The following is a 48,649-nucleotide window of genomic DNA, read 5'->3' on the forward strand; positions in this document are numbered from 1 at the left end:
ATAATTCTCGGTTATCGTTACAGCGGCAAAACAGCTTGGCCGCTTACAGGGCGTCGTGCGATCGCCTATGCGCGTGACGGAGCGCGAGCGATCATAGTCGAGGATGGGCTGATCCGTGCGCTCTGGACGCGGGCCGCCAGCATCGCTCACCTGCCCGGAATTCTTGCAAACCCGTTCCCTATCGCCAAGGACATCGATCAGTCCTGGATGGCGGAATCCTGCGACTCCGTGCCGGGCATGTCGGACTGGGACTGCTCGGGGGATCGCGTGGAGTATTGTGTAGACCTTTTCCTGGACATGCTCGAATACGTGGTTGTGCACAACCGTGTTGCATAAACCATTCGTTGAACGCAGCTCCCCCTTTCCCCGCCGGTTCAGATGACACGCTCGTAGGCCGCGCGACCGAGGTCGGTCATGCGGTTGAGGGCTTTGACGGCGATTAGAGTCTCGGTCGTCTGGCTCTCCATATTTCGACCTCGTAGCGCGGGTCCGATCACCTGCTTGTAGCGACCGATCTGGGCTTCGACACGGGAGCGCTGACCGTAGCCGGTCGCCTTTTGCCATGCGATGCGACCGTGGTCGGCGTTCATCTGGATATGGACATTGCGGGTCGCGCAATCGCCCGCGACGGCGTTGCCCGGTGGCGGAATGATCACCTCCACATCCGGCCAGAAGACATCTCCGCTTGTGAGGCAACTCGGAACGGCACGCTTCACCTAGCTCACGCCGCCTCAGGCTGTCTGATCTGCAGAGCCGCTTTCGTCAGGGCAACCGCATCGGCGCGCCAGTGAGGCTTCTGGACCGGGCCGAAACCGCGCGCCGCACCGGGTCGATGGCCTTCCACGGCAGCCTCTTCGATCCGCGCGCCGGCACCGCGCAGCCGTTGGCCTATTGCCGCGGCCTTGCACAGGCGGCGCGGCGGGCAGGAGCCCGCATTTTCGAGCACGCCCCGATCACCCGGATCGGCCATGACGGCATCGACTGGATCGTCGTTGTTCGAGGCGACGCAGTCTACGCGACCCATCTGCTGCTCGCGACGAACGCCTATGCTGAGGCACTGGAAGGCGCGCCGGACCCGGCCTTCGTTCCGGTGTATTTCAGCCAGTTTGCCACGGCTCCGCTGACGGGGGCGCAACGGGCCACGATCCTGCCCGGCGGCGAAGGCTGCTGGGATACGGGCAGGGTCATGAGCTCGCTGCGGCTTGACCGGGACGGACGGTTGATCATCGGCGGGGTCGGCAATGTCGCCGGGCCGCAAGGCGCTGTGCATCGGGCCTGGGCTGCGCGCAAGCTGGCGCAGATCTACCCGGAGCTGGCCGGAACGCCATTCGAGCACGAATGGTCCGGAGCGATTGCCATGACTGCCGATCACCTGCCAAAAGTTGTATCGATTGGGCCACGTGCGCTGTCCGTTTATGGCTATTCGGACCGGGGGATCGCTCCGGGGACGGTGTTCGGCCGAGCGGCTGCCCGGGCGCTGTTGCATGGGGACCCAACCGCGTTACCGCTCGCCATCGCGCAGAACCATACCGAGCGCTTCAAGACCCTGCGCACCCTCTCATATGAAGTAGGCGCGACAGCGATGCACGCCACACGCCCTGCACCGTTTCTGACTCACAGACATCCACGATAGTATCGACAAGAAAGGAACGTGATCCGGCAGTTCCGGATCCTGATAGAGACCGCCCACGGTACCTTCACATATTATGAGATTTAACTCGATATGTGCAAGATATGGCATTTATGCACACAACTAGAGAGCCATTGATCACCGACTCCATCGGGCTCCTTCCCAGACCAATCTCTTCCGCCTTATCCCCCGCCCTGATCGCGCTCCGCCTAGAAAAACAAGGCCCCTGCCCCTCTGCTCAAAGCCAGAGCCACCCCTTGCACTCATTTGCAATCGACCGTTTACTAACGATACCTGTGATTGCAGGACCTGCTTAACTGCGCTCCGACAAGCATGATGATTGTTCTCCATGGCCTGATGAACTCACCGTCGTCAGATCAATTTGGCGCGGAACATATCCTTCGTGTTGACGACCGGGATGAACGGCCCGTGATGAGGACATCGGTGGCTTTGGGGCCACCAATTTCAGTTTACGTCAAAGTCCCGCTTCGCCACGCTCAAACGCGACCCGTCCGGATCCGGGCGAGCACGTGGGAGTGGTGGTCCTGGCCACCGTAGAAGACGGCGAGAACCCGGAGTTCCTCTAGCGCTTCGGTGAGGGTGAAGTAAAAGATCGCCCGATCTTTCGTCACGTGTCTCATCCCGCTTAGGATATCGTCGTGACGCTCGCCCTGAAACGCAGCCGTGCCCAGCGCCTCCATTGTGGTTTCAACCTTGCGCAGACGATCTGCCGCTCTGTCGAAAGCCTCGGATGGGCTGTCGCCAAAATCCTGATAGGTTAGAAAGAGATGATCGAAGATCGCCTCAAGATCGTCATCACAGGCGGTGCTGCGGACAACCCTAAAGGCCATGTTGGAGGCGCTTGCGGGCGAGCATCGTCTCGGTCCGGCAGCGGCCGTCCTCGGCCGGGACAAAATCGCCATCCGCCCGCGCCTGGAAAAAGGCCCGAAGCGCGTTCAGCTCGGCCTCTTCCCGCTCGGCTTCGGCCCGCAAAAGTTCCAGACCGCGCTGCACCACCGCACTGACGCTGGCATATTTGCCATCCGCGACGAGGGCGCGGGCGAAGCTGTCCTGTTGCTCGGATAAGGAAACGGAGGCTTTGACAGACATGGGTGAGCTCCTTTTATGCTACTCAGTAGTAATTCTATTTCCCTCTTCATTCAAGGGATCTGGCCAACCGGCGCCGTTTGCGATTTGTATCAGGCGGAGCAAACAGGGAGTCCTCATGAGCGGTCGCATTGATCTCTCCGCCCTCCTCAACTTCATTGCACAGGAGCAACTGTGGCACGACCGTTTACAGGAGGTGGTCGGCGAGCATCCGCATCCCACGATGGAGGAGTTCGACCTCGGGTCAGAGGATCTCGAGGAACTGCTGGGCGAGTCCGCGACGATGCTGCTCTGGGGCTGCGGGTTTGAGGACTTTCTCGCCCGGCGCTACCCGGACGGAAATATCATCGATCTCTATCTCAAGCGCCGGGGTTGGGCCGAGACCGAAGCAAACCGCGCCTATTTTGCGGCGCTCCGGGACACGCCTGTCAGCCTTTACGAGGTCAGTGACGTGCGTCCCGGACACTCCATGGTGCTGCGCGACCTGCTGACCGGCGCGGATCCGGTAGCCGTGCAGGAGAAGAGCGCGACCCAGAGCCTGCATCAATGGGACCGAATTGCGGTGCGCGTGGTCCCTTGGGAAGATCACTTTGTCATGTCCGGGGCCGCCCTACCCTACACCGCCGACGCCACCGCGATGCTCCTTGACGCACTCCGCGACGAGGATGGCAGCCCCGTTCAGATCACGCGCGAGATCCTGTTCGGCCTCGCGTCGCTCTTCACCGGGATCTGGCTCGGAACCGAACTGGAGCGGATGCTGGATCAGGAGGAGCCGGAAATCCTTAATCGCGACGGCGATCCGCTGATGTTCCACGAGCTGCGCTTTCCCTTTGCCAAGGGCGTCACCCAAAAGCAGATCGCGCCTGTGCTGAACAAACGCCGTGACATGATGTCGGAGGGATCGAAATCATGGGTCTGGATTGAGACAGGCAAGATCCGGCACAGCACCGCCAGCGAAGGCTATCCGGTCTTCGGCTCGGTGGAGCTGAAGGGCCGCGCGCTAATCGTGAATGTCGATTCCGCGGCCCGCGCCGCCAAGGCCGAAGCCGTGATCACCGACCTTCTGGGCGAGGTCCTGCGCCCGCCTTTGACAAGCATCGAAACCGTTGGACAAGTCAGCGCAGCGAACGACGCCACTGCCTGTGACGACGGCGCGATCCCACCTGAACTGGTGCAGCAGATCCTTCAGGAGCAGATGGACCTGCATTATCGCAGCACCCTCGACAGCCCGCTGCCGATGCTCGACGGCCTTTCCCCCCGAGAGGCCGCCCGCGATCCGTCAACGCGGGATAAGGTGGTCGGCTGGCTCAAGCACCTCGAAAACGGTAGCGCCCGGAGCAACGCTGCCATCGCGGGCTATGACTTCACCTGGATGTGGCACGAGCTCGGAGTGATGGACGGCCGTCGATAAGCTACCGCCGGACCGCTCAGCGGGAAAGGGGTGCAAAAATTGCGCTCCGGATGTCTGAGGGCCCGCAGGAACAAATCCCAGAATCACCCCGCCACGCGACCTTCTGCAACCGTGACAGACGAAGCGGGCCAAAGATTGATGAAAAAGGAAGAGAAATTTCGCAGCGTGATCTTGTGCCTCGCGATGGTTCTTTTTCCTCTCACAATCAGCGCATTAGGAACACATAGTGTCACAGTCAGCTTTGACGCTGTGGATAACTTTCCGCCATCTTTATATTTTTCTTGCCGGACTCAGATGTTCGTGGCATTTCAGTTCTGACAGTAAAAAGCGTCAGACAGGGCTTTTACCGTCAAAACGATAATGAGCCTTAAAAAAGGCCATGACAGGCGGCAGAGCATGGACGATGCGAACAAAAGCTATGCGCAAGGCATAGGGTCTTCGGATATAGGGAAATTTGCCGACAGTCTTGCGGAATCGCTAGACCGGCAGATGAAGGTTGCATTCGAACCAGAGGAACGGAAATCCTTGCGCCGCTTCAGTTCCACAGAGGTTGCCGAATTATTACGCGTCAGCACATCAAACCTACGCAATCGCCACAAAGATGGCAGCTTCCCGGAAGTTCACACAGACGGGCGCGGCCACAGATTTTACACGGCCGAAGAAATTGACGAACTTCGCAACATTTTGACGCGGACAGGGAAGAACGCTGACGCGTACCGACCCGGGCGCCGCAGCAACGACAGCCTTCAGATCATATCAGTCGTTAATTTCAAAGGCGGAAGCTCGAAGACGACAGCGACGATCCATTTGGCACACAGGTATGCGCTCCGCGGTTACCGGGTTCTGGTGCTGGATCTTGATCCGCAAGCCAGCTTAACAACCTTTTTCGGCTTCCGTCCGGAACTAGAGTTTGTGGAAGGTGGTACGATTTATGATGCTTTGAAGTATGAAGATCAGGTCCCCCTCTCAGAGGTAATTCAGAAAACATACTTTCATAACCTCAACATGGTCCCGGCTGGCTTGATGCTGTCTGAATACGAAACCGAGACAGCAAACGCACTGGCAAACCGCGTTCAACCAATATTTGCCGAGCGTTTGGCGTTAGCGTTGGAAGAAGTTGAATCTGGCTACGATATTGTGCTGATCGATTGCCCTCCGCAGTTGGGCTTTCTGACATTGACCGCTTTGGCGGCGTCTACGGGTCTGCTAGTGACCGTGGTTCCTGGCATGCTAGACATCGCCTCAATGAGCCAGTTTCTCAAGCTTGCTTCGGAAACCGTCAAAGCCGTCGAAGAGGCGATTGGGCGACATGTCACTTGGGACTTCGTAAAGTTCCTGATCACACGGTACGAGCCCTCGGACGGGCCGCAAACGCAAATGGCTGGGTACCTACGTTCAATCCTTGCTGGCCAAGTCATGACTGAACCGATGCTGAAGTCGACAGCAATTTCTGACGCAGGCATGACTCAGCAAACGATATACGAGGTAGACCCGAGCCAGCTCATTCGGAAGACCATTGATCGGGCTTTGACCAGCGTAAATAGCGTTGCCGATGAGCTGGAGCAGACAATCCAAATGGCATGGGGACGTCGCTGATGGCCCGAAATATCTTCAACCAACCCCGGAAGGACGAGGAAGAGTCGGCAGGCCCCTCCCCTGCCCCGATCAAGTCCTCGAAGCTACCTGGCTCGGTTGGTGGATTGCGGGAATCTCTCCGAGAGATCACTGCCAATTCGATCCGAGATATCGATCCCGATCGGATCGATATGGATGGTCTTCGAGATCGCCTGATCCTGGAAGACAGTAGCATAGAAGATCTCGCAGAGAGCATTCGTAAGCATGGTCAGCAAGTGCCGATCATGGTTCGCCCCTCTGACCAACCGGATCGATATCGCATCATCTACGGACGTCGTAGACTTGCAGCCATTCGAAAATTTGGTGGAACCGTCAAAGCGATCGTTCGAACACTCGATGACGATGCTTCTCTGATCGCCCAAGGTCAGGAAAACAACCTGCGTCTGGATCCGTCCTTCATTGAAAAATCTCTTTTTATCAGAGAGATGCAAGAAGCCGGTTACAAGCCCAGTGTCATTCAGGACGCTCTGGGCCTCACCCGACAAGGTGTGTCGAACCATCGTGTAGTCTTAGAGCAACTGCCTGACGAGCTTATCCGACTTATCGGTCCGGCTCATGGCATCGGTCGACGCCAATGGGGTGATCTCGCGGCCCTTTCAGAGAAGGTTCCGCTTGTTGACATTGCACGTGAGATACTTGCCGGTCTCCCTGACACCACTCCAAGCTCAGACAAGTTTCAAACTATCTACGTCGCTTGCACCAGCGAGGCGCGTGGAACGACCAACCAAAGCGCCCGCAGCCAAACGACCGTGGTAAAGGACAAAAGTGATCGTCCTGTCGGCACACTTTCGGTCGATGGCAAATCTATCGCTATCAAAATCACCCGCAAGGACAATCCAGGATTCTGCCAATGGCTCGAAGAGCGCGCGGCAACCACGCTGCAAGAGCTTTTCGAACAATGGCAGAATGAGAGAGGCTCGGGGAACTAATCCCCGGTCGCAACCAAAACACGAGCAGAGGAGAAAGGCGAAGACCAAAAAGAAAGAGCCCCCCAAGGTTTCCCCCGGAGAGCCCTCATCATCTGATTAGCATCTTTGATGTAGCAATCTCCGACATAGCGGTCAAGGGTCACCGATTCGGTGGACACTGTTTTATTGCCTCTTCTTGCCACGACCGGCGTGAAGTGTCGGGGAAGTTATGGGTCGCAATGGTCGTCGTTCAACAAACATGGCATTTACAAAGCTCTCAGTTCAGACCTCCGACGAAGACAAGGGCATCCCTGTCGCGTCAACACCTGAAACCGACATCTGGGCAGTCTTCCGCGCACTCAGAGACGCGCGCAGCCTGTTCGGTCTCCGTCCAGGTCATGTTCAAACACTCCAAGCGATGCTGAGCTTTCTCAGGCCTGGACACGGGGATACAGTTTTCGCTTCCAACGACCAAATATGCCGCCGAATTGGTGGGATTGATGAACGTACCCTCCGTAGGCATATTGATCGCTTTGTCGAACTTGGTTTAATGGCGCGCCACGACAGTCCTAATCGCAAGAGATATCGAGTGAAATCCTCCGGTGGTCAGTCCATTAGCTATGGCCTGTCGCTAACTCCGTTTCTGGCGCGTGCCGACGAACTACTTGCAGCAGCCCAAGAAATGGAAAACTCACGTCGTGATCGCGTCTTCTTGCGGAAGCAAATACTAACCAGACTTGCACAACTCGATGAATTTGATCCCGAGAACGAACTCTCTGTTCACGTGCGCAGAGTTCTCCGCCGGAAACTCTCGGTCGCAGAATATCGTGCTTTCCTCGATGAGGTCAAAGCTCAATGTGAACAGATGTCCACCGCGGTGGACCTGCCAAAAGCAACGAAACTGCCCGCCAACGACGGACAAACTGTCCGCCACCAATCTAAGTCTAAAAAAGAACAAAAAGATTCAGAAAGACCGAGCGACAAGACAATACCGCCCGTCGAGCAACTCACATCAGTTTGCGAACAAGCCGCGTCTTTTGCTCCAACTCCACTCAGAAACTGGCATGACGTCGAAAGACACGCCAGAACACTCGCTCCAATGATGGGAATCCACGAAAGCACCTTTGATAAGGCTACAGCAAAGGTAGGATCCAAAAACGCATCATGCGCAATATTCATAATTCTACAAATGAGTAATGGCATCCGACATTTAGCAGCGTACTTTCACAGCATCACCCTCGGTCGCAGAGAATCTGACTTCCATCCAACCCTGCTGCTCGAGCGGCTGTCTCGCTCAGATCAAGCTAATGCATAGTGTCCACCGCGGTGGACATTTCGAGAGACAAAAAGCTGTAAAAAAAGGAGGGGTAATATCCCAAGAGCAGCTTCCGTCAACCGTCGTGGGGAAAACCTGATCACAAAATCGCTGAGAAAATCACTAGGTCGCCGTTCCGGAGAACCCCATCGACAAACTCACTCTCAGCCACTCCAACGCCAGCGCATCAAGGCCTACATTCCGGTCCAGGAACTCGCCGAAGACATCGTGTGCCACAGGTTAATACAGATCGTGATCGTCTACCCCGTTTTGCCTGATGGTGGGTCTGAGACCGGTGAGTTAGAAATCTGTGCTCCCGGTCGCCCCGTTCGTCGCGGCAAAGGTCACTAAAGAAGCTCACAACATTGAGGTCCCGCCCCTGCCCTCCTCGAGATCGATGACAAGGACAAAATAACGTGGGATTTACTCTTCACTTGGCACTGTCACAGACGTTGGCAGTCCTTTGCTTCCAGCGGGCTGTATCGCAATGCGTGCGACCCCGTCGAAATCGCTGAAAACTGATATCCGGTGGGTTCGGCCGTCATCACCAACCTAATGCCGGTCTCAGCTTGTATGACATCTCCGGTAAAACCACCTTCGCAGACGTCACTCTCGTCCGGCTCGGCCACGACGCCTGGGCGTTTCAATGTCGAATGCCTGTCCTGCAGAATGGCCCCGTCAGGACGGGCGACGCAACAGGCGCATGATGCGCCCGGGTTTCACCGCCCCTCCGATACGTCCAGAAAGAGGTTCACCAGAGCGACGTTGACAAAGTAGTTGTGCTTTCCCGACCGGTGTTTTTCGACGAAACCAGTTTCAGCCAGGGCATCGAGATATTTGGCGGCGGTCTGGCGGCTGACTGACAGATCCCGCTGAAGGTACTCGATCCGGGTATAGGGATGGCGGAACAGGTTGTTCAGAAGGTCCTGGCTGTAGATTTTCGGCATCTCGCGCCGAAGCCGGTGTTTCACCTCCGTCATCTGCTGGCGGATCTCCGCGACAATCTCGGAGGTCGTGGCGGAGGTCTCGGTCACAGCGTCCAACATATAGACGACCCAGCTCTCCCAGTCTCCGGTGTCCCGAACGGCTTGCAGGTGATGATAGTAGTCCCCCTTGTTCCGAGTGATGAAGCGCGACAGGTACAGCACGGGAATGTCCAGTAACCCTGTTCGGGTCAGGTAAAGGACATTGACGATGCGCCCAATGCGTCCATTGCCATCGGCAAACGGATGGATGCTTTCAAACTGATGATGAATGAGCGCCATTTTGATCAGGGGATCCAGGTCGCAGAGATCATCGACGTTGATGAACTTTTCGAGCGCCGTCATGTGTTCGATGATCTCGCGGGCGTCCTGGGGTGGAACAAAGACGATCTGGCCGGTTTGCTCGTTCTTGAGTGCCGTCCCCGGTTTCACGCGAAATCCGTCACTGCGTCCCTTCAGCAGACGGAACATGTCGATCAGCACTGAGTTCGGGATCAAGCCACCCGTATCAAGCAAATGGGCGTAACCCAGTCGCAGCGCATCGCGGTAAAGAGCGACTTCTTTGGCCGCCGGGGATTGCGGATCGTCCGGAAAGAGATCCGCCTGGAACAGCTCGTCCTGTGTGGTCACGATGTTTTCGACCTCGGAGGAGGCTTTGGCCTCCTGAAGGGCCAGCGTATCAATCAGGATGCCCTGGTTCGGGATTGTTTTTGCCTGTCCCTTGAGATCGGCGAGAGCACGGCTTGCGCGAGCGAGGGCTTTCAACACCGGAACGGTCTCGATATCGACCGCGGGAGGCAGAGGGGGGAGGGTGTAGGTCGGCTTTAACATGATCTTCGCCTCACGTTAAGAAATTGGACTTTCGTTAACACGATCTGTGGGCCGTGTCACAAAAATGCGGATCTCTTAACCGGATGAGCCGGTCTGTCCGAGGGGTAGGGAAACAGCCCCTGTCTGCACGGTAGCCGTGTTGTGTCGGCCTTGATATCCTCTGTTATGGAGGTGCTGCGTGCGATGTCTGACGATCCAAACCAGCTGGAGGTCTTCCCCACGGCGCTTGATCTCAAGCGGGTGGAGCTGACCCTGAATATGCGGCGGTTCTACCGGATGAGCGTGCAGCCTGATCTCTTTGGGGGCGCGAGCCTCGTGCGGGAATGGGGGCGGATCGGGTGTCGGGGCCGGGTGCTGATTGAGCACCACGCCGATGAGGGGCAGGCGGTGACGGCTTTGATGAAGCTGGCGGCGGTGAAAACGCGGCGCGGATACAGATCAGCGGACGGGTAGGGCAGGGGCCTCCGGTGTCTGATCCGGACCATCCCGCCTTGACCTCTCATCCCTCTCACGGTGGTATCGCTCAGAACCGAGAGGACCCCTGCCATGGCCGCGAAGGCGTTGAACAAGAAGAACCTTGTGGGTCTCGGGGCCGAGACGCTGGCCGATCTGCTGCTGGAGGCGGTCAAGGGTGATGCGGCGCGGCAGCGGCGGGTGCGGATGGTGCTGAACGCGGAGCAGAGCCCGGCCGAGGCGGCGGCGGAGGTGCGTAAACGCTTCTCCCAGATCCGCCGCGCGAAGAGCTGGCTTGACGGTTCCGCCCAGCGTAAGCTTGCCCGCGAGCTCAAAGAGCTTATCGACCTGATCGGACAGCGGATCGGGCCGGAGGAGGCAAAGACCGGGTTCGAGCTCCTCTGGGCGCTGCTCGGCCTCTCGCCGCAGATCCAGGAGCGCACCGATGACAGTTACGGCGTCATCGGCGATGTGATGGACGCGGCCATGGAGGCAATCGCGGACCTCGCGCCGCGCCTGACCCTCGATCCCGAGGAACTGGCAGGCACCGTCTTCGACGCGCTGATGGACAATGGCTACGGCGAATATGACGGTGCGATCCCGGCGCTGGGCGAGGCGCTGGGACCCAAGGGTCTCGCCCGGCTGAAAACGCTGGCCGAGGCGGCGCGCGCGGCGCCGGTCGAGCCGGTGGATGTGGAGGGCTGCGGCACTCTCGGTGACCCGGCCCGGATCTTCGAGATCCTGCGGGACAGACGGGGTCGCACGTTGGAGACCATCCTGCAGGACGTGGCGGATCTGGAGGGCGATGTGGACGCCTGGCTCGCCCGCTACACGCCCGAACAGCTGACCTATCACACCATCGCCCCCGCCGCCGCGCAGCGCTTGCTGGCCGCCGGTCGGGCGGAGGAGGCGCTGGCGGTCGTGCAAACCTGTCTCGCCCGGCAGGAGGCGCGGGAGCGCGCGTTCGACATTCCCGATGTGGACGAGGCGCATTTCGCCTGTCTCAAAGAGCTGGGCCGGGAGGAGGAGCTGCAGGCCGCCCTCTGGACCCGGTTCGAGACCCGCCTCTGCGTGCCGACCCTGCGCGACTATCTCAAGCGCCTGCCCGATTTCGAGGATGACGAAGCCCTGATCCGGGCGCAGGAGCACGTGTTGGCCCATCCGTCGCTCTGGGACGCGCTGGCCTTCTGCCTCGAGTGGCCCGATCCGGCCCTCGGCGCGCGGCTGGTGCTCAGCCGGGCAGGGGAGCTCGATGGCAACGCCTACGAGATCCTCACCCCCGCCGCCGACGCCCTCGCTCCCGAGCACCCGCTGGCCGCGGTGCTGATCTGGCGGTCGATGATCCTCTTCGCGCTGGAGAAAGCCCGCTCCAGCCGCTACGGCCACGCCGCCCGCCACCTCGCTTCCTGCGCCGCCGCTGAAGCCGCCATCGACGACTATGGTCCCCACCCGGATCACCAGAGCTTCGTCCGCTCCCTGCGCAAGGATCACGGCCGGAAGCACGGCTTCTGGGGCTGGGTCGACTGAGCCGGGCAGGGGGCTCAACCCCTCCCATACCCCGTGCCGTAGCGTCATATGCTGCAATGCAGCATAGCGCTATTGCAGCGCAGCATTCCGCCCCTATCTTCTGTCCCACAAGGACGCAAACACACAGATCCAACCGATAGGAGGCCCCCATGGCTGCCACTGCTAAAAAAGTCGAAACCAAAGTCGAAAACGCCGCCGAGAAGGTGGAGAACAAGGTCGAGAAGCTCGCCGACCGCGCCAGCGCCAACCTGAACGCGGCGACCTCTGAGGCCCGCACCTTCGCCTCGCTCTACACGACCGCGCTGCGCAGCTTTGCCGAGGGAGTGATTGAGGTCGACAAGCTGATCCTGTCGAAGCTCAGCAACGCCGCTTCCGAGACCGTGCAGCAGGGCCAGCAGATCCTGAAGGCCCGCGACGTGAAGACCGCCATCGCCATGACCACCGTCTCCACCCAGTCCACCCTCGACCGCAATGTGTCGGACACCAAAGAAGTCCTCGACCTCGCCAATGCCCGCCTCCAGGAGAGCCTCGAGCCCTTCAAGACCTACGCCTGATCTAATTCCTCCCTGACGGATCAAGCACACACTCCGCCCGCGCAAAACCTGCGCGGGCGGTCGGCGTTTGGGGGGTAAGGTCGGTGTCTGACAGTCAAGGCGCTCGGGCTCGGACCCTTGACGGGTGATCGCTGCCAATGCCCCACATATTACCTATTTATGCGAATTTTGATGGCTAGATATTCGACAGAATGGGGCGGGAAGCTGCCATTCGCTGCTATCACCAACCAACCAGAGCGTCGAACTGGAAGCCGACATTCGTGCGACATTGAGACCGAATGGTTCCCTGCAACGCCGCAAAGCGGCTCAGAGCCCAAACTGACCGATTCTGCGGGATTGTATATGTTGGCAGTAGGGGACAACCTTTTTAGTGGCATGGTTAATGTTGGCGGATTTGAAAGCGCCTGCCTATCGGGCACAGCAGTGGCATCTATTGTTATGCCTGCGTGCTGCCGGACCGTTTCTGCCGCAGTCCGAGCACAACGGTCACAACGGATCCAGCCAGAAAAAAGATGGCGATCCAGCTGGAAAACAGGAAATAAGGATCTCCGCCCGTGGCCGAGAAGGCCTGACGCGCGCTGTTCTCAAGGCTTCCCCCCAAAACGAAAGCAATCACAAATGGCAAAGGCGACATGTCGACCTTGCGCATCAAATACCCCAAAATTCCAAAACCCAAGGTGAACCAAAGCGACTCCATGCTTGGTTCCTGGGCATAGACAGCCGTAAAGGTCAGCAGCAAAACAACCGGCAGCAAGGTTCGTTTGGGCACCCTCACCATGACAGTCGCAGCCCGCATGAACGCCCCGCCAAACGTCCAGTTGACGAAATTGGCAAACAGCATCGCAGTGAACAATCCAAATACAAGGACGAGCTCGGTGTTCACTACGCTTTCACTGAAGCGAAAGACCGAAGGTCCCGGGGTGAACCCCCCAATGGAATCCGTGGCGAGAATGATAAAGACCGCCGCCGCATTGCCTGGGATGCCCAAGCCAAGCACCGGAATCAGGTTCGATCCGGATACGGAACTGTTGGCGGCTTCAGTCGCGGCCACGCCCTCGATGGCCCCTTCCCCAAAAGCTGGCGCGCCTTCCGGGCGGCGACGCGCATAGCGCGCCCGTCCCAACTGGTAACCAAGCGCCGCTGCCAGCGTCGTTCCAATGCCGGGAAGGGCACCAATGATCGTGCCCACGAGGGATGACTGGCCGACATAGGGCGCAATGCGGAGGATTTCCGCGCGGGTTAAGCGCTGGTCTCCGTGGTCGATAATCCGTTCACGCGCTCCAAACAGATTGCTTTTGTGCCAGAGGTCTTCGTATTCCTTCAGGACCGCGCCGACGATCAATACCCCCAGAATTGCCGTCATAATGGAAAACCCGCCCGCCAAAGCGTCGGTTCCCAAAGACAGTCGTGGGTAGAAGTCCTCGCCACCCCCAATGAAAACAGCAATCAATCCCATCGCGACCGAAATCAGCCCTTTGGCAGGAGAGCCGCCGATAACTGCTGCAATAAAACTGAGCGAGAGGATCAGAAGCGCGGTCTTCTCGGGAAAATCCAGATGCCGCTCGACCATCAAGGCAACAAATGGCGCGCACACGAAAAGCGCAATGTCGGAAAACGTGTCACCAGAGACTGAGGACAGATGTGCGACCTTCAATGCCTTGCGGGACTGGCCCTTCTGCGTCAGAGGGTAGCCATCCAATGTGGTCATATAGGCATCCGGTGTCCCGGGGGTGTTGAACAGAATGGCTGGAACCGCCCCTCCGAGGGTCGCCCCTTTCATGATGCCGATCAGAAACCCCAAAACCGGCAGCAAGGCTTCGACGTTGTATCCAAAGAACGAAATCAGGATCGGAAGGGAGATCGCCATCGCCATCGGCCCGGCCAGACCGGGCGTTGCGCCAACCAAGATGCCAGTGACCACGCCAGCAAAGACCATCACCAGCGTCAGTGGGATTGGAACGCCGAGCAGCTCGAAAGCGGCCGGGCCAAAAATGACCGCCTGCATCCCGGCGACGACGTAGTCCAGAGGCTGCATCAATAGTCACCGTTGGGTGGCAGCAACAGATCGTCAAATGGCACGTCGACGAGCATAATCAAAATGAGTGTCGCCGCGACAGCAATAATGACGGTCCGCGCCCGCAGGCATCCGGCGGATAAAGACGCCATCCCAACAATCATTGTGACACCGCCAAAGAAATAGCCGATGTATTTCCACGGGAAGGTTTCTCGTACCAGACGGTACTCGGTTTCTGCGGCGCCGAAACCTTCAGCTACAAGCAAAGCGCCCGGGCCTGCGTACCGCATCGTAAAAAGACTTAGGATAATGACTGAAACGATTGCGCCAGTATGCAAAAATGGCGCCAACGTCACTTCGTTGTCAAAACGCTTGCGCGGCTCGATCAGCAGAAGCGCGCCGCCGATTGCCAGCAGGGTAAACGCGATGGTCGGCGCAAGTGCGTCGCCGATACTGACTTGCCGGCGGACGCGAACGATCAGGCCGGTGCCCGTGTCCTGAGGGACCCAAAGGAACAACCCGACCAGCGCCAAAAGCACCGCGCCACTCCCGATATAGATGTTTAATCGGTACATCCGGCATTCCTCACAACGATGTTGGCCGCGCCGGCCTCAGCTGGCACGGTCCAGAGGCAACACTACTCGGACGCCGCCTGCATCAGTTCCTTGGCGGATACGAAGCTGTCGTCGATAAAGGTTTGGAGCGCCTCACCCGAAATGGCCTCACCGCCTCCAAAATTTGCCTGGAGCAGCGCGCCCGCTTTCGTGGTCTCGTCCAGCACAATCTCCGAGATTGATTGGGCCAACTGGGCCTGCGCCGCGCTGTCCATGTCCTTTGGTCCAAAGTACATGAAATAGATATCGAGGTTGTAGGGCACGCCGAGATCAGCCAACAACGGGGCATCCGGCGTCAGGTTCAGCGGGCGTGACATGCCCGAAACGAGCTCTACCAATTCGCCCGCTTTGACACCTTTTGAATGCGCCCCCGCAACAAATCCTGCATCAAGATCGCCCGCATAGAGCGCGTTTATCATTCCGCTTCCGCCCTGTACCATCGTAATATTCATGTCGATGCCCGCTGCTTTCCCCAGCAGATAGGTCACGTCAGCGATTTTTGGGGTGATGGCGCCAACTCTCAAAGTCTCGCCGGACTTGGCAGCCTCGACGAAATCATCGAAGGTTTCCCAACCTTTGGAGGCGGGCACGACGAACGCAACCTCAGCCAGCGTCGTAGTGACAATCGGGGTCACATCATCCGGTGTCATGCCTGCGGTTCCGTCTGCCATGCCGTAGTCAAGTGCTTCGGAAATACCTATGCCAAAGACGGTGCCATCTGTCGGTGCATCCTGCATTTCTTTTGCCATGATAAGCCCCGCTTTCCCGGGCGTATTTTGCGGCGTGATCGTCCAGCCGAAGCGGTTCTCCAGTTCTTCTGCAATCAGCCGCGCCTGACTGTCTGAGCCTCCTCCGGGCGGAAACGCGATGTGCATCGTTATTGGCCCTGGAGGAGTCCAGTCTTCTGCGAGACTCGCCGTCGCTGCTATGGAATAGCCAAGCGCAATTGCTCCAATAGCGAGAAGCTTTTTCATGGTAGTTCCTCCCAAAATCTCCATGTTGGAGCGGTACCAGTATAAAACCGGACATGTCAACCTTTTGCTGGACATGTCCGGTATATGCACGTATTGAACTATCACACGAAGGATCACCTATGGAGCAAAAACATCCAAAACCGTTCGACACGACTGAGCCCCTTCAGGAATCTGTGACGTTCAAAATATCCCGTCTCAGTCAGAGACATGCATCTCAGGCTTCGAGGGTTTTAAGGGAATTATCGGGCCCGCCGCTTTCGGAATGGCGGGTCCTGATGCTGCTGGCCACCTACGGGCCCGGTACGGCCGCAGAAATCGCGAGATATCTGCAAAGCGATGACTCTTTGATCAGCCGAACCGTCAAAACGATGCAGGGCAAGGGTCTATTGCACAGCACGCCCGACCCGAAGGATCGCAGAGCCAGCAGGCTCTCCCTCAGCCAGGAGGGAAGCGATCTCTATGAGCGGATGCGACCAAGCATGCACCGTCGCCGGGTCGCCGTTCATGATGCTCTCAGCGAAGATGAGCGGAATACGTTAAACGCGCTGTTGGCCAAACTGGACAGGCGCATGGATGAAATTGATGAGGACTTACAGAGGTTCAATGAATGACGAGCACGCGCCCCCACGTTTCGCAGTTGCCACTTGAAGGCATAAGAGTTCTTGATCTGACCCATGTCATCGCTGGCCCGATGGCAACTCATCAATTGTGCATGATGGGGGCCGAAGTGATCAAAGTCGAACGTCCGGGGGAAGGCGACGGAATGCGGGCGCTGCGCACACAACCAGACCAAAATGGGGTGCCACCAGCGTTCCGTGCCCTGAACGCTGGAAAAAAGTCGGTCACGCTGGACCTAAAAGTTGCAAAGGACCGCGATCATCTGCTCGCATTGGCCAGCTCGTGCCAAGTATTCGTCGAAAACTTCAGACCCGGTGTCGCTAAGCGCCTCGGCTTATCTGCAGGTGATATCCGGCGCGTTCGCCCCGATGTGATCTACTGCTCCATTTCGGGCTGGGGGCAAACCGGAGAACTGTCTGCCTTACCGGCCTACGATCATGTCATCCAGGCCGCCACGGGAATGATGGCGATGCAGGGCTCAGAGGGCCCACCGGTCAAAGTCGGTTTCCCGGTTGTCGATACGGCAACGGGCATGTCGGCAGCCACTGCTATTCTGGCGGCTTTGTTGCGCCGCGCAAAAGGCGACACATCGGACGTCGAAATCGATGTTTCCATGGTCGACAGCGCGATGCTGCTGATGGCAACCGTCTATGCGCAGACAATCGCGACAGATGCCGCGCCCCCCCGCGTGGGCAATCGAGGATTTGTCGGCAGTCCGGGCGCGAGCACCTTCGAAGCCGCTGATGGCTATGTGTCGATTGCCGCCAATACAATGGGTCAGTTTCGAACATTGTGCAGCATCGTGGGCCGAGCGGACTTGGCACTGCCGCCCTACCTGCCAGACGGATTGTCCGACACCGATTTCTTGTTCAACCTTGCCAGCCCCGAACTTGGCTCTGAATTGTCAGCCGAAATTCGAAAACTGGAAGCAGCCGAGTTCGAAAGAGCGCTCATCGCGGGGGGCGTTGCAGCCGCGCGTGTTCGTGATCTTCACGAGTTTTTGACAGAGTTGTACCACAAGACACCAAGCTTGAATGTTCCTGAAGAACCAACGGCTCTTATGCCTGGTTTTCGCAGCGAAGGCGCTCTTAAAAAGGAAAGTTGTTACGCGCCACTGCTGGGTGAACATACAAAAGTAACGCCTGAAACTGCTTGACGTCTCCAAGAGGGATTGCCAACTTGCAGACGCGCCCGAGGGTGTTTAGCCGGTCGCCATGAATGTACCAGCTGAGATGCCGCGCCTGAAGGGCTATCGTTTTCCCCGTGAAGTCGTCGCCTATGCCGTTTGGGCCTATCATCGGTTCGCGCTGAGCACGGCGGATATAGAGGATCTGCTCGCCGAGCGAGGCGTCATCGTCAGCCGGGAAGCCGTTCGGAAATGGGTGAACCGGTTTGGTCGGCATTTCGCGCATTGCATCAAGCGCGACCGGCCCGCAGCGTCAGATAAGTGGCACCTCGATGAGGTCGCCGTCCCGATCAACGGCATCAAGATGTGGTTATGGCGGGCCGTGGACGGGAACGGCGATGTGCTCGACATTCTGGTGCAGCCGAGGCGGAACGCCAAGGCAGCCAGGCGGTTTCTGAAACAGTTGATCGCCCGGTTTGGCCAGCCTCGCGTTATCGTCACGGACAAATTGCGCAGCTATATCAAACCGATCCGCCAGCTGGCTCCAGACGCAGATCACCGGGCTCATAAGGGCCTGAATAATCGTATTGAGGGCTCGCACCGACCAACGCGGAAACGAGAAAAGCTCATGGGCCGGTTCAAGTCGGTCGGGCAAGCGCAGCGCTTCCTCTCCGCCCATGACCAGATCAATGTGATATTCAGACCCCGCCGCTACCGACTTTCAGCCATCTCTTACCGCCACGCCAGATCAGATGCCTTCGATCTGTGGCGCAGCTACGCCCTCGAAATGACCGCGTGATCGGATCCGCGTAGGACTTTTACAATCGGTGCAGTACAAGTTGGCAATCCCCCCGCGCCGCCTCTATCCGAGGCGTCATTTCTACCATCGACAATTTGTTAGTTTTGACGAGCTTGCAACGGGGCTTTATCGTAAAGACCAATATCCGCAATGACCCAACTTACCTCACCCTCTTCACAGTTGCCGAACTGACTTTAAATATCGCCGCAATGTCTTTGACCGCGCGGCCTTCAGCTTTCATGCGCAGAACTTCTCCTCGCTGATCAGGTGTCAGCGCTGGGGGTCTTCCCCCAACACGACCTTTCGCGCGGGCAGATTTCAGACCCTCCAGGGTGCGCTCGCGGATGCGTTCCCGCTCAAACTGTGCGATGGACGCAAAGACATGGAAGACCAGGCGGCCGGCTGGGGTCGTGGTGTCGATGTCTTCGGCCAGGGACCGAAATCCAGCGTCCTTGGCTTCGATGTTTGCGACGATGTCGAGCAGCTTGGGGAGAGATCGTGCTAAACGATCATACTTAGCCACGAGGACAACATCGCCGACCCGAAGTTGATCCAGCAAGCGGTTGAGCTCGGGCCGCGCTTTAGCGGTGCCGCTGATTTTCTCAGAAAAGATCCGCTCCGCGCCCGCCGCCTTCAGCGCGTCCAGTTGAGCATCAAGGTTCTGCTCCTCTGTTGAAACTCTGGCGTATCCGACGATCATGTTTTGACGGTATCAGAAACGTCTCAAAATACAAAAGGTTTTGCACCGGGGTTATGATCCAAAGAATGCCCTTGTGTCGTTGGAGGGCGTGAGAGGGATCAAAACCGACCGTTTTTTCACCCGCTTCGATTATTTTTTGTATTTGGATCAAAATTATGCTAATTTAGTGCTTTAAGAATTTGATTCCTTGAAAACTGGATCGATTGAATCTGGATTTTTCCGCTAGATCTCCCTGGCTGGGAGAGGAGCGGAATAGCATGAAAGCATCGAGGTTCAGCGATGCCCGCGAAAATCTGGAGGATTGGTGTAGACACTACAACGAGGTCAGACCCCATAGGGCGATCAGATACAACGTCCCGATTGCCCTGCACTATCCCAATGGCGTCACCAGCCCGTCATCGTGCAGGAGGCGGAGAAATATAGTTCCAGGCGACCCAGAGTTGGGGAGTATTGAAAGTAATATTATTACTTCTGCGAGCAGTAGACTTTTTGGAGAGCAATATGAAACTTACAGCGTATTTAGTTGCAACAGATGCAGGAGATATTGAAAGTCAGTGGGTTTCTCTGTGGGTTGCAAGTGGAAATTTTACACCTGCAGTAACTGATAAAGAGCTTTTTGACGCTTCATCCCGTTTGGGACATTCACGATCGGACAAGTTTGGCGTGGTTGAGTTTAGAGTTCCAAGCAATTGGTCGCAGAATGTTGTCGCCCTTTTTGTTACAATCCATAAACGACAAGGTGATCCGATCAAAATCGCATGGGAAAACGCAACTAATCCAAACGAAATCACAATATTAATAGACAAGCTTCCGAACACTATCCCTAAAAAACGGGATTTTTGCGATTTTTACTTGGAAGACTGCGAGCTCGTGAATGAACAAAGATTTGTGCAGTTTGTTCGACTAGGTGTTCTGGACAAAGATACTGGTGAAGTACGACCACCCCATGTATCAAAATTCAATATCGTTGAAACAAAGCCTCTTACTGAAGCCGAAATTGCAGAGCTGAAGGAAGCGCAAACAAAAGCAGTTGATGACTGGTCCCCTTCATCGAAAGATGCTGTTGCCACTCCAGCAGTTGGTCACGCACAAGATGCGCAAGTCGAAGAGTTAAGCTCCCGAGTGGCACGCTCAGCGGGGAAAACCTCAGCTCAATCCGAGATGCAAGAGACCGTGCGAATGGTTGGGGAACCGGCTCTCACCTTAGAGGAGTTTAGCCGCGTTCCAATTCCAACACCTGCGACAATGCAGTTAACGGGAACAATGGTGCAGGCTAATTATATGCGTCATACCTTGTCAGCACTCGCAACAGCGTATGGTGCGATCAGAGATACCGTTCCAGTGCGGTATGAAATGGATTGTGACAACCCCATCGACTGGGATTTAACGCCAACGATCCGCCAAGCATGCGAGCCGTACTTTTTACATGCGATACATTTTTCTCAACGGGTTAAATATAAAGGCCCTTGCGCTGGAAAGGTTACATACACCTCGACGCTCTTGCCATGCCAAGAAAAGCAGATTGCTACTGTTAGCTGGAAACGAAACGAAGGAACTTCCCGTTCAGAAGAAAGAACGGCTATCGAGCGTTTAAGCAGTACGATGTCGCGCTCCCGAGACATTGAGGACATACAAAAGGCAACTGTTCGAGAAGCGATGAAAGGGAATTCCACTTCAAGTACGGCAAGTATTTCTGCAAGCGTAAGCGCGCCACTAGGAAGCCTTCCAGTTAATGTAGGTGTATCGGGTGGTTTTTCAAAAACTAAATCCTCTGCGTCTCAGAATTCAAGTAGAGACATGACCGCCCAAGCCAGCCAAAAATTGCGTGATAATTCGTTTCAGGCGGCTGAATCTCTTCGCTCACAAACCGTTACTGTTACCCACGAAGTTTCGCAAGAAGAAGCAGTTTCTGCCGTGACAGAGAATATAAAGAACTACAATCGAATGCACGCCATGCATCTCGTTGTGAAGGAAGTGAACAGTCGATACGAAATTGAACACCTTCCTGTCGGCGTTGTTCCGACGGTTGCAATTCCGTTTGTCGCTTCAATGTTTGACGAGTTAAAAGTTCTTCGCTGGAGAAAATACCTTGAGCCAGCGGTGCATTACTCACTCATTCCTGCATTTGATGCGATTGAGCGCATAATGAACCAATATGCCAGTTCATCGTTGCCTCAAGGAAGGTTCGCAGACGCAACATTAAACGATATTTATGGAACAGTTGAAGCTGAATTTCGGATCGCGTCTCCTGATTTAGGTCAATTTGGAGCACCACAAGCAAACCAAACCATTTCTGATTTGATAAAAGACAGATGGGGATGGTTCGGTATTATTCACGCTGAAAAACTACTAGATCGTTGGGAGAAAATCCAAGAAGGACGAGCAGAGTATTATCAAAAACATATTGCTCCACTTCTCGCGGCAAAACTTGCTAAACATGTCTATGTTCGTGCGCGAAACAAAAATCATACCCCAATTAATTTACCCATTGATTCAACGGCACTTACGAAACTGAACAATGACGGTTTCATCAAGGTTGCGTTTAATTTGAACGGCTCAATAAATCATATTAAACGCTCCGATATAGCCTATTTGGAATTTTATCTTGCGGATGAGACGGGAAATGAGGTGTCTCTTGGCGACGTGTTGCCAGAAGGTTCACAAGTGATTTTCCATTCTGGGGAATTTGAATACTCCACAGATTTTAGGAATGATCTTCTGTTTTCCTCTAATCGGATAAGAGATGATTTGGATTTAGGAGACACTGTCCTGGTGAGAACTCCGTTAAGTCCGAGTGAGCTCGAGGACCCAGTTGAAACAGATATCATCCTTAGAGACCGGTTGCTTCAAGTGCTCAATACAAATCTGGTTAGCGCGACAGAGGCCATTTTACAGCAGCTCGCTCAAAATGAACCATCCCATCTAAATATGTTATTGGATGCGATTAAAGTTCCCAACGACCCAAGCAGAACTGTCAGAGATATTATAGGAAACTTCGTCGGGGTCAGTGATTGTGCCCTTCTCTTCGAATTAGCGCCTGGATTTGATGAATTAACGGATGGAATGATTGATCTCGAAGATGGTGAAACGCTACTCGACCACTACACTTCAGACACGCCGATTCAACCAACAACTGTTTCAGTTCCTACTGGCGCAGTGCACATGGAAGCCTATTTGGGCAAGTGTATTCTTCGTGAGAAAATTGACCACTCCCGCGCCGTGGACTGGGATGCGCCGTGTGAAAGCAATATTACCCCCATTAATCCCGTTTCCACTGACACTCGCCGCGCTGACCCCGCCGACACAACACCAACAGATTTCTCTCAACCGATAATTAATATGCAGGCCGTGCCAGCCGCACCTGATTATCAGGGGACATCTGCGTTGATATCGGCGATTACTCAGCCCGATATTTTTAGAGATATTACTGGCCTTGACGGAACGCAAAAGAACACGATTGAAGCATTCAAGGAGGCTCTAAAATACGCTGATGGTGCAAGGTCAGAGGTCGCGCTTGCAGCTTCACGTATGGCTGAGCGCGAACAAGGTGTGAAGAATGTTGATCGTCTTGGCTCGCGTCTAAAAGATGCTGTGGAGGCGGGCCTAATAGACAAAGAGGAGGCTAAAAAAGTATATGGTGAGCAATTAAAAAGGGCATTGGGTGGTGTGCCTGAAAGAAGTGTACCAGTGTCTAACAATATGCCAAAACATAGCCAATTAGTTGACACACTAATTGACGCATTTGGCCTTTCAAATGTTGACAGCGAATCTTCTGAGAATGCTTCCGAAGATGCGCTTATCTTCAGCTCAGGCCAGCATCATAGTTTGTGAGGTTTTATGATAATTCGTCAAAATATTAAAGACTCGAACGTTGCAAAGATGTTTCAAACCAACTTCATCAACAATCTTGTTGTAAAAAAGCCAAATGCGAGGCAGCAAGCGTTCATAGACAATTTTTTTGATAGTCCCATCGACCCGACGACTAGTATTTCAACAGAAGTGCCTTCGCTTTCAAATGTAATAGGATCTGGCCAGCAGCAAGTAGGAAGCTTTTTGGGAGAAAAATATACTAAGGTGACGTGTATTCACTATTTTGTATTACTACACAAAGTTGCCAAAAGACATCATAACTCTGAAAACTTTCTACCCTGGCATAGAGCTTTTTTAGCCGAATTTGAAGAAGATTTAGGGATGCCGTTACCCTATTGGGCTTGGTTTGACGAAAGTGGGGTAAATGATGTTCCAATCGAGCTGACCCTTTCAGAGCTTCAGAAAACAGCTGCGGATTTAGGTGAAACCAACTATTTTGCAAACTTGAAAAGATTTAACCCTGATGGAAAGCTCGGCTCTCTATCGAAGGAAATTCAGCGCTTTTTCAAAGGTTTTTTGCAAGATGCAATTGCAAACAATACTGGTGTTATTTGGTTTAGTGACGATTCATCAAAGCCTGCATTTTCAGACTCCATTGAGCAAGGTACAGGTTCTATTTCGCCAGGTGGAATGCATAATGCAATTCATGGAATGGTTGGGCGTTCTTCAAGTCCGAACACGTTGGGGCATTTATCACGAATTGCAGAATCTCCTTTTGACCCAATCTTCTGGTTGCATCACGCATATATTGACAAAATTTGGGCTAATCTTGATCAATTGTTTGCATTTTGGGATCAATTCTTCCCTCTGGAGAGTGGAACCAGAATGGCTAGCTTATATAAAGGTTATCCCAACTTTAACTATCCAAGCATTAACCCATTACCGTCGGGGGATTTGCCTCCGACTATCAAATCATCGAGTAACCTACGTTCAATTGCGACTTTAGACTATAATTATGATCATTCTTGGTTGGATCTTTGGATTAAACAAGCCCCAGGTTTTAAACCCCTTGTAGACCATATTGAGCCCTAATCTCAGTAGTAAAAAAGTTGGAAGTGTAGCTTAATCCGTGCAATGCGCTTTGGTTCAGCTCAAAGTATGCAAAAAATCCCCCTTGCCCACGCCCGCCAATAAGCTAGCGTTAATAGTGGTTTGAAGCCCTTTTGAACCTCCGCTCGTAAGATCGAATAGGAGGTTCTATGATTTTATGTTTTGGGGTTGAGGAGTATCTTGAGGGGTTGCTAGCAGACGGTATTTCGGCTCGCCCCGATTTCCAAACCGACTCATAAGATCGGGAATTCCAATTGGAGTTCTCGGATCATTTCCCACCCCTAGATCTAATTCACCATAACGAACATTCTGCGTCGTCACTGGCGATGCGCATCGTAGTAGGATCGCAAGACGGCGTTCATGCGGGCCTGGTAGCCTCTGCCTTGCTGTTTGAACCACTCGACGACGTCGCTGTCGAACTTCGCGGTGACTTGGGTCAGGTTGCGCGCCACAGGCATCACCACTTTAGCGGTCGACCAGAAATCTTCAGTCAATTCGGGCTGGTCTGAAAAATCGATATCCTCGTCCTCCAGCGCGGCCAGCTCTTTCGGGGACAGGGGTCTGTCATATTTTGGCATAGTAAAGCGCCCTTTCTTTCCGCGAGGCCCGCCGTGCTGAGATCAGGCGCGTTCGCCCATCTCTGGCGGTGTGGACAACGGTCAGCACGACGACGTTCTCGACGATGCCCAGAGAGATGGTGCGTGTTTCCCCGTAGTCTCTGCGGTCGTCGACACGATCCAAACGGGGGTGATCGAAAATCTGGATGGCCAGCTCGAAACTGACTCCGTGTTTCTCGATGTTCCGTTGGTTCTTCTCGTCATCCCACTCAAACTGCATTTGCAATGCCTAACGTAATTACTTTTATAATTATAGCAAGCGTTCCTTTCCGAACCCAGCACCCGGCCCTGTGTGTCGCGGAGCCGTCACCGGGGTTAACCTTCAGACCCCGTACAGGTCACCCACATTCTGTCGCAGCGGTTCGTCCAAATGACGATCTACCTGATCTCGTAGATTTGGACGTTCGCTTCGAAGCAGCTGAGGCGACGTCGACCTTGACCATCCAAGGATAAGGATCGGGCCTCTGCACTACAGGACCGACAAAGAGCCCCCGTGGAGAGAGCAGCGATCATCTCAAGCGAAACCGGCAATCTCATAACGGGCGAGTTGTTGGACCGAACGTCCAACGGAAGGACGCTGATCCGCTCTGCGGGCGCCATGGTCCGGGACGGCCGCGAAGTCACTGTCGTACAGTTCATGTCCGCGGCCCGAAAGGGTCAATCAGTTCCGTGATCCGGAGATCAGGCCGCGATCAGGAAGTCGTCGAGCGACTGTCCAGATTCCAGAGCCTCTGCAATCCAGCGCGGCTTGCGACCGCGACCGCTCCAGGTCAAAGACGGGTTTTCCGGATGGCGATATTTCGGCGGCAGGGCAGGGCGGGTTTTCGGGCCATTGGTCTCCGCCATAAGCTGATTGAGATCAAACCCATGGTCCTTTGCTGCTAATTGCGCGGCCTTCAGAGCTTCCGCGCGCTTGCGGTCTTCAAACCCGTCAATTGCTCTGGTGACGGCCTTTTGGAGAGCCTTCAATTCCTGAAGATCCATTCCGTCGAGATCGAAGTCTTTGGTCATGTAATTTACCTGGTTCATTCGAGAGACCCGGAGCGGGTCTTTGCATCGTCTGGATAAGTGCCACAGATCGCTGATTAGAAAAAGGGTGCCCGGAATTGGCCGCAGACTGTCGCCGGAGGTAATCCTGTAAACGGGTGCCTTTGGCGGCCGGACGGCTCAGGAGCGGGGGCCGCGCTTTGGCCTGGCAGTCGGGCTGGGAGAGGGAAAAGCCAGCTTTCTGTCTTTGGGACATGAAACCCGAAGACAGGAGGGGCCCATGGGAACCTGCGGCAAAACCGATCCGGCGACGGAAATCACCAACGAAATCATCGCGCTTCTGCAGACAGGCACAATGCCCTGGCGGCGCCCGTGGAAAATCGCCGGTGGCGGGATGCCGCTGCGCTCGACCGGCGACGCCTATCAGGGGATCAATGCCTTCCTTCTGGGGATCCGCGCCGCAATCCACGGTTACAGCTCGCCCTATTGGCTGACCTTCCAGCAGGCCAAAAAGCTCGATGCCCATGTGCGCAAGGGCGAGAAGTCCTCGCTGGTGGTTTATTATGGGACCGCCCGGAAACGCCGGGAAAGCGCGGATGGAGATGCCGGCGGCGAAGGCGAGGGGCAGGAGGCCGCAGTGGACAGCGACGGCTACCGCTTTCTGAAGTCCTACCGCGTCTTCAACGCCGCCCAGATCGAGGGGCTGGAGGCGGAGTGGCACCCGGAGCCGGAAGCGATGCCGAAAGCGGGAGCTGAGCCGATCCCGGAACTGCAAGAGTTCTTCGAGGCGATCGATATCGAGACACGGTTCGGCGGCAATCAGGCCTGCTATATTGCGGATCTCGACCTGGTTCGAATGCCGGAATTCGAACGGTTCGACTCCGCAAATCTGTTCTACGCGACATGGGCACATGAATTATCCCATGCCACAAAATCGCCGGGCAGGCTGAACAGAAGCTTTGGCGCGTCTTCCTTTGGAAATGAGCCTTATTCGAAGGAGGAGATTTGTGTGGAGTTCGCGGCGGTTCTATTGGGTCAAAGGCTCGGCTTTACCGGTGATCATATCGAAAATCACGCAGCTTATATCGGCTCTTGGCTCAAAATTCTTGGAGGGGATCGGCGGTTTCTGTTCACCGCCGCCGCCCACGCCCAGCGCGCCGTCGACTATCTCGTGGCAGCCTCGGAGTCCGGGCGCAAGGCGCAAGATCCTCTGACGTCAGATCGGGTCACCGAGGCTGCCTGAGACCGATCATCAGGATCGCGCAACCGGGGACCTGCCCGGGAGGCTGACGGGAGCACCCGGACGTCAACGGCATCGCAGCGAGGAAGAGCTCCCGGCCCGAGAGGGGAAGGGGGCTTTTTTCCGTGTGGTTTTCACATTTTGGGAAAGGAACCACGCCATGTCCAAAACCACCCTCGTTCACACAAAGCGGCTGTCCCCGACGCATATCCGGGAACTCCACGTCTATTACGAGCCCGGCCGGATCAACTATCTGACCTACGCCCAGAAGCCGAAGGGCATCTATTTCGATGCCAGGGTCTTTCAGCAAGCGCAGGGACAGAGCTTCAAGGTCCACTCGATCCGGCCCTGCCAATCCGACCCCGGCGGATCGGGCTACCTGCTTGTCGCGCCTCTGACCACCTATCGCCCCTCGCTGCTGAAGGCCGTGCAGGCGCGCGTGGAAGAGACGGCAGAGCGGCTGCACGCGCTCTGCGATCGTCGCGGAGACGCCGCCTTTGCCGAGCTGAAAGCGCTCCTGTGCCTTGAGGAGGGCGTGTCATGAAGACGTGGATTCTGCGGGAACTGCGCGGCGCCGCCCAGAGATGGTGGGCCCATCAGGCGCTGCGGGATGCGGGCGAGGTGGCCGAGGCACGCCGACGCGAACATGGCAAAATTCGCTCAGATATGGAGATCATCCGCAACGCCCTCTCGACGACCGGGGCCTATATCTCGGTCGGGCGCGGCGGAGCCTATGTTCACTTCGGGCAGGGCTGCACGCTGTCCCATCCAGGGGGGCTGGAACATCTGGCCACGGCCCGGGTTCTCAGGCGCGCAGGCCTTCCCCTGATCGACACGACCACGGTGGACAGGCCGGAACGGATCATGTCGCTGCCAATGGTGGCGGTGGGACGGGAGCCAGACCTGCCCCCGTGGCACGCTCTCAGCTACGTGCCGCTCTCGGCCTATGCCGCCCGGGCAATCAAGCTGGGCGCGCGGGTGGAGTCCCTCGAGACCCTCGAAGAGGGGACGGTTGAGACTGAGGGGGAGGTGCGTGAGGATGCCCCCTGATCGGGAGAGCCACAGGCTTCGCGGGGATCTTCGTCCTCGCGGGCCTCCTGGCCCGTTGGCACACCCGGTCCCTTGTAACAGCCCTATCGCCCATCCTTGGCGTCGCCCTTCGAGAGTGAAGAGGCGGCGCCTCGTCGTGGTGGTTTCAGATGAGAGGAGAGAGACCATGACCGACACCCTGACCGAAATCGATCCCCGGAAGGTGGCCAGCCAGAATGATGCGTTCCGCCGCCATGTCTGTCTTGGAGCCGCTTGGCCGGAAGGGATCCCGGCGCTTGAGGGCCAGATGGTGATGACGCCGGGCGTGAGGGCTTTGGGACGGCTCGCCGTCGAGGCCTGCCGCCCGATGGTCGGGAGGGCTGCGGAGTTCGATCCGGACAATGATCCCGATGGCTATCACGATTTCGGCGCGGTCGAAGTGTTCGGCACGAAGGTCTGGTGGAAACTCGATGCCCATGACCGGAATTACGCATTCGGGTCGGACGACCCCTCCGATCCGGACCAGACGGCGCGGGTCCTGACGCTGTTGCTCCCCGGCGAGTGGTGAGGTCGCGCAGAGCGCTTCTGCCGCGCTGACCAGAAGGGTCCCTCCTCGAGAGAGAAGAGGGGCCTTTCTGTCTTTGGGACCATCAGGAAGCGAGGGAGAGAGACAGATGTTGCGCCAATATGAGCCGCAGAGGTTTCGCGATCAGGTGATCCGGGGGAAAACCTGCCGTGTCGGCACCGTGGATGTCGGCTCGATCCGGATCGTCGGCGGCGTGAAGGTGATGGTCGAAGGCTGGATCCCCCGCGACTACGCCTGCCACATCAATGGTCGGTTCGTGACCAAGCGGATCCGGGGCGGACATCTGGCCCAGATCCGGGTTCTGCGGACCGGCCAGAAGAAGATCCTGGCAGACCACTACCTCGTCAATGCCGACGAGATCCACGGCTGACCTCTCCCGAACGCGTAACCGGGGAGGGCAGCACGCCGATCCCACCACCACCGCGAAGACGAACGGTCCCCCATCGAGAGATGAAAGGGGGCCTTTTGTTTTTTTGCGGCACTGGGACCGCGAGAGATGAAGGATACGGACCATGACGAAATCGGCTGACCTGACCCCGATGGAAATTGCGCTGAAGACCCTCGACCTGCACCCGCTGAATGCACGGGCCGGCGCTCCTGAAACCTATGAGGACGCAGACATCGCCGTGCTCGCGGCCTCGATCGCGACGCTGGGGCTTCTGAACCCGATCATCGTGCAGAAGACCGGCAAGAGCTGGGGCGTGATCGCCGGGGGCCGGCGGCTCGCGGCGCTGCGGATGCTGGCGGACGACAAGAGCGCGAAGGGCTGGACCCTCACCTCGAAGATCTCCTGCCGCGCAATCCCTGAGGATGTGGCGGGGGCCACGGCGATTACGGTGGCCGAGAATGTCACCCAGAAGCCCATGAACCCCATCGATGAGTTCGAAGCCTTCGCGCGGATGATGGAAGAGGGCGGCCACGACCCTGACAGCATCGCGAAGATGTTTGGCGTCGAGCGGCGGCGTGTGGTGGAACGCCTGCGCTATGGCCGCATTCACCCCGAGATCCGCGCCGCCGCGCGGGCGCAGGACATCACCCTCGATGTGATGAAGGCCTATGCCGAGCATCCCGATACCGAGGTGCAGAAGGCGGTCTTCGACGATCTGAAGGATCAGTATGTCTCGGCTTACATGGTGCGCAACAAGCTGACCGAGCGCGGCGTGAAGATCGGCGATCCTATCGGGCAGTTGGTCATCGAGGCCTACCGGGCGGAAGATGGCGAGATCGCCGCAGACCTCATCGAGGAAGACTCGGTGCTGACCGATCAGGAGCTTGTCGAGAGCCTTGTTATCGAGCGTCTGCAAAACGCGGCCGAAGCGGAGCGCAAGCGGCTGGGCTTCGCCTGGGCGGAAGGCCGGCGGACGGTGGAGTACGAGGATCTGCGCCCGTATGGCCGGGTCTATCCCGCGCAGATCGACCGCGACGAGGCCGGCCCGCGCGCCAGTGAGATCGCCGACCGGATGGCCGAGATCGAAGAGATCGAGGAGATGTTCGACGGAACCGAGGGCGATCTCGATGCGCTGGAAGCCGAGTGGCAGCAGCTCGAAGCCGAATACGAAGATCTCGTCTCGCGCTACAGCGACGAAGATCTGGCCCTTGGCGGGGTGATCGCAACGTGGGAGCGGGGGCAGATCAAACTGATCGCCGGCCTGGTGCGTCCCGAAGACTTGCCCGGTGCAGGCGAGAAGACCGGCAGTGCCGCCAGCGGGGCAGGGGAGGCGGAGCCGCTTGCGCCCGATGCACCGCAGCCCCTTGGCTACTCACAAAGCCTGACCGATGACCTGAAGAGCGAGCGCTCCCAGGTGATCGGCGCGGCGCTGGCAGGCGCTCCGGACATTGCGCAGGATCTTCTGCTCTTCAAGATCATCGCTGATCTCATGGGCCGCACCGCCCGGGTCTCCTACGCCATGGGCATCAGCGGCACGGTGGCAGTCCGCCCCCACGCGAAAGCCGAGGGCATCGATCCGCGCCCCGGCGAGACGCTCGAAGCGCTCCGGGCCGGGCTCGACCTGTCCTGGTGGGATGCAGACACGCCCAGTCCCATGTCGGAGCGGTTCGACCGTTTCCGGGCACTGGATGCCGGCATGAAGGCGCAGATCGCGGCGGTGGCCCTCGCGGAGGCGATCCAGCCCTCGGCTCTCGGCCGGGGCGAAGAGCTGCTCGCCCATGTGGCGCGGCAGGTCATCCCGGATCTCCGCGCGGTCTGGCGCCCCACCGGCGAAGCCTTCTTCGGACGCCTGAAGAAGAGCGATCTGCTGGGACTTCTGGAGCGCGATCTTGGACAGCCGGAGGAAGCGCAACGCTTTGCCTCGAGCAAGAAGGGCGAGATCGTCGACTATCTCGACAAGCTCTTCGCCGCGCCCTTCGCGACGCTGACGCCGGAACAGCGCGCCGCCGTCGAAAGCTGGTGCCCGGACGCGATGCGCCTGCCCGAGGCGGAAGACGGCCAGAGGACGGATCTCACCGGCCTCGAGGACGACGCGGAGACCGGGGATGTGTCTTTCGACGAGGACATCCCGTTCGAAGAGCCGGACGACACCGCGTCTGAACCGCAGGAAGAGGCCGAGATCGAGATGGTCTGACCCGGTGCGCAGATGGCGCCGCCTCGCTCCAGAGAGAGCAAAGGCGGCGCCTTTTTTTCGTGAACTTGATCCCTCACGGAAAGGACATCCGATGAAGCGCCAGACCCTGATCCGTCTCCTCACCCAGATCGCGGGTGATATCACGAACGGCACGCTTGACGCGGGCACGCTCTCGGCCCGGCTCACCACCGCCGCGGGCGGCACCGATGCCGCCGGGGCCTGGTCCTGGCGCCGGGCCTATGACGTCATGCAGGCGGCCACGATCCTGTCAGATCGCAAGGAAGGGCAGGTCACCGCGCCGAAAGCAGGGCTGACGGTGCTTGAAGCGCTCGCCCGCACCCTGCCCACAGAGACGCGGCGCTCGGAGACCCAGATCCGCTTGCAGCAGTTCTCGACCCCGCTGCCCTATGCCCATGTGGCGGCGGTGGCCGCCGGAATCGGCGAGGGCGATATCGTGCTGGAACCCTCGGCGGGCACTGGCGCGCTGGCGCATATGGCTCAGCGCAGCGGCGCCACGCTGATGCTGAACGAGATCGATCCCTTCCGGGCCGCGCTTTTGCAGATCCTCTTCGGGGGACGGCCAACTGCCCATGACGGGGAGCATATCGATGATCTCCTTCAGAGCGCGCAGCAGGCAAGCGTCGTTCTGATGAACCCGCCCTTCTCGTCGAGCGTGTCCCGCAAGGAAGACCCCACGATTGCGCTGCGCCATGCGATCTCGGCGGCGAAGCGTCTGGTCACCGGCGGGCGGCTCGTGGCGATCCTGCCGCGCGGCGCCTGCGAGCGGCGTCAGAGCGCGCTTTGGGGACGGCTCACCGAGATCGTCACGCCGCGCCTGCATCTGGGATTGCCGGGGATCGTCTATCGCAAGATGGGCACCAGCGTGGATACGGCGCTGCTTGTCGCCGACCGCACCCCGGGCGGGACGCAGATCGATCTGCATGAGGTCGATGGCCTGCGCGCCGCGCTGGAGGTGATGGACCGCGAGCTGTGTGCGCGTGCGGAGATCGATGCCGCGCTTCTGCGCCCCGAGACCGCTCCCGTCCCGCAGACGGCCCGGGCGGCGTGGACACCCGTGCGCAAGGTGACACCGGCAGCGACACCCGCGCCCCGGGCGGTGGAGGCACCGCTCACCTATCGCGAGAGGGAGACGCCGGGCGAGAACGTGGCGGTCTCGGAGATCTACGCCCGCTACGCGCCGCAGCGCATCGAGATCGCGGGCGCCGTCGATCACCCCTCGCCGCTGGTGGAAAGCGTCGCCATGGCCGCCGTGATGCCGCCTCTGCCCCATGTGGTCCCGAGCCTGCCGGGCGGGCTCGTGGGCAATGGCGCGCTTTCGGGCGCGCAGCTCGAGACCATCATCATGGCGGAAGACGCCCATGCGCGGACCTTGCCGGGCAGTTTCACCGTGGCCGAGGACTGGACCGGCGCCGAGCCTGCGGGCGAGGGCGCCGACGGAGCGGTGCGCTACCGGCAGGGATTCTTTTTGGGGGATGGCACCGGCGCTGGCAAAGGACGCCAGGCGGCGGGCGTGATTTTGTCGAACTGGCTCGCCGGTCGGCAGCGCGCGATCTGGATCTCCAAGACCAAGACGCTGATGGAAGATGCGATCCGGGACTGGACCGATCTGGGTGGCTCCCCGGCCGATATTCACCCCATCGACCGCTGGAAGCCCGATGAGGCGATCACCCTGTCGCGCGGCATCCTGTTTCTGACCTATGCGACGCTGCGCAGCACCGGCAAGAGCGGAAACACGCGGCTTCAGCAGATCATCGATTGGGCGGGCGGCGCGTATGACGGCGCGCTGATCTTCGACGAGGCCCATGCCATGCAGAATGCGGCAGGCTCCAGCGAGGGCAGGGGGGCCGCACCCTCCCAGCAGGGCCTTGCGGGGCTGCGGCTGCAATATGCTCTGCCACGCGCCCGCGTGCTCTATGTCTCGGCCACAGGCGCCACCCATGTGGGCAATCTCGCCTATGCCACGCGGCTCGGCCTTTGGGGCGCAGGAGAGGACTACGCCTTCGCCTCGCGCGAAGACTTTGTCTCGGCCATGGAAGCCGGCGGTGTGGCGGCGATGGAGGTGGTGGCGCGGGATCTCAAAGCCCTGGGCCTCTACACCGCCCGCGCGCTGAGCTTCGAGGGCGTCGAGTATGACATCCTCGAGCACACCCTCTCCGAGGACGAAACCCGCGTCTATGACGCCTTTGGCCGGGCGTTCAAGGTGATCCACCAGAACCTGCGCAAGGCGCTCGAAGCGACCGGGATCGAGGACAAGGAGGCCGGGATTTCCGCATCGGCGGCCAAAGCCAGCGCGCTTTCGCGCTTCGAGAGCATGAAGCAACGCTTCTTTTCCCATATTTTGAATGGCTTCAAGGCGCGCAGCCTGATCCCGGCTCTGGAGGCGGATCTGGCAGAGGGCTGGGCACCGGTGATCCAGATCGTCTCCACCGGCGAGAGCCATCTCGACCGCGCGCTTGACAGGCTTGAGGCGGGCGATGATCTGACCGAGGCGCATCTGACGCCCAAGGGCGCGGTGGTTCATTGGCTCGAGACGGCGTTTCCGGTCGAGGCCCATCAGCTGATCGAGGTCGACGGCCAAACCATCAGCCAGCCGCTGCTCGATGCGGAGGGCAACCGCGTAATCTCGCGCGAGGCGGTGGCGCTGCGCGACGCTGCGCTCAATGAGATCTACACCATCGCGCCGATCCCTTCGGTGCTTGACCGTCTGATCTGGCATTTCGGGGAAAAGCGCGTGGCGGAGGTGACGGGCCGCTCGAAGCGCCCTGTGCGGACGGCCAGTGGTCAGCTGAAGATCGCCCCCCGCTCGGCCTCGGCCAATTCAGCAGAAAGCGCAGCTTACATGGCTGGCGCAAAGCAGATCCTGATCTTCTCGGATGCGGGCGGCACCGGGCGCTCCTATCACGCGGCGCGCACAGCCGGGAACACCGCGCGGCGGCGGCATTATCTCGTGGAACCCGGCTGGCGGGCAGATGCGGCGATTCAGGGGCTGGGGCGCACGCATCGCTCGAACCAGGTGAGCGCCCCGTTCTTCCGGGTGGTGACCACCAATGTGCATGGCGAGAAGCGCTTCACCTCCACCATCGCCCGGCGCCTCGACACGCTTGGCGCGCTCACCCGTGGCCAGCGCCAGACCGGATCGCAGAACATGTTTCGCGCCTCGGACAATCTCGAAAGCCCCATCGCACGGCGGGCGCTCATCGCCCATTACCGGGATCTGGCCTCGGATCGGTGCGACGCCATGAGCTACGACACCTTCACCGAGTGGACGGCGCTGAAGCTCACCGACCGCGAAGGCGTGATGCTCGAGGATCTGCCGCCGATCCAGCGCTATCTGAACCGGCTTCTGGCGCTGCCGATCCACATGCAGAACGCGCTCTTTGCGGCGTTCTCCGAGCGGATCGAAGCGCAGACCGAGGCGGCGCGGGCCAGAGGGACGCTCGATGTGGGGATCGAGACCCTGCGGGCGGACCGCATCCGGGTCACCGGCGAGGACGATCTCTGGACCTGCCCCAAAAGCGGCTCGGTGACGCGCATGGTGACGCTTCAGACCGAGAGCCGCCTGACCTACCCGTCGGGCGCGGGCATCCTGTCCGACTACCGATCGCGCTTCGCGCCCATGCGCAACGCCGCCTCGGGCAAGGTGGCGATGATCTCGAAACGTCCCCAGACCGTCTATGACGATGACAGCTTTGCAGACCTGCGCGAGCTGCGGCGGCCCACGGGGCGCTGGTCCGTTCTGGAAGAGGAGTTCGGCAAGTCCCATTGGGAGCCCGTCGATCCCGGGCGCTTCGTGGCGCTCTGGGACGCGGAGGTGGCCGATCTGCCGACCTCGCAGACCGAGGAGATCGTGCTTCTCACAGGGCTTCTGCTGCCGATCTGGACATCGATCCCCTCGGACAACGAGCGGATCTGGCGCGTGCTGCCCGAAGATCATCCCTCGCTCATCGGGCGGGCGATCACGCCGCAGCAGGCTGTGGTGCTGCGCGGACGCTTTGGCGCCGGGCAGACCGACCGGCCCGAGGATATCGTGGCCATCGCGCAATCGGGCGAGGCCAGCGCCGATCTGGGGCAGGGGATGACCCTTTGCACCCGGCGCGTGGCCGGAGCGCCTCGGCTGGAGGTGCAGGGTTTTGCACCGGGCGCGGTGTCGGCCCTGAAAGGCGCCGGGTGCTTCACCGAGATCATTGCCCACCAGCTGCGGGTCTTCGTCCCCGTGGGACCGGAGGCCGCAGAGGTCGTCGCCCGGATCAAATCGGGGGCCGCCGCTCCGAGCGGCGCGTGAGGGACGCGGGGCAGGGAAAAGAGGGGAAAGGCCGCTTCGCCTTTGGGTGATCCCTGCGGGGGTCGCGAGACCATCTTGGGCAGGTCGGACGCGCCGATCTGCCTCTTCCCCACCGATCAGGACACTGGGAGGACATGTCATGAAGATCGAGCTGAAAGCGATCAAACACTCCGAGTTCGCGAGCCAGGAGACGAACTGCTACCAGGCCAATCTCTACGTGGACGGCAAGAAAATCGGCATCGTGTCGAACGATGGGCATGGCGGCTGCGACGCGTTTCACGGCGATGATGAGGCGTTTGCCCGCGCCAATGCGTGGTGCCGGGCCAATCTGCCGAAATGGAAGATGGGCTTCGGACCCAATCCCGAGGAAGAGCGCGAGACCGATCTCGAGATGCACTGCGCCAGCCTGCTCAACGATCATCTCATGAAGAAGGACTACACGCGGCTGGTCAGCACAAAGGTCCTGTTCACCAAGACAAAGGGACACGTCCTCTATGAAATAAAGCATCACGGTCAGGTGGACCTGACCGCGGCGCAGATCCGGGAGCAGCACCCGGATGGGACGATCCTCAATCTCCTGCCACCGGAGGAGGCTCTGGCAATCTTCCGCGCGGGAATGACGGGCTGATCGAGGCCATGCGAACAAACGCCTCAGACAGCCGCTCCGGATCGGGGCGGCTTTTGTCATGGGCATCCACCATCCCGACGAGAGAGGACAGGCTATGGCGACAGATCAGACCGATATCATCGGCGAGGCGATCACGATGATGGAGAAATGGCGTCTCGAGCGCGAAGAGAAGCTGAAAGGAGACCGGGCGACCCTGCTTGAGCAGCTGCGGGAGATCGGACTGACCGAAATCACCGCCGAATATGAAGGATCTGGCGATTCCGGCCACGTGGGAGACATCACGGACCAACCTGCGGATCGCGAGGTGCCCGAAGATGTCATGGACCGGCTGAAAGATTTCGCGTGGGATGTCGCGTATGATCAGCACCCCGGGTTTGAGAACAACGATGGCGCTTACGGATCCGTCGAATGGGACCTGACCGAAGACAGCATCACGCTCGATCACACAATGCGGTACACCGAAACCTGCAATACCTATCAGGAGGGGCTCTGATATGGCCCATCCGTTTCATCATGCCGAAAGCTCGGCCCGGAAATACGGTGGCGATCCATCCGACTACCTTGCGGTGCATAGCTGGTTCGATGCGTCGAAAGCGCATCTCGCCCTCTTCACCCACCGAGCCGTTCGCCATAACACATTCGGCGTATTCGAAGCCGAGCGGATCTTTGGCGCTACGCTCACCAATTCCGACGGACGCAAAATACCGACACGCTTCATAGGCGAGCAGCACGTGAAGGAGGATTGTCAGGGGCGCATCCCGAGCCTTGCGGACTGGCTTGGCCGAATCCGGCCCGAGCCGTGGATGGCCAACGGTCACATCGATCTGAAGCCGGACCCATTGTGGCAGGATCCGCGCGATGTGTGGGTCAACGAGGTCGCAACAGGCAGAACGATCCTCGGCTTGCAGGACTGGATCGCCGCGCGCAACCAGACAGGCTGAGCCTTCACGAGGGCCGCTCCGGATCGGGGCGGCCTTTGACCCGTGTGACCGCCGCGGTGTTTGAAAAGAGAGTACCGGCTTGCGGAATCTCCCAACATCAAGAGGACCGATCATGGGCTGGCTTTTCTACACCGACCAACGCGTGAAAACCTACGCGGACCAAAAAGCAGAGATCGAACGTCTCTGCACCTTCGAGACCGAAGACCGGACAACAGAATTGATCTGCGCGTCAAAGGTGGGGACGACCTGGTACGCGGCCGTGCGCGTCTCCATGAAGGACGGCAGTGAGATCGAAGACTTTACGTACAAAGCCAAAGAAGACGGATCGTTCACCTTCGCGGCGATCTTTCTCACCGCGTTCGACCAGGGCTGCTGGGGCTACAAGGACATGGAGGAAAGCGCAGGGCCGGTTCAGGCACGGGCGCCTGTCAGCCTGCTGAACCGCCTCTCCGAGTTGAAAGATCCTGACAGCTACGCCCATGACTGGCGCAAGCGCTGCCGCGCTTGGGCCGACATCCCGACCTACAACGAGGGCGACACGATCAGACTAGCGAACCCCCTGAAGCTAGATGATGGGACCGAGTTCCAGATCGTGACGGCGACACGGTACCGGAGCGGACGGAGAATGCAGACCGGATATCGGATCAAAGACACCGGCGGGTTGGTACGGCTTCCCAGGGGGTGTCTGGAGGGGTCGTCGCTCGTGACGACGGGGTGAGTTAGGAAGGGGCGGCGGAAAGTGTGAATTCGCTAAAGTGCGGCAAAAATTGGGAAAATCGCCGAAGCTGACATTCGGATAGCCTTGTTCATAAGGGACGCAAACACCAGCCTTCCTTCTGCTACCCTCACCTCTAGCCCGTTGGGTACCAAAACGGGCTAGAGGTTATTCCTCCGACCTTCGCGCGTCAAACCTGACTAGGCAGCCATAGGACGATTGCCGGAAATGCAACCAACCCGGCAATTGTCAGGGCGTCCGCGATGAAAAAGGGCATCACACCGCGGAACACATCCTGTACGCTGAGATCGTCACGGACCCCGGCCACCACGAAGCAATTCAGGCCGATGGGCGGGGTGATTAGACAAAACTCGGCCATCTTGACGACGAGAATGCCGAACCAAATCGCGCACATCGGACCCGACATCCCGAAGGTGCTGTCGGCCGCCGACACATCCAGCCCGCCATTGAGCGCCATCACCGCAGGAAACACCACCGGCAGTGTCAGAAGGAGCATGCCAATCGCGTCCATGAACATGCCCAGCACCGCATAGGCGAGCAGGATACAGATCAGGATTAGCATGGGCGACATGGTCAGGGATGTGATCCAGTCCGCGAAGGCACCCGGAAGATCAGCAAACCCGAGGAAGCGCACGTAGATCAAAACGCCCCAGATGATGGTGAAGATCATCACGCTGAGCTTGGCGGTCTCGACCAGCGCATCGCGGAATTCCGACCAGCGCATGCCGCGATAGAGGGCCATCAGGAACACGATGAAAGCACCGATCGCGCCGCCTTCGGTCGGCGTGCCCCAACTGTCGCCACCAAACGGGATGTCTATGACGCTGCCGCCGATTGCGACCTCGCCCGGTATCGGGTTGTAGACGAAAAACAGGATGATCACGACCACGGCGACGATCGGCAGGGCCGGCAGGAGCGCCGAGAAGCGTTCGCGCCAGGTAAAGCCTCCGACAGCCGGACCAAAGTTCTTGATGGTCATCGCAAGGCCCACAATGATCAGGCCGTAGACAATCGCGGAAAACGCGCCGGGCACAAAGCCCGCCAAAAGCAGCATGCCGACATCTTGCTCGACGATGATGGCGTAGATGACGAGGATGGCCGAGGGTGGAATGAGCGAGGCCAGAGTGCCCGCAGCGGCCACCACCCCCGCCGCAAAGCGCTTGTTGTATCCGATTGCCAGCATCTCGGGGATTGCGATCCGCGCAAACACCGCCGATGTCGCCACAGAAGCCCCGGAGACCGCCGCGAACCCAGCGGTGGCGAAAACGGTCGAGACCGCCAAGCCCCCTGGCACCCAAGCGATCCAACGCTTGGCTGCCTCGAACAGGGCCTTTGTCAGCCCTGCGTAATAGGCCATATAGCCGATCAGGATGAAGGTCGGGATGAGGCTGAGCGCCTGACTGGCTACTTTGGCATGGGGCACCTGTCCCGCTGTTCCAACGGCAACACTTAGGGCCCATCCAAATTCGTCCCCGGCAAAGTCCTTGCGCGCCCAGAAGATGGCGATCAGACCAACAATGCCTGCAAGCCCGGCGGCAAAGGCCACCCGCATGCCAAGGATGACCATCACCAGAAGAAAGCAGGTCACCCAAATCCCGATATCGAGAGCTTCCATCAGTTCGCCTCCTCTTGCTCGCGGCTTGAGACCTGTTTGGCCTCCATCGCTGCTTGTGTGGCCACGTCTGCGAGCAACGGCACCGCGACTGGGCGTGCTTGATTGTGTTTGAAGGCGAGACTATAGGCCCACAGCTGCAAACACAGACGAACCACCAGAACCCCAAGCGCGACCGGCACCACCAGTTTCGCGGGCCAGATTGGCAAGCCAATATCCATTGAGCTGTCGCGGCTCCACATCGGTTGGCTGATGTCGAAACTGCGCAGGAAATGCTCCCAACTGCCCCAAAGAAGCAGCATAGCGACCAGCAAGATTGCGAGTGTGGTCGCAAGTTCGGCAAGCCAAAGGGCCCGCCCCTTGAGCGCCCCGACGACGATGTCCATGCGGATATGCCCGCCTTCCCGGCGCACATAGGACACGCCGAACACCGCGATAACGGGCATGAGTTGTTCGATCCAGTCGACATATCCCGGCAGCGGCGCGTTCAGAAAATTCCGCCCACCGACCGAAAAGACCGCCAGCAACATCAGACCGAAGACCGTCAGGCCACCGACCAGGATCATTGCATATTCGACCCTGAGCAGAGACCGATCGATACGTGAGACAATGCTGTCATCGGACAGCACAAGAGACCCCGCAGCCATGCTAGGCTCCTATTTATTGGAAAATTGAAAAAGGGCGGGGCTGCGCTGGCGGGAGAAGAGGCCAACGCAGCCCCGCTTGGGGAGGAGGGCTTAGTTGCTCTCGGCGATCAGGCCGGTCACAAAATCATACAACTCTTGAGCAGGCAGGCCGCGCGCGGTGTTCTGCTGGATCCACGCAGTGGCGGCAGGATCCGCCGCCGCAGCGCGGAACGCTGACAGTTCGGCGTCGCCAAAGGACACCTGCGCGATGCCCCGTTCCTCCAAGGCCGGGCCCCAGGCAGCCATGGTCTGCTCTTCATAAAAGCTCAGGTAGTGGTCGAGCGCCTCGTCAACGGCGCCCAGCAGCACCTCACGGTGCTCATCGCTCAGATCAACAAGCGCATCCGAGTTCACCACGACCGGACAGTTGACCGTGCCCGGGTTGAGGTTGGTGGTCCACCAGGTTGCGTTTTCGATGGTCCCAAAGGACATGTGAGCATGAGGCGCGAAACTGACCGCACGCACGACGCCTGAATCCATGGCTTGGCGCACTTCGGTCGCGGACATGGATGTCGGAACCGCGCCAACGGTTTCCATAGCTGCACCGATGCCGCCCGTGGCCCTGACGGTCAGACCGTCGAAATCCGCCAGCGTTGCGGGCGCATCGCCAACGCCGACCAGATTGTACTGCGGCAGCGGTGACGGCATCAGCAGCGTCGCGTTCCAGCGGGCAAGATCGGCCACCACTGCCGGATGCTGATAAAGCGCCATAGACAGGTCGGATTCCTGCTCAAGGCTTGTGACGCCGAGGAATGGCAACTCAAGCACGGTGATGGATGGGTTCTTGTCGGCATGATACCCGGCGCAAAACTGTGCCATCTCGAAGGCACCGATGGAGATGCCGTCGAGGTTTTCGCGGTTCGAGCTGAGCCCGCCATAAGAGATGTTGAGCGTGAATTCGCCATTGGTGCGTTCCGAAACCAGCTCGGCAAGGCGCTCTACATGCTCGGTAAAGGCGCGCCGCTGCCCCCAGAGTGAAACGCTCCATTCCGTGGCCATGGCCTCCGACCCGACTGTCAAGGCAAGGATTGCGAGCGCCGCGCGGCTGAGAAGTTTTTGCATGAGGACCTCCCTAGTTGTCATGCAGATTGCTGTGGGAGGCAGTATTCTCGACCGGACGGTGTCTTGTTTATGAGGAAATCCGCGCCGACGCCGCCAATTTGCCTGCGGGTTTCCGCAGGGCTAAATCAGCCGTTCTTTTTCGAGACCCAGCTTGACGATCTTTTCGTTGAGGGTCCTTCGACCGATCCCGAGCGCCTCTGCCACGTCATCCATACGTCCAGCGTGGCTTTGAATGGCCCGGCTGATCATGTCCCGCTCAAGTGCTGCGACCGCCTCGCGTAAAGTCGTCGGTAAGGCTTCTGGGATAACTTGCGGGTTTATCGCCTCGGAAATCGTCCCATGTCCAAGCCGCGCCGCAATCAAGCGGCGCTGCGCAACGCTGCGCAACTCACGGACATTTCCAGGCCAGTCGTGGGCCAAAAGGGCTGCTAGATCGTCCGAAGTGATGGAGGGTGTGGCAACTTCATAGGCAGGCGCCAGTTTTTCAAGAAAGTGCATCAACAGCGGTTGGAGGTCGTCACGTCGCTCCCGCAAAGGCGGCAGCATCAGCGAGACTGTGTTGATCCGGAAATACAGGTCCTCTCGGAAGCGCTGCTGTGAAACGGCTTTCTCTATGTCTTCGTTCGTCGCACAAATAATGCGGAGATTGACAGGATGCGATCTGTCGCCCCCATCGGGTGTCACGGCGCTGTCTTCAAGCACACGCAGAAACCGGGCCTGTATCTCTGGAGGGCAGGCACAAATCTCGTCCAGAAACAGCGTGCCGCCATCAGCTTGCTGAACTTTACCCGGCGGCCCACCAGCCACACCGAACATCTCAGCGGTGAAGCGTTCGGGCGTGAGAAGCGCACAATTGACGGCCACGAAAGGGCGCTCGGCAAAAGGTCCGATGTCGTGCAGGGCCCGCGCGACGACGTCTTTTCCGGTTCCCGTTTCTCCAAGGAGCAAAATCGACGCCGCCGAATCCGCGAGCGAGAGAATGCTTTGGCGCAACTTGAGAATGGCGGGCGTGTTGCCGATCAGGATACGATCCAAGCCAGATAGTTCCAGCAGCCGCTTGCGCAGTCTTGCATTACTGCACTGGATGCGATTGCGCTCGCCTGCATTGCGAACAACGCTGAGCAGACGTCGCGGATCGTAGGGCTTTTCGATAAACGAGTAAGCCCCGTCCTGCATCGCCGATACAGCCATGGGGATATCCCCATGAGCCGAGATCAATACCAAAGGAATGTCGCTGACCGCGCGCACAGCCGCCAGCAAATCTAACCCGGACATACCGGGCATGCGCACATCCGAGAGCACCACATCTGCCTCAAAGCGCTCAAGCGTGCTCAGGACACGGTCCGCCCGCGACAACGTTTCGACGCACCAATCAGCGGCTTCCAGCAGATCAACCAAAGATCGTAACATCGCGCGATCGTCATCAACAACGAGGATGCGCAAGCGCGCTTCTGGTGTCATGCGGCAGCCTCCCCTTGGTCGTCTCTTGACGGCGTCACGCGCGGCAGAACGACCCGAAATGCTGCACCGCCCGAAGGCAGGTTCCGCGCTTCCAAGTGGCCACCATGATCCTTGAGTATCCCATCAGAAATAGCCAAGCCAAGCCCCATGCCATGGCCGCTGGCCCGCGTCGTCACAAACGGCTCCAGCAGATCATCAAGATGTGTATCCCCAAGGCCATGTCCATTGTCAGATACTTCGATCCAGACAATATCGGTGTCCTGTCCTGCATTGACATCGACGCTTGGATGGCACGTGTCATGCGTGGCGTCGATGGCATTTCGTAGCAGGTTGGTCAGGACTTGTTCGATGCGTAGACGCGCCCCGCGCACCATAAGGGCCTCGTCTCCGAGGTGAAGCCTGAGCCGTGTGTCGGCCTCATCAAACGTGGTTTGCATCAGCTCTTTCACCGAGACGACGCAGGCGCGCAAATCGACATCCTCGAAGCCTTCCGATCCGGATTTTGCAAAAAACTTCAGCTGCGTCGTGATGCCTGCCATGCGATCCACAAGATCCGCAAGCGTGGAGGAAAGCGCGGTTTGGGTCCCGCTGATCTCGGCGGCGGCGAGATGGTTGCGCATCGCAGCAATCGGTTGGCCCAATTCATGGGTAACAGATGCGGAGAGTTGCCCAAGTGCGGCCAGACGGCTAGCGCGTGCGAGTTCCTCACGCGTCTTTTCCAACCGACGTTCGGCGCGCTTGCGGTCTTCGACTTCCTGTGCCAGCGCTTCATTGGCGCGACGCAACGCGGCCTCCTCCCGCTCCGACAAACGTAAGGCGTTGTTCAAACGCTGGCCTCTTACATATTGAAACACGAGCAGGCCTGCCGCTGCGATCACGACGACAAATCCAGTGATCAGCGACGCCAGCGTGTAGGCTTGGGCCGTTGACGGCAGGTAATGAATGTTCCAGCCATGGGGCAACTCTGCGCTGACAAGATGTAGCCGCTCATACCCGTCTATGCGGACGCGGGGCCCATCGGTGTATGACCAGTCCGGAGGCTCAAGCGGTTGCTCGGCAAATTGCCGCGCTTCACGGATTTGCGCGCGCTCCAAGTCGGTAAGGGCCCGCAGAGATCGGTATCGCCATGTCGCCTCCGACGAGAGCAGAACGATTCCCCGTTCGTTTGACAGAAGAACAAGCTCGCCTGCGTCTCGCCAGCTTTGCTCGAAAGGGATGAGGTCGATTTTGATCGCTATGACCCCAATGATGCTCCCATCCGTCGCGCGCACCGGGTCCGCGATGAAATAGCCTGGAAGCCCCGTTGTCGCCCCAATCCCATAGAATGTGCCGGTTTCGCCCCTTATCGCGTCTTGGAAATAGGGTCGGAACGCGTAGTTCTGTCCTACGAAACTGTTTGGTGTGGCGGCATTTGAGGCAGAAATTGTCCGCCCCGCCATATCCATCAAAAAAATCGCATCAAGACCAGATGCCTCAGCAAACCCGGCCAACCGACGATCCAAACTGTCAGCCCTACCGGTCGTGAGCGCATCAGACACAAACGGGTCTACCGCCAGAACCTTCGTCAGGTGGTTGAACCGGTCGACCTCTGCGATCACCGTAGATCGATAGAGCGTGAGACGCGCGCCCGCGCGCTGCGCTTCGTCAATCAGGAAATAGCGTAAGGACGCAAAAAATACGGCCGCCAGAAGGAGGGCCGCGATGACCGTGATCGTCACGACAAACCTGCGCGGAAAGGTCATAACCTCAGGTCGCTGTAAAGAAATTGGCACGCACCTCGCTCGATCTATTCGATGTCATGGAACTGTTTCAGACCTGCTTAACTTCAGCAATGCTAAGGGCGATGCATGCGCTTAAGGAATCCGGATCTTTGCTGATCCAGGTCGTATTCATCTCTTTTTTTAGAGTACCAAGTACCCGGCGTAAGTTGGGTCGCGAAGGGCCGCTATCTCGAAGCCGCAACGCAGCGCTTGGACATCTGCAGAACGGCTGTTCTGGGCCGTTTGCAGAGCGATACTGTGCAGTGCTCGATGTCAGTCTGCGGCATCAGCCCTGATCTCGAAACGCGGCTGCGTACTGTGCAAAACTGACGCCATAGCGGCGCTGGAACGCCCGACGCATACGTTGCAGATCGCCAAATCCAGCCTCTGCTGCCACGATTTTTGCAGGAAGGCTGGCTTCCAGCAGGCTTCGCGCATGATCGACGCGAACCCGTTCGACGAACTGGGCGGGCGACGTTGCGAGGTGATCCTGGAACCGGCGCGAGAGGGTGCGCGGGTTCATGACCGATTCTCGCGCCATGCGATCAAGTGTCCAGGGTTGCTTCGGATTTGTTATAATTGCCTCAATCAGCTGCCCCAGAGTGTTTTCTTTTGTGAACTGACCGGCAAGATGCATGGCATACTGGCTCTGATTTCCTGTCCGGTGCAATTGGACAACAAGCTCGCGCGCGACGCGCAGAGCGGTAGCATTGCCGCAATCTGACCGGATGATCGAGAGCGCGAGGTCGATGCCTGTGGTGACACCTGCCGATGTGAAGACGCGCGTCCGCTGGACAAAAAGCCGGTCAAGATCCCAGTCGATCTGTGCAAAGCGCCGGACATCCTGCTCGCGCGACCAGTGCGTCGTCGCCGGCCCACCGTCAAGCACGCCCGCTTCTGCCAGAACCAGCGCTCCCGAACAAATTGAGATTACGCGCGCTCCGGAGTCTGCCCTCAACCGCTCGCGCACTGCCGCAAGAACGGCCTCATTACCAAGCAAATCGTCGATACCATCGCCTCCTGGAACAAGGAGATCATGATCAGGATCGCAAGACCGGAGCGCTCCGTCAGCCCCCAGCAACATCCCGCAAGAGGCACGTACCGCCGTGCCGTCTACCGACACGTAGCGGAGCTTGTAGACTGCGCGATCTGCGAACCGGGCAGCATCAAAAGCCTGCACAGGCCCAGCGACGTCCAGTGCGTTCACACCATCGAAAAGCAGCACATCTATCGCGCGGATCTTTGGTCGATTGTCCATTTTTGACGCCTGTTTGACATTCCAGACAGAATGCTCGTCCGCTTAAGTCACGATGTCAACGACCATCAGATGGACCCCATGCTTATGCGCGATGCTCAAAGCCGTCATGCTCACATCAACTTCGTCGGACTGATTGCCGCGAACACGATCCTCGTGTCGGTCATGCCGATGCTCATCATCATCGGCGGATTGGCAGGGCTGCTTCTCGCGCCAAGCCCCGCATTGGCAACACTGCCGCCATCTGTACAGACATTCGCGGGTCTCATTGCAACAGGGCCATTCTCCTTGTTGATGGGGCGATACGGGCGTCGCGTCGGATTTGTTGTTGGCGGACTTGCGGCCTCGGCAGGAGGGGTAATCGGCGTATTTGCACTCCTCTGGTCCAGCTTCGTGCTTCTATGTGTTGCCCACGCTTTCCTGGGAGCGGCATTAGCCTGTTACCTCTATTTTCGGTTCGCCGCCGCGGAGGTCGTCGCAAGTAATTGGCAACCCATCGCAATCTCGATCATGCTATCTTCGGGCCTCGTTGCGGCCTTCGTCGGGCCGCAGGTCTTCATCTGGACGAAAGACGTCTTCGCACCCGTCCCGCTGGCCGGCGCCTATGCCGCGATCACCTGCGTCACGCTCATCGGATTAGTGCCACTTGTCTTTGTCCGCATCCCTCGTTCAACCATGACAGCGAACAGGGCGACACTGGACCGCGCAGCTATAGGCATCATCCTCAAACGGCGCCCGGTCTTGATTGCCGTTCTGGCAGCCGCAGTCTCCCAAGGCATCATGGTCCTGTTGATGGCACCGACGCCTCTGGCCATGACGGAGCACGGTTATTCTGAAACTTTGGCGAGCGACGTTGTCCGCTGGCATGTCGTTGCGATGTTCGCACCGTCCTTCTTCACTGGCTTTCTCATCCGGCGATTTGGCTCGGTTCCCATCGTGGCGACAGGGCTTACGCTGCTGACGGGGGCGGCTTTGGTCGCCGCCAGTGGCATATCGGTCCACCACTTCTACGGCGCGCTCGTTATGCTCGGGATCGGCTGGAATTTCGGGTTCATCGGAGCGACCAACCTCCTTTCCACCGCGATATCGCCCGAAGAACGGTCAGTCGTGCAGGGCACCAACGATACGCTGATCGCATTCGCCGCTACACTCTGTGCTTTTGCTTCGGGCGCGATCGTCACAGGCTTTGGATGGACCGAACTGGCGCTGTCTTCCTCACCGCTTCTTGCAGTCGCGTTGATCTGGATACTTCTCTCGCGCCAGAGGACAGAACCTATTTGAACCATAGCGGTTGCGCTGCACCAACAGGACCAGCAGGACTGCGAACCACGACAGCACTCCTGCGGAAAACTCCCGCGTCAATTTTGCCCGCTTTTCCGACCTTCGTCATGTGATTTTTCTGCACACCGTGTCGAACGGCAGGCAGCGCGGGCCGCGGCGCGGCATCTGAGTTGGCGATAGACGGCGGCTCCGGGCCGGTTGTCCCAGTAAAGCTAGGAAACTTCAGATCCTGTAACCCCGGTCTGGATCCGGCCAGGGGTCCCGCACGTGGTGATGTCCCTCAGGAGAGATGAGAGAGGGCTTCTTTTTCGGTGATTTTAACGTCATCGGAAAGGAAGAGATCATGCCGGATCTGGATGTACGGCCCGACACACGAGACTGCGACAGCCTTATCGCAGAGATGGCTGAACGGCAGGCTGCTGAAACCTTGGGAATGTCGCTCGGCCGCCTGCGGTCGGTGTTGGGGGCGTCCGCTTGGGGCACGGCACATCAGATGCTTCGGCGGGAGTTCCGGGGACGGTACAAAGGCTATTACCCCAGCTGCGGAATGACCGATGACGGCGAGGGCGTGATCGCAGAAGTGTTCGACGCGCTGGCAGATGCCTGCGGAGGTCCACGACGTGCTGTTCGCTGGGGGGTGCGTCATGGGTGAGGGACTTTATTGGAGCCAGGACGGGCGCACCGTCTATGTCGAGCCCTTCGAGGGGCTCGACGCCGGGGATGCGGATCTCTGGGATTGGGCTTATGAGGATCTGATCGACGTCATTGGTACATGCCTGACAGAGAGATGGTCGGGCTGCGAAGGCGCGTGGCGGGACCACAAGAGCCGGATCGTGGCACGCAACACGCTGCACAAGATCTGGCTCACGCAGGACAGCTATGACCGCGTCCATGTGACCTTTGGGGTTCGCGAGCATCTCTACGACCTCGATGCGTTGGCGCGCCATCACGTCGATGACCGGGCCGAGAGGTTCTTTGATCAGCTGCAAGAGCATTACGCGCTTCATGTGCGCACGAGCCCGTGGAAAAGTGCGCCGCGGGACCGGCTGCAAATGGCTGGCTAAGACAACCCCGTCTGGGTCAGTAATACTGACTTATTGCACATAAGACTGACTCTGGGCCTCGTATGACAGCCCGGGGGCGTGCGGCCTGAGGACGTCTGCGAACCCCCCCCATCCCTAACAACCCAAGCCCCAAGGAGGTCATCAGGCCGTTACGTCGGGCGCGCCCGGTCGCCGTCCAACACTCCCCGACACGACAAGATAAGGTATGCAACATGCGATATTCCGCGATCAAACAGGCCACCCGGGAAGGCCGCGATCACGGCGGCGATGCGCAAGCTCATCGTCCTCGCCAACACCCTGATCCGGGATCTTTGGAAATGGGCCGCAATCGCCCCTTGTTCAAAACGGATACGACTGCAGTTCTGCTGTGTTCATCTTTCGCACAAGTGGTGAGTGCTTCAGGAACTCGACATCATCCTGAAGTTTGAGCGGCGGTAGCATGCAGACACCCGAAGCGCCGCACCAGCAAACCGCAAAGCCAGCCAGGGATGCGATATCTAAGGTCTCTGCCCTGTCAGGCTTTGCTCCCCTCAGCACCCAGGTGTGACATTTCTACTTTGCAGACCAAGGGACATTTCTACTTGGTCGCAACAACTTCAAGCCGCATGGCCTCCCTCTGAAGGGGCGGTTGTTTCACCGCCCCTGTCCTGGCATTTTGGGTCACTCCAGCATTGGCTTGCCGTTGGAGCGGTGGCGGTAG

At 58.5% G+C, this 48,649-nt stretch carries 46 protein-coding genes; 29 read left to right on the forward strand and 17 right to left on the reverse strand.

Features of this window, described 5'->3' with window-relative positions; all coding sequences use genetic code 11:
• On the forward strand, positions 1-336 hold a 336-nt coding region (locus tag FEV53_RS20890), incomplete at its 5' end, for a hypothetical protein (RefSeq protein ID WP_185962199.1).
• Between the two features lie 38 nt (positions 337-374).
• Here the strand turns inward: FEV53_RS20890 and FEV53_RS20895 are convergent.
• Positions 375-716: a hypothetical protein gene (locus tag FEV53_RS20895; protein WP_185962204.1), complete on the reverse strand. Its 342-nt coding sequence runs from the start codon at positions 714-716 to the stop codon at positions 375-377.
• Between the two features lie 71 nt (positions 717-787).
• On the opposite strand from FEV53_RS20895, the gene FEV53_RS13150 reads away from it, so the two are divergent.
• Positions 788-1,633: an NAD(P)/FAD-dependent oxidoreductase gene (locus FEV53_RS13150; protein ID WP_246100815.1), complete on the forward strand. Its 846-nt coding sequence runs from the start codon at positions 788-790 to the stop codon at positions 1,631-1,633.
• Between the two features lie 494 nt (positions 1,634-2,127).
• Here FEV53_RS13150 and FEV53_RS13155 read toward each other — a convergent pair whose 3' ends face one another.
• Both FEV53_RS13155 and FEV53_RS13160 read right to left on the reverse strand, forming a co-directional pair.
• Positions 2,128-2,481, reverse strand: a complete 354-nt coding sequence (locus tag FEV53_RS13155) for a type II toxin-antitoxin system RelE/ParE family toxin (RefSeq protein WP_142835284.1) — start codon at positions 2,479-2,481, stop codon at positions 2,128-2,130.
• On the reverse strand, positions 2,471-2,740 hold the full coding sequence (locus FEV53_RS13160; RefSeq protein ID WP_142835285.1) for a ribbon-helix-helix domain-containing protein: 270 nt from the start codon (positions 2,738-2,740) through the stop codon (positions 2,471-2,473). Before FEV53_RS13160 ends, FEV53_RS13155 begins: the two co-directional genes overlap by 11 nt.
• A gap of 115 nt (positions 2,741-2,855) precedes the next feature.
• Here FEV53_RS13160 and FEV53_RS13165 point away from each other — a divergent pair, with 115 nt between their 5' ends.
• From FEV53_RS13165 to repC, 4 genes are all read left to right on the forward strand, one after another.
• Positions 2,856-4,148, forward strand: coding sequence for a DUF7986 domain-containing protein (locus FEV53_RS13165; RefSeq protein WP_142835286.1), 1,293 nt, complete (start codon positions 2,856-2,858; stop codon positions 4,146-4,148).
• A 396-nt stretch (positions 4,149-4,544) separates the two neighbouring features.
• A complete protein-coding gene (gene repA, locus FEV53_RS13170; protein ID WP_142835287.1) occupies positions 4,545-5,744 on the forward strand; it encodes a plasmid partitioning protein RepA in 1,200 nt (399 codons plus the stop codon).
• Complete coding sequence (gene repB / locus FEV53_RS13175; protein ID WP_246100816.1) at positions 5,744-6,712, forward strand: plasmid partitioning protein RepB; 969 nt, start codon at positions 5,744-5,746, stop codon at positions 6,710-6,712. Before repA ends, repB begins: the two co-directional genes overlap by 1 nt.
• 208 nt (positions 6,713-6,920) lie before the next feature.
• Positions 6,921-8,006 carry a plasmid replication protein RepC gene (gene repC / locus FEV53_RS13180; protein ID WP_246100817.1) on the forward strand — a complete coding sequence of 362 codons (1,086 nt, stop codon included), beginning with the start codon at positions 6,921-6,923 and terminating at the stop codon, positions 8,004-8,006.
• A gap of 719 nt (positions 8,007-8,725) precedes the next feature.
• On the opposite strand, the gene FEV53_RS13185 is transcribed toward repC, so the two are convergent.
• The gene (locus tag FEV53_RS13185; protein WP_142835289.1) at positions 8,726-9,820 is read right to left on the reverse strand and encodes a Fic family protein; all 1,095 of its coding nucleotides are present in this window, start codon (positions 9,818-9,820) and stop codon (positions 8,726-8,728) included.
• A 183-nt stretch (positions 9,821-10,003) separates the two neighbouring features.
• Here FEV53_RS13185 and FEV53_RS13190 point away from each other — a divergent pair, with 183 nt between their 5' ends.
• The 3 genes from FEV53_RS13190 to FEV53_RS13200 all read left to right on the forward strand — a co-directional run bounded on the left by FEV53_RS13190 (position 10,004) and on the right by FEV53_RS13200 (position 12,354).
• Positions 10,004-10,273, forward strand: a complete 270-nt coding sequence (locus FEV53_RS13190; protein ID WP_142835290.1) for a WGR domain-containing protein — start codon at positions 10,004-10,006, stop codon at positions 10,271-10,273.
• 93 nt (positions 10,274-10,366) lie between these two features.
• The gene (locus FEV53_RS13195; protein WP_142835291.1) at positions 10,367-11,800 is read left to right on the forward strand and encodes a DUF6880 family protein; all 1,434 of its coding nucleotides are present in this window, start codon (positions 10,367-10,369) and stop codon (positions 11,798-11,800) included.
• Positions 11,801-11,949: 149 nt separating this feature from the next.
• Positions 11,950-12,354 carry a phasin family protein gene (locus FEV53_RS13200; RefSeq protein WP_142835292.1) on the forward strand — a complete coding sequence of 135 codons (405 nt, stop codon included), beginning with the start codon at positions 11,950-11,952 and terminating at the stop codon, positions 12,352-12,354.
• A 436-nt stretch (positions 12,355-12,790) separates the two neighbouring features.
• On the opposite strand, the gene FEV53_RS13205 is transcribed toward FEV53_RS13200, so the two are convergent.
• The 3 genes from FEV53_RS13205 to FEV53_RS13215 form a co-directional block, all read right to left on the reverse strand.
• Positions 12,791-14,389 carry a tripartite tricarboxylate transporter permease gene (locus tag FEV53_RS13205; protein WP_142835293.1) on the reverse strand — a complete coding sequence of 533 codons (1,599 nt, stop codon included), beginning with the start codon at positions 14,387-14,389 and terminating at the stop codon, positions 12,791-12,793.
• Positions 14,389-14,943: a hypothetical protein gene (locus FEV53_RS13210; RefSeq protein WP_142835294.1), complete on the reverse strand. Its 555-nt coding sequence runs from the start codon at positions 14,941-14,943 to the stop codon at positions 14,389-14,391. The genes FEV53_RS13205 and FEV53_RS13210 overlap by 1 nt, the downstream gene beginning before the upstream one ends.
• 62 nt (positions 14,944-15,005) lie before the next feature.
• Positions 15,006-15,956 (reverse strand): Bug family tripartite tricarboxylate transporter substrate binding protein, encoded by a 951-nt coding sequence (locus tag FEV53_RS13215; RefSeq protein ID WP_185962200.1) that lies wholly within the window; start codon positions 15,954-15,956, stop codon positions 15,006-15,008.
• Between the two features lie 119 nt (positions 15,957-16,075).
• Between FEV53_RS13215 and FEV53_RS20900 the strand changes: the two genes are divergently transcribed.
• From FEV53_RS20900 to FEV53_RS13230, 3 genes are read left to right on the forward strand one after another with little or no spacing between them, the layout of a single operon-like run.
• The gene (locus FEV53_RS20900; RefSeq protein WP_281283490.1) at positions 16,076-16,567 is read left to right on the forward strand and encodes a MarR family winged helix-turn-helix transcriptional regulator; all 492 of its coding nucleotides are present in this window, start codon (positions 16,076-16,078) and stop codon (positions 16,565-16,567) included.
• On the forward strand, positions 16,564-17,730 hold the full coding sequence (locus tag FEV53_RS13225) for a CaiB/BaiF CoA transferase family protein (RefSeq protein ID WP_142835297.1): 1,167 nt from the start codon (positions 16,564-16,566) through the stop codon (positions 17,728-17,730). The genes FEV53_RS20900 and FEV53_RS13225 overlap by 4 nt, the downstream gene beginning before the upstream one ends.
• A gap of 58 nt (positions 17,731-17,788) precedes the next feature.
• Complete coding sequence (locus FEV53_RS13230) at positions 17,789-18,499, forward strand: IS6 family transposase (protein WP_142835298.1); 711 nt, start codon at positions 17,789-17,791, stop codon at positions 18,497-18,499.
• Between the two features lie 160 nt (positions 18,500-18,659).
• Here the strand turns inward: FEV53_RS13230 and FEV53_RS13235 are convergent, their stop codons facing one another.
• Positions 18,660-19,199, reverse strand: a complete 540-nt coding sequence (locus FEV53_RS13235; protein WP_142835299.1) for a recombinase family protein — start codon at positions 19,197-19,199, stop codon at positions 18,660-18,662.
• A gap of 257 nt (positions 19,200-19,456) precedes the next feature.
• On the opposite strand from FEV53_RS13235, the gene FEV53_RS22120 reads away from it, so the two are divergent.
• From FEV53_RS22120 to FEV53_RS13250, 3 genes are read left to right on the forward strand one after another with little or no spacing between them, the layout of a single operon-like run.
• A complete protein-coding gene (locus FEV53_RS22120) occupies positions 19,457-19,747 on the forward strand; it encodes an integrase core domain-containing protein (RefSeq protein ID WP_142835300.1) in 291 nt (96 codons plus the stop codon).
• On the forward strand, positions 19,701-23,030 hold the full coding sequence (locus tag FEV53_RS13245; protein ID WP_142835301.1) for a hypothetical protein: 3,330 nt from the start codon (positions 19,701-19,703) through the stop codon (positions 23,028-23,030). Before FEV53_RS22120 ends, FEV53_RS13245 begins: the two co-directional genes overlap by 47 nt.
• A 6-nt stretch (positions 23,031-23,036) precedes the next feature.
• Positions 23,037-24,101: a tyrosinase family protein gene (locus FEV53_RS13250; RefSeq protein ID WP_142835302.1), complete on the forward strand. Its 1,065-nt coding sequence runs from the start codon at positions 23,037-23,039 to the stop codon at positions 24,099-24,101.
• A gap of 335 nt (positions 24,102-24,436) precedes the next feature.
• On the opposite strand, the gene FEV53_RS13255 is transcribed toward FEV53_RS13250, so the two are convergent.
• From FEV53_RS13255 to FEV53_RS13265, 3 genes are all read right to left on the reverse strand, one after another.
• Positions 24,437-24,697 carry a BrnA antitoxin family protein gene (locus tag FEV53_RS13255; protein ID WP_142835303.1) on the reverse strand — a complete coding sequence of 87 codons (261 nt, stop codon included), beginning with the start codon at positions 24,695-24,697 and terminating at the stop codon, positions 24,437-24,439.
• The gene (locus FEV53_RS13260) at positions 24,684-24,956 is read right to left on the reverse strand and encodes a BrnT family toxin (RefSeq protein ID WP_142835304.1); all 273 of its coding nucleotides are present in this window, start codon (positions 24,954-24,956) and stop codon (positions 24,684-24,686) included. Before FEV53_RS13260 ends, FEV53_RS13255 begins: the two co-directional genes overlap by 14 nt.
• A gap of 461 nt (positions 24,957-25,417) precedes the next feature.
• Positions 25,418-25,747, reverse strand: a complete 330-nt coding sequence (locus FEV53_RS13265) for an H-NS histone family protein (RefSeq protein WP_142835305.1) — start codon at positions 25,745-25,747, stop codon at positions 25,418-25,420.
• A 256-nt stretch (positions 25,748-26,003) separates the two neighbouring features.
• On the opposite strand from FEV53_RS13265, the gene FEV53_RS13270 reads away from it, so the two are divergent.
• The 11 genes from FEV53_RS13270 to FEV53_RS13320 all read left to right on the forward strand — a co-directional run bounded on the left by FEV53_RS13270 (position 26,004) and on the right by FEV53_RS13320 (position 37,750).
• Positions 26,004-26,966, forward strand: a complete 963-nt coding sequence (locus FEV53_RS13270; protein ID WP_142835306.1) for an ArdC family protein — start codon at positions 26,004-26,006, stop codon at positions 26,964-26,966.
• Positions 26,967-27,123: 157 nt separating this feature from the next.
• On the forward strand, positions 27,124-27,507 hold the full coding sequence (locus tag FEV53_RS13275; RefSeq protein WP_142835307.1) for a hypothetical protein: 384 nt from the start codon (positions 27,124-27,126) through the stop codon (positions 27,505-27,507).
• A complete protein-coding gene (locus FEV53_RS13280) occupies positions 27,504-28,013 on the forward strand; it encodes a hypothetical protein (RefSeq protein ID WP_142835308.1) in 510 nt (169 codons plus the stop codon). The genes FEV53_RS13275 and FEV53_RS13280 overlap by 4 nt, the downstream gene beginning before the upstream one ends.
• Positions 28,014-28,179: 166 nt before the next feature.
• A complete protein-coding gene (locus tag FEV53_RS13285) occupies positions 28,180-28,560 on the forward strand; it encodes a DUF3768 domain-containing protein (RefSeq protein WP_142835309.1) in 381 nt (126 codons plus the stop codon).
• A gap of 106 nt (positions 28,561-28,666) precedes the next feature.
• A complete protein-coding gene (locus tag FEV53_RS13290; RefSeq protein ID WP_142835310.1) occupies positions 28,667-28,948 on the forward strand; it encodes a hypothetical protein in 282 nt (93 codons plus the stop codon).
• Positions 28,949-29,090: 142 nt separating this feature from the next.
• On the forward strand, positions 29,091-31,160 hold the full coding sequence (locus tag FEV53_RS13295; RefSeq protein WP_142835311.1) for a ParB/RepB/Spo0J family partition protein: 2,070 nt from the start codon (positions 29,091-29,093) through the stop codon (positions 31,158-31,160).
• A 91-nt stretch (positions 31,161-31,251) separates the two neighbouring features.
• Positions 31,252-35,463 carry a strawberry notch-like NTP hydrolase domain-containing protein gene (locus FEV53_RS13300; protein WP_185962203.1) on the forward strand — a complete coding sequence of 1,404 codons (4,212 nt, stop codon included), beginning with the start codon at positions 31,252-31,254 and terminating at the stop codon, positions 35,461-35,463.
• A 139-nt stretch (positions 35,464-35,602) separates the two neighbouring features.
• A complete protein-coding gene (locus FEV53_RS13305; RefSeq protein ID WP_142835313.1) occupies positions 35,603-36,091 on the forward strand; it encodes a hypothetical protein in 489 nt (162 codons plus the stop codon).
• Between the two features lie 94 nt (positions 36,092-36,185).
• A complete protein-coding gene (locus tag FEV53_RS13310; RefSeq protein ID WP_246100818.1) occupies positions 36,186-36,584 on the forward strand; it encodes a DUF6878 family protein in 399 nt (132 codons plus the stop codon).
• A gap of 1 nt (position 36,585) precedes the next feature.
• The gene (locus FEV53_RS13315; RefSeq protein WP_142835314.1) at positions 36,586-37,032 is read left to right on the forward strand and encodes a DUF6915 family protein; all 447 of its coding nucleotides are present in this window, start codon (positions 36,586-36,588) and stop codon (positions 37,030-37,032) included.
• Positions 37,033-37,144: 112 nt separating this feature from the next.
• On the forward strand, positions 37,145-37,750 hold the full coding sequence (locus tag FEV53_RS13320) for a DUF6927 domain-containing protein (protein WP_142835315.1): 606 nt from the start codon (positions 37,145-37,147) through the stop codon (positions 37,748-37,750).
• Positions 37,751-37,937: 187 nt separating this feature from the next.
• Here FEV53_RS13320 and FEV53_RS13325 read toward each other — a convergent pair whose 3' ends face one another.
• From FEV53_RS13325 to FEV53_RS13350, 6 genes are all read right to left on the reverse strand, one after another.
• Entirely contained in the window at positions 37,938-39,383 is a 1,446-nt protein-coding gene (locus FEV53_RS13325) for a TRAP transporter large permease (protein WP_142835316.1), read from the reverse strand.
• Positions 39,383-40,027 carry a TRAP transporter small permease subunit gene (locus tag FEV53_RS13330; RefSeq protein WP_142835317.1) on the reverse strand — a complete coding sequence of 215 codons (645 nt, stop codon included), beginning with the start codon at positions 40,025-40,027 and terminating at the stop codon, positions 39,383-39,385. The genes FEV53_RS13325 and FEV53_RS13330 overlap by 1 nt, the downstream gene beginning before the upstream one ends.
• Positions 40,028-40,117: 90 nt before the next feature.
• The gene (gene dctP / locus FEV53_RS13335) at positions 40,118-41,128 is read right to left on the reverse strand and encodes a TRAP transporter substrate-binding protein DctP (RefSeq protein ID WP_142835318.1); all 1,011 of its coding nucleotides are present in this window, start codon (positions 41,126-41,128) and stop codon (positions 40,118-40,120) included.
• Positions 41,129-41,248: 120 nt separating this feature from the next.
• Positions 41,249-42,589 carry a sigma-54-dependent transcriptional regulator gene (locus tag FEV53_RS13340; RefSeq protein WP_142835319.1) on the reverse strand — a complete coding sequence of 447 codons (1,341 nt, stop codon included), beginning with the start codon at positions 42,587-42,589 and terminating at the stop codon, positions 41,249-41,251.
• Positions 42,586-44,307, reverse strand: a complete 1,722-nt coding sequence (locus tag FEV53_RS13345; RefSeq protein WP_246100819.1) for a sensor histidine kinase — start codon at positions 44,305-44,307, stop codon at positions 42,586-42,588. Before FEV53_RS13345 ends, FEV53_RS13340 begins: the two co-directional genes overlap by 4 nt.
• 328 nt (positions 44,308-44,635) lie before the next feature.
• Positions 44,636-45,607 carry a GlxA family transcriptional regulator gene (locus FEV53_RS13350; protein ID WP_142835321.1) on the reverse strand — a complete coding sequence of 324 codons (972 nt, stop codon included), beginning with the start codon at positions 45,605-45,607 and terminating at the stop codon, positions 44,636-44,638.
• A gap of 84 nt (positions 45,608-45,691) precedes the next feature.
• On the opposite strand from FEV53_RS13350, the gene FEV53_RS13355 reads away from it, so the two are divergent.
• The 3 genes from FEV53_RS13355 (at position 45,692) to FEV53_RS13365 (ending at position 47,949) form a co-directional block, all read left to right on the forward strand.
• On the forward strand, positions 45,692-46,885 hold the full coding sequence (locus FEV53_RS13355; protein WP_142835326.1) for an MFS transporter: 1,194 nt from the start codon (positions 45,692-45,694) through the stop codon (positions 46,883-46,885).
• Between the two features lie 289 nt (positions 46,886-47,174).
• Positions 47,175-47,537 carry a hypothetical protein gene (locus tag FEV53_RS13360; protein ID WP_142835322.1) on the forward strand — a complete coding sequence of 121 codons (363 nt, stop codon included), beginning with the start codon at positions 47,175-47,177 and terminating at the stop codon, positions 47,535-47,537.
• Positions 47,530-47,949: a hypothetical protein gene (locus FEV53_RS13365; RefSeq protein ID WP_142835323.1), complete on the forward strand. Its 420-nt coding sequence runs from the start codon at positions 47,530-47,532 to the stop codon at positions 47,947-47,949. The genes FEV53_RS13360 and FEV53_RS13365 overlap by 8 nt, the downstream gene beginning before the upstream one ends.
• Positions 47,950-48,649 lie beyond the last annotated feature (700 nt).

The sequence above is a fragment of the Palleronia caenipelagi genome (assembly GCF_007004065.1).
GTDB lineage: Bacteria > Pseudomonadota > Alphaproteobacteria > Rhodobacterales > Rhodobacteraceae > Palleronia > Palleronia caenipelagi.

Bases quoted from the DNA above. Each gene is read 5' to 3' on its own strand.
- FEV53_RS13155 (WP_142835284.1), bottom strand. From the start codon at position 2,481: ATGGCCTTTAGGGTTGTCCGCAGCACCGCCTGTGATGACGATCTTGAG.
- FEV53_RS13160 (WP_142835285.1), bottom strand. From the start codon at position 2,740: ATGTCTGTCAAAGCCTCCGTTTCCTTATCCGAGCAACAGGACAGCTTC.
- FEV53_RS13165 (WP_142835286.1), top strand. From the start codon at position 2,856: ATGAGCGGTCGCATTGATCTCTCCGCCCTCCTCAACTTCATTGCACAG.
- repA (WP_142835287.1), top strand. From the start codon at position 4,545: ATGGACGATGCGAACAAAAGCTATGCGCAAGGCATAGGGTCTTCGGAT.
- repB (WP_246100816.1), top strand. From the start codon at position 5,744: ATGGCCCGAAATATCTTCAACCAACCCCGGAAGGACGAGGAAGAGTCG.
- repC (WP_246100817.1), top strand. From the start codon at position 6,921: ATGGGTCGCAATGGTCGTCGTTCAACAAACATGGCATTTACAAAGCTC.
- FEV53_RS13185 (WP_142835289.1), bottom strand. From the start codon at position 9,820: ATGTTAAAGCCGACCTACACCCTCCCCCCTCTGCCTCCCGCGGTCGAT.
- FEV53_RS13190 (WP_142835290.1), top strand. From the start codon at position 10,004: ATGTCTGACGATCCAAACCAGCTGGAGGTCTTCCCCACGGCGCTTGAT.
- FEV53_RS13195 (WP_142835291.1), top strand. From the start codon at position 10,367: ATGGCCGCGAAGGCGTTGAACAAGAAGAACCTTGTGGGTCTCGGGGCC.
- FEV53_RS13200 (WP_142835292.1), top strand. From the start codon at position 11,950: ATGGCTGCCACTGCTAAAAAAGTCGAAACCAAAGTCGAAAACGCCGCC.
- FEV53_RS13205 (WP_142835293.1), bottom strand. From the start codon at position 14,389: ATGCAGCCTCTGGACTACGTCGTCGCCGGGATGCAGGCGGTCATTTTT.
- FEV53_RS13210 (WP_142835294.1), bottom strand. From the start codon at position 14,943: ATGTACCGATTAAACATCTATATCGGGAGTGGCGCGGTGCTTTTGGCG.
- FEV53_RS13215 (WP_185962200.1), bottom strand. From the start codon at position 15,956: ATGAAAAAGCTTCTCGCTATTGGAGCAATTGCGCTTGGCTATTCCATA.
- FEV53_RS20900 (WP_281283490.1), top strand. From the start codon at position 16,076: ATGGAGCAAAAACATCCAAAACCGTTCGACACGACTGAGCCCCTTCAG.
- FEV53_RS13225 (WP_142835297.1), top strand. From the start codon at position 16,564: ATGACGAGCACGCGCCCCCACGTTTCGCAGTTGCCACTTGAAGGCATA.
- FEV53_RS13230 (WP_142835298.1), top strand. From the start codon at position 17,789: ATGAATGTACCAGCTGAGATGCCGCGCCTGAAGGGCTATCGTTTTCCC.
- FEV53_RS13235 (WP_142835299.1), bottom strand. From the start codon at position 19,199: ATGATCGTCGGATACGCCAGAGTTTCAACAGAGGAGCAGAACCTTGAT.
- FEV53_RS22120 (WP_142835300.1), top strand. From the start codon at position 19,457: ATGAAAGCATCGAGGTTCAGCGATGCCCGCGAAAATCTGGAGGATTGG.
- FEV53_RS13245 (WP_142835301.1), top strand. From the start codon at position 19,701: ATGAAACTTACAGCGTATTTAGTTGCAACAGATGCAGGAGATATTGAA.
- FEV53_RS13250 (WP_142835302.1), top strand. From the start codon at position 23,037: ATGATAATTCGTCAAAATATTAAAGACTCGAACGTTGCAAAGATGTTT.
- FEV53_RS13255 (WP_142835303.1), bottom strand. From the start codon at position 24,697: ATGCCAAAATATGACAGACCCCTGTCCCCGAAAGAGCTGGCCGCGCTG.
- FEV53_RS13260 (WP_142835304.1), bottom strand. From the start codon at position 24,956: ATGCAGTTTGAGTGGGATGACGAGAAGAACCAACGGAACATCGAGAAA.
- FEV53_RS13265 (WP_142835305.1), bottom strand. From the start codon at position 25,747: ATGACCAAAGACTTCGATCTCGACGGAATGGATCTTCAGGAATTGAAG.
- FEV53_RS13270 (WP_142835306.1), top strand. From the start codon at position 26,004: ATGGGAACCTGCGGCAAAACCGATCCGGCGACGGAAATCACCAACGAA.
- FEV53_RS13275 (WP_142835307.1), top strand. From the start codon at position 27,124: ATGTCCAAAACCACCCTCGTTCACACAAAGCGGCTGTCCCCGACGCAT.
- FEV53_RS13280 (WP_142835308.1), top strand. From the start codon at position 27,504: ATGAAGACGTGGATTCTGCGGGAACTGCGCGGCGCCGCCCAGAGATGG.
- FEV53_RS13285 (WP_142835309.1), top strand. From the start codon at position 28,180: ATGACCGACACCCTGACCGAAATCGATCCCCGGAAGGTGGCCAGCCAG.
- FEV53_RS13290 (WP_142835310.1), top strand. From the start codon at position 28,667: ATGTTGCGCCAATATGAGCCGCAGAGGTTTCGCGATCAGGTGATCCGG.
- FEV53_RS13295 (WP_142835311.1), top strand. From the start codon at position 29,091: ATGACGAAATCGGCTGACCTGACCCCGATGGAAATTGCGCTGAAGACC.
- FEV53_RS13300 (WP_185962203.1), top strand. From the start codon at position 31,252: ATGAAGCGCCAGACCCTGATCCGTCTCCTCACCCAGATCGCGGGTGAT.
- FEV53_RS13305 (WP_142835313.1), top strand. From the start codon at position 35,603: ATGAAGATCGAGCTGAAAGCGATCAAACACTCCGAGTTCGCGAGCCAG.
- FEV53_RS13310 (WP_246100818.1), top strand. From the start codon at position 36,186: ATGGCGACAGATCAGACCGATATCATCGGCGAGGCGATCACGATGATG.
- FEV53_RS13315 (WP_142835314.1), top strand. From the start codon at position 36,586: ATGGCCCATCCGTTTCATCATGCCGAAAGCTCGGCCCGGAAATACGGT.
- FEV53_RS13320 (WP_142835315.1), top strand. From the start codon at position 37,145: ATGGGCTGGCTTTTCTACACCGACCAACGCGTGAAAACCTACGCGGAC.
- FEV53_RS13325 (WP_142835316.1), bottom strand. From the start codon at position 39,383: ATGGAAGCTCTCGATATCGGGATTTGGGTGACCTGCTTTCTTCTGGTG.
- FEV53_RS13330 (WP_142835317.1), bottom strand. From the start codon at position 40,027: ATGGCTGCGGGGTCTCTTGTGCTGTCCGATGACAGCATTGTCTCACGT.
- dctP (WP_142835318.1), bottom strand. From the start codon at position 41,128: ATGCAAAAACTTCTCAGCCGCGCGGCGCTCGCAATCCTTGCCTTGACA.
- FEV53_RS13340 (WP_142835319.1), bottom strand. From the start codon at position 42,589: ATGACACCAGAAGCGCGCTTGCGCATCCTCGTTGTTGATGACGATCGC.
- FEV53_RS13350 (WP_142835321.1), bottom strand. From the start codon at position 45,607: ATGGACAATCGACCAAAGATCCGCGCGATAGATGTGCTGCTTTTCGAT.
- FEV53_RS13355 (WP_142835326.1), top strand. From the start codon at position 45,692: ATGCGCGATGCTCAAAGCCGTCATGCTCACATCAACTTCGTCGGACTG.
- FEV53_RS13360 (WP_142835322.1), top strand. From the start codon at position 47,175: ATGAGAGAGGGCTTCTTTTTCGGTGATTTTAACGTCATCGGAAAGGAA.
- FEV53_RS13365 (WP_142835323.1), top strand. From the start codon at position 47,530: ATGGGTGAGGGACTTTATTGGAGCCAGGACGGGCGCACCGTCTATGTC.